Origin of the sequence: Citrobacter sp. Cb004, from assembly GCF_030337065.1 — a bacterium.
Classification (GTDB): domain Bacteria; phylum Pseudomonadota; class Gammaproteobacteria; order Enterobacterales; family Enterobacteriaceae; genus Citrobacter; species Citrobacter braakii.
In genome coordinates, this window is the sequence record NZ_JAOWCH010000069.1 from 1 (window position 1) to 55,897 (window position 55,897).

Annotated in this window: 56 protein-coding genes and 1 riboswitch (1 of these 57 cut by a window edge); of the genes, 29 read left to right on the forward strand and 27 right to left on the reverse strand. The window is 52.0% G+C overall.

The window, feature by feature from the left end; translation table 11 throughout:
• Positions 1 to 51: 51 nt before the first annotated feature.
• Positions 52 to 1,415, forward strand: a protein-coding gene (locus tag OGV65_RS20645; protein WP_155849795.1) for an IS3 family transposase whose coding sequence is annotated in 2 segments (ribosomal slippage) — positions 52 to 529 and positions 529 to 1,415 — 1,365 coding nt in all. Because the reading frame shifts where the segments join, the coding sequence is not laid out codon by codon here.
• 96 nt (positions 1,416 to 1,511) lie between these two features.
• Here OGV65_RS20645 and uspA read toward each other — a convergent pair.
• Entirely contained in the window at positions 1,512 to 1,949 is a 438-nt protein-coding gene (gene uspA, locus OGV65_RS20650; RefSeq protein ID WP_003023368.1) for a universal stress protein UspA, read from the reverse strand.
• Between the two features lie 393 nt (positions 1,950 to 2,342).
• Between uspA and uspB the strand changes: the two genes are divergently transcribed.
• The gene (gene uspB, locus OGV65_RS20655) at positions 2,343 to 2,678 is read left to right on the forward strand and encodes a universal stress protein UspB (RefSeq protein ID WP_003023371.1); all 336 of its coding nucleotides are present in this window, start codon (positions 2,343 to 2,345) and stop codon (positions 2,676 to 2,678) included.
• Positions 2,679 to 2,742: 64 nt separating this feature from the next.
• Here the strand turns inward: uspB and pitA are convergent, their stop codons facing one another.
• Complete coding sequence (gene pitA, locus OGV65_RS20660; protein ID WP_016154875.1) at positions 2,743 to 4,242, reverse strand: inorganic phosphate transporter PitA; 1,500 nt, start codon at positions 4,240 to 4,242, stop codon at positions 2,743 to 2,745.
• Between the two features lie 229 nt (positions 4,243 to 4,471).
• Here pitA and OGV65_RS20665 point away from each other — a divergent pair, with 229 nt between their 5' ends.
• Positions 4,472 to 5,665 carry a BaiN/RdsA family NAD(P)/FAD-dependent oxidoreductase gene (locus tag OGV65_RS20665; RefSeq protein ID WP_286455382.1) on the forward strand — a complete coding sequence of 398 codons (1,194 nt, stop codon included), beginning with the start codon at positions 4,472 to 4,474 and terminating at the stop codon, positions 5,663 to 5,665.
• 38 nt (positions 5,666 to 5,703) lie between these two features.
• Here the strand turns inward: OGV65_RS20665 and OGV65_RS20670 are convergent, their stop codons facing one another.
• Positions 5,704 to 6,717: a magnesium transporter gene (locus tag OGV65_RS20670; RefSeq protein ID WP_016154873.1), complete on the reverse strand. Its 1,014-nt coding sequence runs from the start codon at positions 6,715 to 6,717 to the stop codon at positions 5,704 to 5,706.
• A 55-nt stretch (positions 6,718 to 6,772) separates the two neighbouring features.
• A riboswitch (M-box (ykoK) riboswitch) is annotated at positions 6,773 to 6,956 on the reverse strand.
• 411 nt (positions 6,957 to 7,367) lie between these two features.
• On the opposite strand from OGV65_RS20670, the gene OGV65_RS20675 reads away from it, so the two are divergent.
• The 3 genes from OGV65_RS20675 to OGV65_RS20685 are packed head-to-tail and all read left to right on the forward strand — an operon-like array spanning position 7,368 to position 12,303.
• Positions 7,368 to 8,435: an HlyD family secretion protein gene (locus OGV65_RS20675; RefSeq protein ID WP_200108449.1), complete on the forward strand. Its 1,068-nt coding sequence runs from the start codon at positions 7,368 to 7,370 to the stop codon at positions 8,433 to 8,435.
• Complete coding sequence (gene rbbA / locus OGV65_RS20680; protein WP_286455383.1) at positions 8,432 to 11,179, forward strand: ribosome-associated ATPase/putative transporter RbbA; 2,748 nt, start codon at positions 8,432 to 8,434, stop codon at positions 11,177 to 11,179. Before OGV65_RS20675 ends, rbbA begins: the two co-directional genes overlap by 4 nt.
• Positions 11,179 to 12,303, forward strand: a complete 1,125-nt coding sequence (locus OGV65_RS20685; protein ID WP_016157684.1) for an ABC transporter permease — start codon at positions 11,179 to 11,181, stop codon at positions 12,301 to 12,303. Before rbbA ends, OGV65_RS20685 begins: the two co-directional genes overlap by 1 nt.
• Before the next feature lie 79 nt (positions 12,304 to 12,382).
• Here the strand turns inward: OGV65_RS20685 and nikR are convergent, their stop codons facing one another.
• On the reverse strand, positions 12,383 to 12,784 hold the full coding sequence (gene nikR, locus OGV65_RS20690) for a nickel-responsive transcriptional regulator NikR (RefSeq protein WP_005121550.1): 402 nt from the start codon (positions 12,782 to 12,784) through the stop codon (positions 12,383 to 12,385).
• 91 nt (positions 12,785 to 12,875) lie between these two features.
• Positions 12,876 to 13,736 carry a LysR family transcriptional regulator gene (locus OGV65_RS20700; RefSeq protein WP_047415905.1) on the reverse strand — a complete coding sequence of 287 codons (861 nt, stop codon included), beginning with the start codon at positions 13,734 to 13,736 and terminating at the stop codon, positions 12,876 to 12,878.
• Between the two features lie 99 nt (positions 13,737 to 13,835).
• Between OGV65_RS20700 and OGV65_RS20705 the strand changes: the two genes are divergently transcribed.
• Positions 13,836 to 14,342 (forward strand): phenolic acid decarboxylase, encoded by a 507-nt coding sequence (locus tag OGV65_RS20705; protein WP_016157682.1) that lies wholly within the window; start codon positions 13,836 to 13,838, stop codon positions 14,340 to 14,342.
• On the opposite strand, the gene acpT is transcribed toward OGV65_RS20705, so the two are convergent.
• Together acpT and OGV65_RS20715 are read right to left on the reverse strand one after the other, a co-directional pair.
• Positions 14,334 to 14,924 carry a 4'-phosphopantetheinyl transferase AcpT gene (gene acpT, locus OGV65_RS20710; RefSeq protein WP_216403864.1) on the reverse strand — a complete coding sequence of 197 codons (591 nt, stop codon included), beginning with the start codon at positions 14,922 to 14,924 and terminating at the stop codon, positions 14,334 to 14,336. The two genes, OGV65_RS20705 and acpT, sit on opposite strands and share 9 nt — an antisense overlap.
• 62 nt (positions 14,925 to 14,986) lie before the next feature.
• Positions 14,987 to 16,036, reverse strand: coding sequence for an AI-2E family transporter (locus OGV65_RS20715; RefSeq protein WP_047501404.1), 1,050 nt, complete (start codon positions 16,034 to 16,036; stop codon positions 14,987 to 14,989).
• Between the two features lie 133 nt (positions 16,037 to 16,169).
• Here OGV65_RS20715 and OGV65_RS20720 point away from each other — a divergent pair, with 133 nt between their 5' ends.
• Positions 16,170 to 17,387 carry an MFS transporter gene (locus OGV65_RS20720; protein WP_049283121.1) on the forward strand — a complete coding sequence of 406 codons (1,218 nt, stop codon included), beginning with the start codon at positions 16,170 to 16,172 and terminating at the stop codon, positions 17,385 to 17,387.
• A 3-nt stretch (positions 17,388 to 17,390) separates the two neighbouring features.
• Here the strand turns inward: OGV65_RS20720 and OGV65_RS20725 are convergent, their stop codons facing one another.
• Positions 17,391 to 17,948 (reverse strand): DcrB family lipoprotein, encoded by a 558-nt coding sequence (locus OGV65_RS20725; protein ID WP_016154847.1) that lies wholly within the window; start codon positions 17,946 to 17,948, stop codon positions 17,391 to 17,393.
• Between the two features lie 72 nt (positions 17,949 to 18,020).
• Entirely contained in the window at positions 18,021 to 18,686 is a 666-nt protein-coding gene (locus OGV65_RS20730; protein ID WP_019078120.1) for a 7-cyano-7-deazaguanine/7-aminomethyl-7-deazaguanine transporter, read from the reverse strand.
• A 168-nt stretch (positions 18,687 to 18,854) separates the two neighbouring features.
• On the opposite strand from OGV65_RS20730, the gene tusA reads away from it, so the two are divergent.
• Complete coding sequence (tusA, locus tag OGV65_RS20735) at positions 18,855 to 19,100, forward strand: sulfurtransferase TusA (RefSeq protein ID WP_003827551.1); 246 nt, start codon at positions 18,855 to 18,857, stop codon at positions 19,098 to 19,100.
• Between the two features lie 46 nt (positions 19,101 to 19,146).
• On the opposite strand, the gene zntA is transcribed toward tusA, so the two are convergent.
• Together zntA and OGV65_RS20745 are read right to left on the reverse strand one after the other, a co-directional pair.
• Entirely contained in the window at positions 19,147 to 21,345 is a 2,199-nt protein-coding gene (gene zntA, locus OGV65_RS20740; protein ID WP_181220948.1) for a Zn(II)/Cd(II)/Pb(II) translocating P-type ATPase ZntA, read from the reverse strand.
• 74 nt (positions 21,346 to 21,419) lie between these two features.
• The gene (locus OGV65_RS20745) at positions 21,420 to 22,046 is read right to left on the reverse strand and encodes a lysoplasmalogenase (protein ID WP_016154844.1); all 627 of its coding nucleotides are present in this window, start codon (positions 22,044 to 22,046) and stop codon (positions 21,420 to 21,422) included.
• Between the two features lie 141 nt (positions 22,047 to 22,187).
• Between OGV65_RS20745 and OGV65_RS20750 the strand changes: the two genes are divergently transcribed.
• Entirely contained in the window at positions 22,188 to 22,562 is a 375-nt protein-coding gene (locus OGV65_RS20750; RefSeq protein ID WP_016154843.1) for a DUF2500 domain-containing protein, read from the forward strand.
• An 84-nt stretch (positions 22,563 to 22,646) separates the two neighbouring features.
• Here the strand turns inward: OGV65_RS20750 and OGV65_RS20755 are convergent, their stop codons facing one another.
• The gene (locus OGV65_RS20755) at positions 22,647 to 22,922 is read right to left on the reverse strand and encodes a DUF1145 family protein (RefSeq protein ID WP_016154842.1); all 276 of its coding nucleotides are present in this window, start codon (positions 22,920 to 22,922) and stop codon (positions 22,647 to 22,649) included.
• Entirely contained in the window at positions 22,912 to 23,508 is a 597-nt protein-coding gene (gene rsmD / locus OGV65_RS20760) for a 16S rRNA (guanine(966)-N(2))-methyltransferase (protein ID WP_016157666.1), read from the reverse strand. Before rsmD ends, OGV65_RS20755 begins: the two co-directional genes overlap by 11 nt.
• A gap of 276 nt (positions 23,509 to 23,784) precedes the next feature.
• On the opposite strand from rsmD, the gene ftsY reads away from it, so the two are divergent.
• The 4 genes from ftsY (at position 23,785) to rpoH (ending at position 28,143) form a co-directional block, all read left to right on the forward strand.
• Positions 23,785 to 25,311 (forward strand): signal recognition particle-docking protein FtsY, encoded by a 1,527-nt coding sequence (ftsY, locus tag OGV65_RS20765; RefSeq protein ID WP_235117004.1) that lies wholly within the window; start codon positions 23,785 to 23,787, stop codon positions 25,309 to 25,311.
• Between the two features lie 2 nt (positions 25,312 to 25,313).
• On the forward strand, positions 25,314 to 25,982 hold the full coding sequence (gene ftsE / locus OGV65_RS20770; protein WP_003023420.1) for a cell division ATP-binding protein FtsE: 669 nt from the start codon (positions 25,314 to 25,316) through the stop codon (positions 25,980 to 25,982).
• Entirely contained in the window at positions 25,975 to 27,033 is a 1,059-nt protein-coding gene (ftsX, locus tag OGV65_RS20775) for a permease-like cell division protein FtsX (RefSeq protein ID WP_016154839.1), read from the forward strand. The genes ftsE and ftsX overlap by 8 nt, the downstream gene beginning before the upstream one ends.
• A gap of 255 nt (positions 27,034 to 27,288) precedes the next feature.
• Positions 27,289 to 28,143, forward strand: coding sequence for an RNA polymerase sigma factor RpoH (gene rpoH, locus OGV65_RS20780; RefSeq protein WP_005121585.1), 855 nt, complete (start codon positions 27,289 to 27,291; stop codon positions 28,141 to 28,143).
• 235 nt (positions 28,144 to 28,378) lie between these two features.
• Here rpoH and dapA read toward each other — a convergent pair whose 3' ends face one another.
• Genes dapA through OGV65_RS20810 form a run of 6 tightly spaced genes read right to left on the reverse strand, consistent with a single transcriptional unit; the run spans position 28,379 to position 32,693 of the window.
• Positions 28,379 to 29,269 carry a 4-hydroxy-tetrahydrodipicolinate synthase gene (gene dapA, locus OGV65_RS20785; RefSeq protein ID WP_153689934.1) on the reverse strand — a complete coding sequence of 297 codons (891 nt, stop codon included), beginning with the start codon at positions 29,267 to 29,269 and terminating at the stop codon, positions 28,379 to 28,381.
• On the reverse strand, positions 29,269 to 30,189 hold the full coding sequence (locus OGV65_RS20790) for a phosphoglycerate dehydrogenase (protein WP_141875787.1): 921 nt from the start codon (positions 30,187 to 30,189) through the stop codon (positions 29,269 to 29,271). Before OGV65_RS20790 ends, dapA begins: the two co-directional genes overlap by 1 nt.
• A 1-nt stretch (position 30,190) precedes the next feature.
• On the reverse strand, positions 30,191 to 31,045 hold the full coding sequence (locus OGV65_RS20795; protein ID WP_052138036.1) for a PTS system mannose/fructose/sorbose family transporter subunit IID: 855 nt from the start codon (positions 31,043 to 31,045) through the stop codon (positions 30,191 to 30,193).
• Positions 31,038 to 31,784 (reverse strand): PTS mannose/fructose/sorbose/N-acetylgalactosamine transporter subunit IIC, encoded by a 747-nt coding sequence (locus tag OGV65_RS20800; RefSeq protein WP_047501416.1) that lies wholly within the window; start codon positions 31,782 to 31,784, stop codon positions 31,038 to 31,040. Before OGV65_RS20800 ends, OGV65_RS20795 begins: the two co-directional genes overlap by 8 nt.
• A gap of 15 nt (positions 31,785 to 31,799) precedes the next feature.
• Positions 31,800 to 32,285, reverse strand: a complete 486-nt coding sequence (locus OGV65_RS20805) for a PTS sugar transporter subunit IIB (RefSeq protein ID WP_049283116.1) — start codon at positions 32,283 to 32,285, stop codon at positions 31,800 to 31,802.
• A gap of 3 nt (positions 32,286 to 32,288) precedes the next feature.
• The gene (locus tag OGV65_RS20810) at positions 32,289 to 32,693 is read right to left on the reverse strand and encodes a PTS sugar transporter subunit IIA (RefSeq protein WP_259688787.1); all 405 of its coding nucleotides are present in this window, start codon (positions 32,691 to 32,693) and stop codon (positions 32,289 to 32,291) included.
• Positions 32,694 to 33,221: 528 nt separating this feature from the next.
• On the opposite strand from OGV65_RS20810, the gene livJ reads away from it, so the two are divergent.
• Complete coding sequence (livJ, locus tag OGV65_RS20815) at positions 33,222 to 34,325, forward strand: branched chain amino acid ABC transporter substrate-binding protein LivJ (RefSeq protein ID WP_101700395.1); 1,104 nt, start codon at positions 33,222 to 33,224, stop codon at positions 34,323 to 34,325.
• A gap of 157 nt (positions 34,326 to 34,482) precedes the next feature.
• Here livJ and panM read toward each other — a convergent pair whose 3' ends face one another.
• A complete protein-coding gene (gene panM, locus OGV65_RS20820) occupies positions 34,483 to 34,866 on the reverse strand; it encodes an aspartate 1-decarboxylase autocleavage activator PanM (RefSeq protein ID WP_016154837.1) in 384 nt (127 codons plus the stop codon).
• 424 nt (positions 34,867 to 35,290) lie between these two features.
• On the opposite strand from panM, the gene livK reads away from it, so the two are divergent.
• The 11 genes from livK to ugpQ all read left to right on the forward strand — a co-directional run bounded on the left by livK (position 35,291) and on the right by ugpQ (position 45,760).
• A complete protein-coding gene (gene livK, locus OGV65_RS20825) occupies positions 35,291 to 36,400 on the forward strand; it encodes a high-affinity branched-chain amino acid ABC transporter substrate-binding protein LivK (RefSeq protein ID WP_047501423.1) in 1,110 nt (369 codons plus the stop codon).
• Between the two features lie 61 nt (positions 36,401 to 36,461).
• Positions 36,462 to 37,388, forward strand: a complete 927-nt coding sequence (gene livH / locus OGV65_RS20830; protein WP_003023435.1) for a high-affinity branched-chain amino acid ABC transporter permease LivH — start codon at positions 36,462 to 36,464, stop codon at positions 37,386 to 37,388.
• Positions 37,385 to 38,662, forward strand: coding sequence for a branched chain amino acid ABC transporter permease LivM (gene livM / locus OGV65_RS20835; protein ID WP_016154835.1), 1,278 nt, complete (start codon positions 37,385 to 37,387; stop codon positions 38,660 to 38,662). The genes livH and livM overlap by 4 nt, the downstream gene beginning before the upstream one ends.
• A complete protein-coding gene (gene livG / locus OGV65_RS20840) occupies positions 38,659 to 39,426 on the forward strand; it encodes a high-affinity branched-chain amino acid ABC transporter ATP-binding protein LivG (protein ID WP_003023438.1) in 768 nt (255 codons plus the stop codon). Before livM ends, livG begins: the two co-directional genes overlap by 4 nt.
• A gap of 17 nt (positions 39,427 to 39,443) precedes the next feature.
• The gene (livF, locus tag OGV65_RS20845) at positions 39,444 to 40,157 is read left to right on the forward strand and encodes a high-affinity branched-chain amino acid ABC transporter ATP-binding protein LivF (protein WP_085951092.1); all 714 of its coding nucleotides are present in this window, start codon (positions 39,444 to 39,446) and stop codon (positions 40,155 to 40,157) included.
• Positions 40,158 to 40,258: 101 nt separating this feature from the next.
• Positions 40,259 to 40,540: a hypothetical protein gene (locus OGV65_RS20850; protein WP_095715580.1), complete on the forward strand. Its 282-nt coding sequence runs from the start codon at positions 40,259 to 40,261 to the stop codon at positions 40,538 to 40,540.
• 248 nt (positions 40,541 to 40,788) lie between these two features.
• A complete protein-coding gene (ugpB, locus tag OGV65_RS20855; protein ID WP_016154831.1) occupies positions 40,789 to 42,105 on the forward strand; it encodes a sn-glycerol-3-phosphate ABC transporter substrate-binding protein UgpB in 1,317 nt (438 codons plus the stop codon).
• A gap of 112 nt (positions 42,106 to 42,217) precedes the next feature.
• Positions 42,218 to 43,105: a sn-glycerol-3-phosphate ABC transporter permease UgpA gene (gene ugpA / locus OGV65_RS20860; protein WP_016154830.1), complete on the forward strand. Its 888-nt coding sequence runs from the start codon at positions 42,218 to 42,220 to the stop codon at positions 43,103 to 43,105.
• Positions 43,102 to 43,947, forward strand: a complete 846-nt coding sequence (gene ugpE / locus OGV65_RS20865; RefSeq protein ID WP_003023450.1) for a sn-glycerol-3-phosphate ABC transporter permease UgpE — start codon at positions 43,102 to 43,104, stop codon at positions 43,945 to 43,947. The genes ugpA and ugpE overlap by 4 nt, the downstream gene beginning before the upstream one ends.
• Positions 43,948 to 43,949: 2 nt before the next feature.
• A complete protein-coding gene (locus OGV65_RS20870) occupies positions 43,950 to 45,020 on the forward strand; it encodes a sn-glycerol-3-phosphate import ATP-binding protein UgpC (RefSeq protein ID WP_016154829.1) in 1,071 nt (356 codons plus the stop codon).
• Complete coding sequence (ugpQ, locus tag OGV65_RS20875; protein ID WP_200108440.1) at positions 45,017 to 45,760, forward strand: glycerophosphodiester phosphodiesterase; 744 nt, start codon at positions 45,017 to 45,019, stop codon at positions 45,758 to 45,760. The genes OGV65_RS20870 and ugpQ overlap by 4 nt, the downstream gene beginning before the upstream one ends.
• Here the strand turns inward: ugpQ and OGV65_RS20880 are convergent.
• Positions 45,757 to 46,197 carry a DUF2756 family protein gene (locus OGV65_RS20880; protein WP_016157658.1) on the reverse strand — a complete coding sequence of 147 codons (441 nt, stop codon included), beginning with the start codon at positions 46,195 to 46,197 and terminating at the stop codon, positions 45,757 to 45,759. The two genes, ugpQ and OGV65_RS20880, sit on opposite strands and share 4 nt — an antisense overlap.
• A 118-nt stretch (positions 46,198 to 46,315) precedes the next feature.
• On the opposite strand from OGV65_RS20880, the gene ggt reads away from it, so the two are divergent.
• Complete coding sequence (gene ggt / locus OGV65_RS20885) at positions 46,316 to 48,061, forward strand: gamma-glutamyltransferase (RefSeq protein WP_046274514.1); 1,746 nt, start codon at positions 46,316 to 46,318, stop codon at positions 48,059 to 48,061.
• Positions 48,062 to 48,105: 44 nt separating this feature from the next.
• Here ggt and OGV65_RS20890 read toward each other — a convergent pair whose 3' ends face one another.
• From OGV65_RS20890 to yhhY, 6 genes are all read right to left on the reverse strand, one after another.
• Positions 48,106 to 49,140, reverse strand: coding sequence for a phosphotriesterase family protein (locus OGV65_RS20890; protein WP_049283111.1), 1,035 nt, complete (start codon positions 49,138 to 49,140; stop codon positions 48,106 to 48,108).
• Positions 49,137 to 50,108 carry a DMT family transporter gene (locus tag OGV65_RS20895; protein WP_049283110.1) on the reverse strand — a complete coding sequence of 324 codons (972 nt, stop codon included), beginning with the start codon at positions 50,106 to 50,108 and terminating at the stop codon, positions 49,137 to 49,139. Before OGV65_RS20895 ends, OGV65_RS20890 begins: the two co-directional genes overlap by 4 nt.
• A 54-nt stretch (positions 50,109 to 50,162) precedes the next feature.
• Positions 50,163 to 50,924 carry a glutamine amidotransferase gene (locus OGV65_RS20900; protein ID WP_049283109.1) on the reverse strand — a complete coding sequence of 254 codons (762 nt, stop codon included), beginning with the start codon at positions 50,922 to 50,924 and terminating at the stop codon, positions 50,163 to 50,165.
• A 15-nt stretch (positions 50,925 to 50,939) separates the two neighbouring features.
• The gene (locus tag OGV65_RS20905; RefSeq protein WP_286455384.1) at positions 50,940 to 52,154 is read right to left on the reverse strand and encodes a PfkB family carbohydrate kinase; all 1,215 of its coding nucleotides are present in this window, start codon (positions 52,152 to 52,154) and stop codon (positions 50,940 to 50,942) included.
• Between the two features lie 324 nt (positions 52,155 to 52,478).
• Positions 52,479 to 53,363, reverse strand: coding sequence for a hypothetical protein (locus OGV65_RS20910; protein WP_286455385.1), 885 nt, complete (start codon positions 53,361 to 53,363; stop codon positions 52,479 to 52,481).
• A gap of 46 nt (positions 53,364 to 53,409) precedes the next feature.
• On the reverse strand, positions 53,410 to 53,898 hold the full coding sequence (gene yhhY, locus OGV65_RS20915; protein ID WP_046274516.1) for an N-acetyltransferase: 489 nt from the start codon (positions 53,896 to 53,898) through the stop codon (positions 53,410 to 53,412).
• A gap of 456 nt (positions 53,899 to 54,354) precedes the next feature.
• Here yhhY and OGV65_RS20920 point away from each other — a divergent pair, with 456 nt between their 5' ends.
• Together OGV65_RS20920 and yhhW are read left to right on the forward strand one after the other, a co-directional pair.
• Complete coding sequence (locus tag OGV65_RS20920; protein WP_191220638.1) at positions 54,355 to 55,392, forward strand: oxidoreductase; 1,038 nt, start codon at positions 54,355 to 54,357, stop codon at positions 55,390 to 55,392.
• Between the two features lie 123 nt (positions 55,393 to 55,515).
• Positions 55,516 to 55,897: the 5' portion of a quercetin 2,3-dioxygenase gene (yhhW, locus tag OGV65_RS20925; protein ID WP_016154822.1), read on the forward strand. It continues 314 nt past the right edge of the window; the window shows 382 of its 696 coding nt (coding positions 1–382); the start codon lies at positions 55,516 to 55,518; its stop codon lies beyond the right edge, outside the window.

Here is a 55,897-nt window from a genome sequence, read left to right on the forward strand (position 1 = left end):
TGGACTGCACCCCAAAAGTTGGACACCCAACTGACTAAGGTGCAGTTTTTTATGGCAAAGCCAAAATATTCCCTCGAAACCAGATTAGCTGTAGTTAATCATTACCTTGCCGGACTCGATGGCACACATCGTACCGCTGAACGTTTTGGTGTTGAAAGAACATCGGTGCGACGCTGGGTAAGAGCCTGGCAACTTCACGGTATTGATGGTATTACCTGGAAAAATGACCGCCATTCACCGTCGTTCCGTATTGCTGTAGTCCGGACTGTACTCGCTGAAGAACTTTCCATGCGCGAGGCCGCCGCACGGTTTAATATCTCAACCGAAACCGTTGTCCGGCACTGGGTTAATGTTTACCAGGATGCTGGTGAGAAAGGACTTCTGAGGATAAAACAGGGCCGGAGCAAGGACATGAAAAAACCTAAAAAATCATCTCCACTTACCGATGCTGCACTGGAAACGTTATCGCCCGAAGAACTACGGGCTGAACTCCGTTACCTGCGTGCAGAGAATGCCTACCTAAAAAAGCTGAAGGCCTTAGTTCAAAGCGAGAAAAACGGCAAAAAGCCGCAATAATCAGTGAGCTAAGGCTGGAGTATGCGCTCAGTGATCTTCTGCGTGCCGCGGGTATGTCCCGCAGCACGTGGTATCACAATATGAACGCGCTAAAGCGCATGGACAGGCATGCCGGACTGAAAGATAAAATAAGAGAGATTTACCACTATCACAAAGGACGTTATGGCTACCGCAGGATCACGCTCTCGCTGAAAAAACAGGGGCTGCTGGTGAACCATAAAACAGTGCAACGACTGATGGCAGAGCTGTCGCTCCGGTCCCTGATAAGGGTGAAGAAATATCGTTCCTGGAAAGGCGAAACTGGCAGGGCAGCGCCCAATATACTGAACCGGAACTTCGGCGCGTCAAAAGCCAACGAAAAATGGGTGACAGATGTTACTGAGTTCTCGGTACAGGGTAAAAAGCTGTACCTGTCACCGGTTCTTGACCTGTTTAACCGGGAGATTATCTCCTACAGCCTGTCGGAAAGGCCGGTGATGGAGATGGTTAATACGATGCTGCACGATGCGTTCCTGAAGCTCAGCCCGGAAGATAGCACGCTGCTGCACTCGGATCAGGGTTGGCAATATCGAATGGAAGGTTATCAGGCCAGGTTAAAGGCGAAGGGCATGACGCAGAGTATGTCGCGTAAAGGTAACTGTCTGGACAATGCGGTGATGGAGAACTTCTTCGGGACGCTGAAATCGGAATGTTTTTATCTGAGTCAGTTCAGCAGTGTCAGCGAACTAAGGAAAGCGATAGAGAGCTATATCCATTACTACAACAACGAACGAATAAGCCTGAAATTAAAAGGCCTGAGTCCGGTAGAATACCGAACCCAGGCTCTGAAAGCCGCTTAACATGAACTGTCCAACTTTATGGGGTCAGTCCACAGGCGGGCGTTTACAGGCTTAACTACTTGCAGCAGGCCGGGCTATTTCCCGGCGGCAAGCATTTTATGCTTCTTCGTCGTCACGCAGCGGAACAATCAACATGTCGACGTGGACGGTGTTGATCAGTTGGCGCGCGGAGGACATCAGTTTGCTCCAGAAATCCTGGTGGTGACCACAAACGACCAGATCCATGTCGTATTTTTTGATGGCATCAACCAGAACCTGACCCAGGTCGCCGCTACCGCTCAGGGTTTCGGTGATAGGGTAGCCTGCATTGGTGGACAGCTCGGTTAACGCGTGGTGGGTTTCTTCAGAAATGCGTTTCTGCATGTCGCCCAGATTCACGTCGATAAGGCCGGTGTACAGGTCGGAATAGTTTACGTCAACGTGGATAAGGGAAACTTTAGCATTGTAAGGCCGCGCCATAGAGACCGCTTTTTCAACCAGAACTTTGCTTTCCGGAGAAAGATCAACCGCGATAAGAATGTGTTTATAAGCCATAGTGTTACTCCTTCCATAAGTTGTCGATGACTAGCCTGCTGGCGTTTCTCTGCCGCCGCGTCATCCGCGTCCTGCGAACCTTGTGCGCGGGGCTAGCCCAGTCGTAAAAACGTACCATATAAGGACTATCCTTACATTATAGCGACCAGAATAATCCGTCAATCCGCCTTGCTTGCCAAGCAGTTAAACAAATTTTTTAGTTAATTGCATTGATAGCGATTAACCTTCTGGCAAAAAAATTAACTAATCTCCTACACTATCTAGAGGGGCGTTCGAATGCGTGATACTAATACGAACGGTTTCTTCAGTACTCTTCACTGAATGGTTTGGCAGGGTATCGGGGAGCGGTAGTCCCGGAAAGGAGTTCCGTGGGCGGGTCGCCGGGGAGGGGGTATGATAAGCACCATTGCATTGTTCTGGGCTTTATGTGTCGTTTGCATTGTTAATATGGCGCGCTATTTTTCTTCGCTACGCGCACTGCTAGTGGTACTTCGTGGTTGCGATCCATTGCTTTACCAGTATGTAGATGGAGGGGGCTTTTTTACCTCGCATGGGCAACCGAACAAGCAGATGCGTCTGGTGTGGTATATCTACGCTCAGCGTTACCGCGATCATCATGATGATGAATTTATTCGCCGCTGTGAGCGGGTTCGCGGTCAGTTCATTCTCACCAGCGCGCTATGCGGCCTGGTGCTAATCAGCATGGTTGCGCTGATTATCTGGCACTGATTCCAACGACAGATACAAAAAAAGCGGGCCAGTTTCCTGACCCGCTTTTTTACCGCGCATTCGCTTAGATAAGCTTCAGGGAGAGCCAGTACAGCCCGCCGGAAAGAAGAATTGCTGCTGGCAGGGTGAAGACCCAGGCCATCAGAATGCTGGTCACCGTTTTACGCTGCAAACCGCCGCCATCAACAACCATCGTTCCCGCAACGGAAGAGGAGAGAACGTGTGTGGTGGAAACGGGCATACCGGTGTAGCTGGCAAGACCGATAGATACTGCGGCGGTCATCTGCGCCGACATCCCCTGGGCATAGGTCATGCCTTTCTTACCGATTTTCTCACCGATAGTGGTTGCCACGCGACGCCAGCCAATCATCGTACCAATACCCAGCGCCAGTGCGACGGCCATAATGATCCAGATAGGCGCGTACTCAATGGTGCTCAGCATGTCAGATTTCAGTTTCTTCAGCAGACGCTGATCGTCAGCGCTTACGCCAGGCAGCTTAACCACTTTATCGGTGGTATCAGAGATGCACAGCATAATACGGCGCAACTGGCCACGCTGTTCGACGCTTAACTTGTCGTAGGTTTCCAGATTTGCCAGCATACCTTTCGCACGTTCCAGCGCGTTGATGGTATTCGCCGGGTGGCAATGGAACTCGGTCGGCGTCGCTGGTGCCGCGTCCGTCGGGGACGGAATCAGCTGGTCTACGCCTGTGGCCTGTTTAAGCAGGTCAGGGCGCTGCTGGAAGAAGACTTCGACGTTATTGATTGCATCACGGGTACGGGTAATTTCGTAACCGGAAGCATTCATATTCACCACGAAACCTGCTGGCGCTACGCCAATCAGCACTAGCATCACCAGACCAATGCCTTTCTGACCATCGTTCGCGCCGTGGGAGAACGCCACGCCGATAGCGGAGAGGATCAGTGCAATACGCGTCCAGAACGGCGGCTTTTTCTTTCCGTCTTTCTTTTCACGTTCTGCCGGCGTCAGGTGGATACGGGCACGTTTTTTCGTACCGCTCCAGTAGCGACGCAGAATGAAAATAAGACCACCTGCAACCACCAGACCGACAATAGGTGAGATGATAAGCGAGGCAAAAATACCGATAACTTTCGGGATGTTAAGTGCATCCACCACCGAGGTGCCGTTCATCAGCGCATTGGTTAAACCAATACCGATAATGGCGCCAATCAGCGTGTGGGAGCTGGATGCAGGCAGACCAAAGTACCAGGTACCCAGGTTCCAGATAATTGCCGCCAGCAACATGGAGAACACCATGGCGAGGCCATGTGACGATCCCATATTAAGCAGCAGATCCGTTGGTAACATATGCACGATGGCATACGCCACGCTGAGACCGCCCAGCAAAACACCAAAGAAGTTGAACACCGCAGCCATGACCACCGCCAATTGCGAACGCATTGCACGGGTATAGATCACAGTTGCGACAGCATTGGCTGTATCATGGAAGCCATTAATTGCTTCGTAGAACAGCACGAAAGCCAGAGCAAGCAATAGTAAAAGCCCGGTATGTAAATCCAGGCCAGCAAACAAATGTAGCATAGGACGTTACGCCATTTTGAGGACATGAACGCGGCGCATTATCAGTGACTTTGGCGGCGCGGGCAAAGTGAAATATAGAGTTTTTTTGATTTGTCTCCTGCTTTGTTTTACACCACTAAAGAATTATCCTATATATTTCAGATAAATACCCTTTATCGGTAGTTTGGTGCTGGTGCGACCACTGAGGAATCTTTACAATTCACACCCGCTTTTTAGAGAGGATCGCAACGTGGAAAGGTTTGATACCGTTATTATAGGCGCTGGCGCAGCGGGTATGTTTTGTGCCGCGCAGGCAGGACAAGCAGGTAGTCGCGTACTGCTAATTGATAATGGTAAAAAGCCCGGGCGCAAGATTCTCATGTCTGGCGGGGGCCGCTGCAACTTTACCAACCTTTATGTCGAGCCGGCTGCGTATTTGAGCCAAAACCCGCATTTTTGCAAATCGGCGCTGGCGCGTTATACACAGTGGGATTTTATCGATCTGGTGGGTAAGCACGGTATTGCTTGGCATGAAAAAACGCTAGGCCAGCTTTTCTGCGATGATTCCGCCCAGCAAATAGTCGATATGCTGGTGGATGAGTGTGAAAAAGGTAACGTAACTATGCGGTTACGTAGCGAAATCCTGAGCGTTGAGCGAGATGGTGACGATTTTGTCCTGGAATTGAATGGGATGAGTGTCGGCACGAAAAAGCTGGTTATTGCCTCCGGTGGTCTCTCTATGCCGGGTCTGGGCGCGACGCCGTTTGGTTATAAAATTGCGGAACAGTTCGGCCTGAACGTTTTGCCTACGCGCGCAGGTCTGGTGCCTTTCACCTTACATAAGCCGCTACTGGAGCAGCTTCAGGTGCTCTCTGGCGTATCCGTTTCTTCCGTTATCACCGCCGAGGACGGCACCGTATTTCGTGAAAACCTGCTCTTTACGCACCGCGGGCTTTCTGGTCCGGCCGTGCTGCAAATTTCCAGTTTTTGGCAGCCAGGTGAATTTGTCAGCATTAATTTGTTGCCGGATGTTGACCTCGCAAGCTTCCTCGATGACCAACGTAGCGCACACCCTAATCAAAGCTTAAAGAACACCCTGGCAATGCAGTTGCCAAAGCGTCTGGTGGAATGTTTACAGCAGTTAGGGCAAATCCCGGATGTCTCGCTGAAGCAGCTTAATGTGCGCGATCAGCAAACGCTGGTTGAGACGCTGACCGAGTGGCGGGTGCAGCCGAACGGTACGGAAGGGTATCGTACCGCTGAAGTCACGTTGGGCGGCGTCGATACCAACGAGCTGTCATCGCGTACGATGGAAGCGCGTAAAGTGCTGGGACTCTACTTTATCGGCGAAGTCATGGACGTCACCGGCTGGCTGGGCGGCTATAACTTCCAGTGGGCGTGGTCGAGCGCCTGGGCATGCGCGCAGGATTTGACGCCTGCCTGACCGTGGTGCCCGACAACCTGGGCTGCCGGGCGTTATCATTAGTTCAGACCAAGAAAATACTGGGCGATTTTAAAGTAGATAATCAACCCGGTACCGTCGATAAGCGTGGCGATAAACGGGGCCGAAACCACGGCGGGATCAATGCCGATACGCTTGAGCACCATGGGGATCACTGATGACACCACGGCGCTCCACAACGTAATGCAAACCAGCGTCAGGCTGACGATTAGCGTGATTTCCACTCCGATACCCATCATCCACGCGCGCAAGCAGCCTGCCAAACCCAGCGTCAGGGCGATCAGCAGCGAAGTTGAAACTTCTTTGCGGATCACCCGACCCATATCGCGCAACCGTACTTCTCCCAGCGCCATTGAACGTACCAGCGTTGAGGTGATCTGCGTACCGCTGTTGCCGCCAGTACCAATTAATAGTGGAATAAAAAAGGCCAGTGCAATAGCAGATTCCAGCGCCTCTTCAAAATGTTGAAGAACGCTGCTGGTATAGGCTTCTGCGACAAAAAGTAGCAGGAGCCAGACAGAACGTTTTTTCCACAATGTCCACGGGCTAATCTCCAGGTAGGGTTTTTCCAGCGGCAACGTTGCCCCCTGAAGCTGAACATCTTCGGTAACATCATCTTCCTGTAGATGAGCGATCTCTTTTTCCATCAGACAACCGACCAGCTCACCTTTCTCAACGACAGCCACCAGATCGAGTTCGCGTTCGGCTAACTCGGCAACGACCTGTGCCCGTTCATCATCTGGCTTTACATGAAATAAACAACTGTCCGTAAGATGGTTGATGTTCAGCGATGTATCTTTTTCCTGCAATAAGCGCTTGATGGATAACACCCCGCGCAGCGCTTTTCCAGCTACAACAAAGACCTGGCCTGGAATATCATCCGTTGTGAGCTGGGAGACAAAGTATTCACGAGCGCCGTTCACGCTGAGATGATCCGGCAGGGTAATAAAATCGGTGCGCATATATTGCGCGATAGCATCGCCATTGAAATCCGGCATAGGATGATGGGCGGCGCAGAGTGGCATAGATGACATGGTGTAATTCCCTATAAAAATCTCTCATAGGGGCGAACAAGACAGGGTTAGCGCAGGCGGATCCCTACGTCCTGGTTTTAGCACTGAACAACGTATCTGCCCGATGGTGAAATCGTCAGAAGTTACCTTGGCAACACCTTGATTCGATGGATGCCTGTATTTCCCTGAGTGGCCTCTCTCGATACCAGCAGGGCGGTAACTTGTATTTGTACAGGAGCCTCGCCATAACGAGATCGGTAAATGAGCCACTATTATAGCGATGTCTAATTATTGATTATGTTTATAGTTGTGAATGTTTATCAATCGTTGATATACGAAATATTCCCTGTGCCAGAGCGCGATAGGGCTGAAGTAGAAACTACAACCGAATAGACATATTGAATCCAGGTGTTAGTATTCAATAGATAGCAGTTATGAGTATGCGTGTTTCATTTCCGGCCAGGAACGCTGATGATGACAACATTACTACCCGATTTCACAGCATTTTCGTCATTCACTTCCTGCGCGGCGCAGGTTGCCTTAACGCCTGTCCGCTCTCTGGCCATGGTTTCTTATTCCTTCTCATCCCGGATGGAATCTCCCGCTGAATAGCTGTTCAGTGGGCTTTGTGACACGCATCGTTTGATAACAGGGATTACGGCGGGTCGAATATGGATAAGTTTAAGCTTCATGTGATGTGGTGGGGGGCGGGCATCCTGGTCGTGGTGGCCGCGATAGCATGGTGGATGCTCCGCCCTGCCGGAATACCGGAGGGGTTCGCAGCCAGCAACGGCAGAATTGAAGCCACCGAAGTGGATATTGCTACCAAGATTGCCGGGCGAATTGACACGATCCTTGTGTCGGAAGGGCAGTTCGTTCGTCAGGGCGAGGTGTTGGCGAAAATGGATACTCGCGTGCTGCAGGAGCAGCGGCTGGAAGCGATCGCGCAAATCAAAGAGGCCGAAAGCGCGGTGGCGGCGGCGCGAGCGCTGCTGGAACAGCGGCAAAGTGAAATGCGCGCCGCGCAGTCGGTAGTAAAACAGCGCGAGGCGGAGCTGCAGTCGGTTTCTAAACGCCACGTGCGTTCCCGTTCGCTATCCCAGCGTGGGGCCGTGTCTGAGCAACAACTGGATGACGATCGGGCCGCGGCAGAAAGCGCACGCGCCGCGCTGGAATCCGCAAAGGCGCAGGTCTCAGCGGCAAAAGCCGCAATTGAAGCCGCTCGCACCAGCATCATTCAGGCGCAAACCCGCGTAGAAGCCGCGCAGGCCACCGAACGTCGTATTGCGGCTGATATTGATGACAGCGAGCTGAAAGCCCCGCGCGATGGTCGCGTGCAGTACCGCGTTGCTGAACCGGGTGAGGTGCTTTCTGCGGGTGGGCGCGTCCTGAATATGGTCGATCTCAGCGATGTCTACATGACGTTCTTCTTGCCTACCGAACAGGCTGGCTTACTGAAGATTGGCGGCGAAGCGCGCCTGGTGTTGGATGCCGCACCGGATCTGCGTGTTCCGGCGACCATCAGCTTTGTGGCAAGCGTCGCGCAGTTCACACCGAAAACGGTCGAAACCAGCGATGAGCGGCTGAAGCTGATGTTCCGCGTTAAAGCGCGTATCCCGCCAGAGCTGTTGCAGCAGCATCTCGAGTACGTGAAAACCGGTCTGCCGGGCATGGCGTGGGTGCGTATCGATGAAAATCGAGCCTGGCCTGACGACCTGATGGTGAGGTTGCCGCAATGACGCATCTGGCGCTGGTTCCCGTTCCTCCCGTGGCGCACCTTGACGGCGTGAGTCAGCATTACGGGAAAACGGTAGCGCTGAACAATATCACGCTGGATATCCCCGCCCGCTGTATGGTGGGGCTGATTGGCCCGGATGGCGTCGGAAAATCGAGCCTGCTGTCGCTCATCTCCGGCGCGCGTGTCATTGAACACGGTAACGTGATGGTGCTGGGCGGCGATATGCGCGACCCGAAACATCGCCGGGATGTCTGCCCGCGCATTGCCTGGATGCCGCAGGGGCTGGGGAAAAACCTGTACCACACGCTGTCGGTGTATGAGAACGTCGATTTCTTTGCCCGGCTGTTTGGCCATGACAAAGCGGAGCGCGAAGCGCGGATTACCGAGCTGCTGAACAGCACCGGACTGGCGCCGTTTCGCGATCGTCCGGCCGGGAAACTCTCGGGTGGGATGAAGCAAAAGCTGGGGTTGTGCTGCGCGTTAATCCATGACCCGGAACTGTTAATTCTCGATGAACCTACCACCGGGGTCGACCCGCTGTCCCGCGCCCAGTTCTGGGATCTGATTAACAGCATTCGCCAGCGGCAGACCAACATGAGCGTGCTGGTTGCGACCGCCTACATGGAAGAAGCCGAGCGCTTTGACTGGCTGGTGGCGATGAACGCCGGGGAGGTGCTGGCCACCGGGAGTGCGCAGCAGCTACGCGAAAAAACCAACTCCGACACGCTGGAGCAGGCGTTTATCGCGCTGTTACCCGAAGCCCAGCGTCAGGCGCATAAGCCAGTGGTGATCCCGCCGTATCACGCTGAGCAGGAAGAGATTGCCATCGAGGCGAAAGATCTGACCATGCGCTTCGGCAAGTTCGTGGCCGTTGACCACGTTAACTTTCGTATTCCGCGCGGGGAAATCTTCGGTTTTCTCGGCTCCAACGGCTGCGGTAAATCCACTACCATGAAAATGCTCACCGGGCTGCTACCCGCAAGTGAAGGTGAGGCGTGGCTGTTTGGGCAAGCGGTTGACCCGAAGAATATCGATACCCGTCGCCGGGTAGGCTATATGTCGCAGGCGTTTTCGCTCTACAGCGAGCTGACCGTACGGCAAAACCTCGAGCTACACGCGCGGTTGTTCCATATCCCCGAAGCAGAAATCCCGGGGCGGGTACAAGAGATGAGTGAGCGCTTTTCGCTGACCGATGTCGAAGACGCGTTGCCCGGCGGGTTGCCGTTGGGGATCCGTCAACGCCTGTCGCTGGCGGTGGCGGTGATCCATCGCCCGGAGATGCTCATTCTCGATGAACCAACCTCCGGGGTCGATCCGGTGGCGAGGGACATGTTCTGGCAACTGATGGTCGATCTGTCGCGTCAGGATAAAGTGACCATTTTTATCTCCACCCATTTTATGAACGAAGCGGAGCGCTGCGACCGTATGTCGCTGATGCACGCCGGAAAAGTCCTGGCCAGCGGTACGCCGCAGGAGCTGGTGAAACAGCGTGGTGCCGCCAGTCTGGAAGAGGCGTTTATCTCCTGGTTACAGGAAGCGGCTGGTCCGGCGCCGGAGGCTCAGTTACCGCCAGCCAATGTCACGTCAGTGCATGAAAACAGTCAGCCGCCGCACCAGGGATTTAGCCTGCGGCGCTTGTTCAGCTACAGCCGCCGCGAAGCGCTGGAGCTGCGACGTGACCCGGTACGTTCAACGCTGGCGCTGATGGGCACGGTGATCCTGATGCTGATCATGGGCTACGGCATCAGCATGGATGTGGAAAACCTGCGTTTTTCGGTGCTCGATCGTGACCAGACAGTCAGCAGCCAGGCGTGGACGCTGAATCTGGCGGGATCGCGCTATTTTATCGAGCAGCCGCCGCTCACCAGTTATGACGAGCTGGACAAACGGATGCGCTCGGGCGAAGTCGCGGTAGCCATAGAGATCCCGCCAAATTTTGGCCGCGATATCGCGCGTGGAACGCCGGTGAAGATTGGCGTCTGGGTCGATGGCGCAATGCCGAGCCGTGCGGAAACGGTCAGAGGCTACGTGCAGGCGATGCACCAGACCTGGCTGCAGGATGTGATGGCGCGTCAGCCAAATACCAGCGGGCAAAACGGATTGATGACCATTGAAACTCGCTATCGTTACAACCCGGATGTGAAAAGCCTGCCAGCGATTGTTCCGGCGGTGATCCCGCTGCTGTTGATGATGATCCCCTCCATGCTCAGCGCTCTGAGCGTGGTGCGTGAGAAAGAGCTGGGGTCGATTATCAACCTGTACGTGACGCCCACTACCCGCAGCGAGTTTTTACTCGGCAAACAGTTGCCTTACATCGTGCTGGGCATGCTGAACTTCCTGCTGCTGTGCGCGCTGTCGGTGTTTGTATTCGGCGTCCCGCATAAGGGGAGTTTTGTGACCCTGACGCTGGCCGCGCTGCTGTACGTCACCATTGCCACCGGGCTGGGATTGTTAATTTCCACGTTTATGAAAAGTCAGATCGCCGCCATTTTTGGTACGGCGATTATTACGCTGATCCCGGCGACGCAGTTTTCCGGGATGATCGACCCGGTCGCCTCGCTGGAAGGGCCGGGACGGTGGATTGGCGAAATTTACCCGACCAGCCATTTTCTGACCATCGCGCGCGGGACGTTCTCGAAAGCGCTGGATCTGACCGATCTCTGGCCGCTGTTTATTCCACTGGCGGTAGCCATTCCAGTGGTCATTGGTCTGAGCGTATTGCTGCTGAAAAAACAGGAGGGGTGATGCGCCGATTACGGAATATTTATAACCTCGGCATCAAAGAGTTACGCAGCCTGCTGGGTGACAAAGCGATGCTGACGCTGATCGTCTTCGCCTTCACGGTCTCAGTTTACTCTTCCGCGACCGTTCTGCCTGGGTCGCTGCACCTGGCGCCGATTGCCATTGCCGATATGGACCAGTCGCAGTTGTCGAATCGCATTGTGAACAGTTTTTATCGTCCGTGGTTTTTACCGCCGGAGATGATTACCGCCGATGAGATGGATGCCGGGCTGGATGCCGGGCGCTATACCTTCGCCGTGAACATTCCGCCGGATTTTCAGCGCGATGTACTGGCCGGGCGGCAGCCGGATATTCAGGTTAACGTCGATGCCACGCGGATGAGCCAGGCCTTTACCGGCAACAGCTATATCCAGAATATCATCAGTGGCGAGGTGAACAGCTTTGTGTCGCGTTACCGCGATAACAGCGAGCTGCCGGTGGCGCTGGAAATGCGTATGCGCTTTAACCCTAATCTGGAACCCGCCCGCTTTGGCGCGGTGATGGCGATTATCAACAACATCACCATGCTGGCGATTGTGCTTACCGGGTCGGCGCTGATTCGCGAGCGTGAACATGGGACCATTGAGCACCTGCTGGTGATGCCGGTGACGCCATTTGAAATCATGATGGCAAAAATCTGGTCGATGGGGCTGGTGGTGCTGGTGGTTTCCGGTCTGTCGTTGATGCTGATGGTAAAAGGTGTGCTTGGCGTACCGATTGAAGGCTCGATACCGCTGTTTATGCTGGGAGTGGCGCTGAGCCTGTTCGCCACCACATCAATCGGCATTTTTATGGGCACGCTGGCGCGCTCCATGCCACAACTGGGGCTGCTGATGATTCTGGTACTGCTGCCGTTACAGATGCTCTCCGGCGGCTCTACACCGCGTGAAAGCATGCCGCAGGCGGTGCAGGACATTATGCTGACGATGCCGACTACCCATTTTGTTAGCCTTGCGCAGGCGATTCTTTACCGCGGCGCAGGATTTAACATTGTCTGGCCGCAGTTCCTGACGCTGCTGGCGATTGGCAGTACGTTCTTCGTGATAGCGCTGCTGCGTTTCAGAAAGACGATTGGCACGATGGCGTAAATATTATTGCCGGATGGCGGCTGCGCCTTACCCGGCCTACAAACGGGAACGAATGTAGGCCGGGCAACATAACAGGTAATTACTCTTCTTTCGGCAGGCACTGCAGATGACCGTGGCGCACGCCGCGCTGGGAAATCACGTCATCGGCAAAATGCTGCACATCACCCATGTCACCTTTTAGCACAGCGATTTCCAGACAGTCGTCATGGTTGATGTGCACGTGCAGTGTGGCGACTGATAAATCGTGGTGGTGATGTTGGGTGGAAACAATACGGCTCGCCAGGTCACGCTTCTCATGCTCATAAACATACGAGAGCACTGCGAATCCCTGAGTGCCGTGCTCCTGGGTGGTTTCCTGCGCCAGTGCGCCGCGCAGAATATCGCGGATCGCTTCGGAACGGTTGTTATAGCCACGGCGCTGGCTCAGGCTGTCGAGCGTTTCCAGTAAATCGTCATCGAGGGTAATGGTGACTCGTTGCATCTGCAATTAACCTTTCATGTGGCGCGTGGGCGCACAGGGAGTAAGGGGAATAGCGTATTTTGTAACACACGTCCGGCATCCGGGGAAAAGGTTAATGCTCTCGCAATAAACGCAGCAGGGTTGTTACCTGTTCATCCAGCGGCGCGAGCGTGTCTTTGACGATCAGATGCAGCGGGGTGGCACGGCGAGCGCCATGGCTTAACGGCAGCGGTCGTAATAACCCCTGCTCAAGCTGCTGCTGGATTCGCTCCTCAGGCAACCAGCCGTAACCGACCTGATACATCACCGCCTCAATCGCGGCATCAATGGTCGAGAAGGTCCAGGCATCGCGCACCGCTTGCTGCGGGTTGTCGCGATCGGCAATGCGAATCAGCGGCCACGCGCGTAATGCGTCTTCATCCAGCGGCGCATCCAGCATGCAGAGCGGGTGATCGCGGTGGGCAACGGCCACGAAGTCAATATTCATCAGCCATTCGCCGCGGCCGGTGATATCCTGGCGTCGGGTCAGGACCATCACGTCCGCATCGGCATGCGCTGCCAGTCGATCGTCAGCATTCTCCAGCACTTCGGTCAAACGCACCTGCGTCTGCGGCCACGCTTGCTGAAACTGCTTGAGGATCGCGAACAGGCGTTTGCGTGGGAAGATGCTATCTACCATGAAATCCAGCCGCGTTCGCGTGCCGTTTTGCAATGTTGCTGCCCGGGTTTCCACCCATAAAAAGGCCTTCAGTAACGGTTTGACCTGGCCCAGCAGTAGCTCCCCCGCAGGGGTTAATACCGCCCTGCGACCTTCCGGCGTCAGCAGCGTCACGCCAAGCCGCTCCTGCAGTAGCGCCAGGTTGTAGCTCACCGAAGACTGGCTACGGTTGGTCTCTTCCGCAGCTTTCGCAAAGCTGCCCAGCTCCACGACTTTCTCCAGTAAGGCCCATTGCTCCAGCGTTGTCTTGTGCATAACTCATCTAAAAATTGAATGAATATGATGTAAACATAGCGTTATTCATCCAATTTTTGAAGCGGTAAGATCCTCGCATCAAGTAAGAGGAGAAAGAATATGAGCACTTTTGATAAACATGATTTGAGCGGCTTTGTCGGCAAACATCTGGTCTATACCTACGATAATGGCTGGAATTACGAGATCTACGTGAAAAACGACACCACTCTGGATTACCGTATTCACAGCGGCATTGTGGGGAATCGTTGGGTGAAGGATCAGCGGGCGTACATTGTGCGGGTTGGCGAGAGTGTTTATAAAATTTCATGGACCGAACCGACCGGGACCGACGTCAGCCTGATCGTGAATCTGGGCGACAAACTCTTTCACGGCACCATCTTTTTCCCACGCTGGGTGATTAACAATCCGCAAAAAACGGTCTGTTTCCAGAATGACCATATTCCGCTGATGATGTCATATCGCGATGCGGGTCCGGCATATCCAACTGAGGTGATTGACGAGTTTGCGACCATCACCTTCGTGCGTGACTGTGGGGCGAATAATGACAGCGTTATTGCCTGTGCGGCGAGCGAATTGCCGGAAAACTTCCCGGAAAATTTACGCTAAGGCTTCCAGACGCTGCACGGCGTCGGCGGTCAGGGTAAACGGCGTGGGGGTACACACCGCCAGGCTCAGGGTATCGAGCTGGCACTGGCTGACCGAGAGTGAGGAGGTTAGCACGGTGCTGTCGACGCTGACAATTTGCCAGGCGCTGCCGCCACGCTGTTTCACGATAGCTTCTTTACGCGTCCAGATGCGCCAGAACGCCGCCAGCTGTTGCTCCGGGTGTTCGGCCTCAACTTCGGCATGTTCCCTGAGACTGAACACCGTATTTGCCAGCGTCTGCCAGTTATCGCGCGGGCGAACGACTTCAATATCACAGCCGACTTCCCCTTCGTCGCTGAGCAGCAGGGCAATATCATCACCGCTGTGGCTGAGATTGAACCACAGCGGTGTGTCGGCGGAAAAGGCCGGTTTTCCTTGCTCGCTGTAGACGATGTCCGGTAATGGCGAAAGAGTATGGGAAAGCAGCACGCGACCAGCCAGCCAGCGCGCACGACGAGCGCCTTGCGGGGCCTGCTCACGCAGTGCGGCAGGCAGTGTGCCAGCGCTTAAAACAGAAACTTTCCCAAGAACGATCCGGTACATATCAGGGCTAACCTTTAGTAATAATGGGGTTGTTTACCATTCTATACATGCTGTTTGCAAGTTTATCCAGGTAATCGGGTTTTGGGCCTGCCGGGTCCCAGCAAAATTGCCAGTTTGCTACCGCCTGTGGTGGTTTCCATCCAGATTTTACACACGCTGGTTAACGGCACGGAGAGCAGCATACCTACCGGACCAAGCAGCCATCCCCACACCAACAGAGAGAGAAAGACGATTAGCGTCGATAATCCCAGCCGGTGCCCCATCATGCGGGGCTCGAGGATGTTGCCAATTACCATATGCACCACCAGAAACAGCGCCCCAACCAGCACGCATTCGTAAACGCCGTTGAACAGCAGCGCCTGGATCATGGGTGGAACGGCGGAAATGACCGAGCCAATGTTGGGCACGTAGTTTAGCAGGAATGCCAGCACACCCCACATCAGAGCAAACTGAATCCCCATTAGCGCCAGTCCCAGCCAGACGATGGCACCGGTCCATAAGCTGAGCAACGTTTTCAGCGCCAGATAGTGAGAAACACCTTTCAGCGCCCGATGCAGCCCCGCAATATGGATTTGTGGGTTGTTCAGCGCAAAGCGCAGCTTATAGGGAACATGACGCACCTCAAACAACATAAAGACCACCGTCATCACCAGCAGAACGACGCTGGCCATGGCACCAGAAAGACTTGTCATCAGCGTGGTTGTGAAGGTCATCAGCTTGTCGGAGTCCATACGTTGCAGCATGCGCTCCGGGGACATATGCAGATTCAGAAAAGGCACCATCTCTTGCAGATACAGAACCTTGCGCGTCAGCTCCTTATTGTATTTTGGCAGCATGGCCATGAATTCAGTAATGGATGACGCCAGAACGCCGATTAACGCCGTAAGAACGATCAGCATCACCACCACGACTAACGTTATCGCGACCGGCCGACGTACACCCCGGCGAATAAACCAGATGACCAGCGGATTCAATACAATGGCAAAAAAAAGGGCCAGCAGAAGCTGTACGATGATATCCGCCGCGGCATGAATACCCGCGAGGATCACCACCAGAGCGGCCAGTTTGAGCAGAATGTGCAAACCCGTTTTATCGGGCTGGGCGGTTGTCATGTCGTCTTCCTGTTTGCGTTTTTGCATTAAGTGTAGCGGCTGGCTTGCGACTGATATTCCTAAACTGACTACTGATTTCTGCCCGGCAACATGGTAGAAATGAAACACTGTTGTGAAAACGTGGTGATCCTCCATGCCCGAACCCGTCGCTGAACCGACGCTTAGCGGTTTACGCCTTAATCTGCGTATTGTCTCTGTGGTGATGTTTAACTTCGCCAGCTACCTGACCATTGGTCTGCCGCTCGCTGTATTGCCAGGTTATGTCCATGATGTGATGGGATTTAGCGCTTTTTGGGCAGGGCTGGTCATCAGCCTGCAATATTTTGCTACGCTGCTGAGCCGTCCACATGCCGGTCGCTATGCCGACCTGCTGGGGCCAAAGAAGATTGTGGTATTCGGACTGTGTGGCTGTTTTTTAAGTGGTCTGGGCTACTTCCTGGCGGGCTTCACGAATGGCTGGCCGCTGGCCAGCCTGCTGCTGTTATGCCTGGGGCGCGTGATTCTAGGGATCGGGCAAAGCTTTGCCGGGACTGGTTCTACGCTGTGGGGGGTTGGGGTCGTTGGTTCAATGCACATCGGACGGGTGATTTCGTGGAACGGCATCGTGACCTATGGCGCGATGGCGATAGGCGCTCCGCTGGGCGTTCTGTTTTATGCCTGGGGTGGCTTACAGGGATTGGCGATGACCGTGATGGGCGTGGCGCTGTTGGCAATACTGCTGGCGCTCCCTCGTCCGGCGGTGAAGGCCAGCAAAGGCAAACCGTTGCCGTTTCGCGCGGTGCTTGGGCGTGTCTGGTTGTACGGCATGGCGCTGGCCCTGGCCTCAGCCGGATTTGGCGTGATCGCCACTTTCATTACTCTGTTTTATGATGCCAAAGGCTGGGACGGCGCCGCTTTCGCGCTGACGCTTTTTAGCTGCACGTTTGTGGGGACCCGCCTGTTATTCCCAAATGGTATCAACCGTTTAGGTGGACTAAATGTGGCGATGATCTGCTTTAGCGTCGAGATTGTTGGGTTGCTGCTGGTGGGGATGGCTTCCATGCCGTGGATGGCGAAAAGCGGCGTCCTGCTGGCCGGTGCAGGGTTCTCGCTGGTGTTCCCGGCGCTGGGCGTGGTGGCGGTAAAAGCCGTCCCGCAGCAAAATCAGGGCGCTGCGCTGGCGACGTATACGGTGTTTATGGATTTATCACTGGGAGTTACGGGGCCGCTGGCCGGGCTGGTCATGACCTGGGCGGGCGTGCCGGTTATCTATCTGGCGGCGGCAGGGCTGGTGGCGGTGGCGTTATTACTTACCTGGCGATTAAAAAAACGGCCTCAGGTGGTGTCACCGGAGGCCGAGTCATCGTCTTAACCGTTACTGGATAACCAGCGTGTTAATGATGTTTTCTGCGGTAGTCTGCGCTTTTTGCTGATCGTCAGCAGGCAGCGTGATTTGCAGAGTCAGCAGTTGGTTATCGACTTTACCCAACACCACGGAAGAGTAAGCGGTCTGGCCTTTGGCCGAGATGATGCTGTCTAACTGCTGCAGCGTGTGGCCTTTCAGCTCAATAGATTTATTGGTGACGACCTGCAACTGCGGGTCGCGGCTACGCTGCTGATCTTCCAGGCGTTTTGCCAGCACAGCCAGGTCTTCGTTGGTATTGTCGCCAACAATCACAATCACCGCTTTCTGGCCGGTTGCGTCAGAATAAACGTGCATATTGTTCGCCTGGGTGCCCAGTTTGCCGCTCTGATCGGTCATATCCGCTGGCAGGGAAAAACTGAGTTTACCGTCCAACAGGCTGACCGGTTGTCCGGTGGCGCTACTTTCTGCGGCAGCACCCTCTGCTGGCGCTTTTGTATCGCTATTATCACAGGCCGCAAGCCCCATAACCAGCAGGCCAATACCGACATATTTAACCAGATTGCGCATTGACTTCTTCCTTTCGATAAACGGCCATAACGGCTCATTCGTCCATCTTATCACAACTCGGAAAATGAACCTTTAACTCGTCTGCAATGCAGAGATTTCGGATTTATCTGCCAGCCTTTTCAGTAACATATTCAGCAGCACGCCGTACATCGGCAGGAAGAAAATAATGCTGATCAGCACTTTGAAGCAGTAGTCAACCAGCGCGATTTCCATCCAGTGCTCGGCCATAAAGGCATCCGGGCTGCGCCAGAAAGCGATAAAGAAGAAGGCTAACGTATCGCTGATGTTGCCAAACAGCGTGGAAGCCGTTGGCGCCAGCCACCAGCGACGATTCTGACGCAGGCGGTTAAAGACATGCACATCCAGAATTTGACCCAGCGCGTAAGCCATAAAGCTGGCGGCGGCGATACGGGCGACAAACAGATTAAAGTGCAGCAGTGCGCCGAATCCCTGCCACGATCCCATATAGAACAGTGATGAAACGACATAGGAGATCAGCAGCGCGGGGATCATTACCGCAAAGATGATACGTCGTGCCAACGGTGCGCCAAAAATACGCACGGTCAGATCGGTCGCGAGGAAAATAAACGGAAAGCTGAAAGCGCCCCATGTGGTATGGAAACCAAAAATGGAGATCGGTAGCTGCACCAGATAGTTGCTGGAGGTGATCACCAGCAGATGAAATAGCGATAGCCAAAACAACGCTTTTACGCGTTGAGATTGTGTAAACGGAGTCATATTGTGACCTTTTTGTTGGATGGGGTGAGGGAACCCAATAAAAAACCGTCGCATGATACTGCTTTAATAGCACATTGCAATGGTTGTTTTTCACGCAATCGTTAACCTGATTGGCTTACGCCACAACAGAGCGTAAAATAACGCCGTTTTTGAATGAACGAGACTACGATGAGCGATCTGTTTACCTCTCCCGACCATACTCTTGATGCCCAGGGGCTGCGCTGCCCGGAACCCGTAATGATGGTGCGTAAAACCGTGCGCGGCATGCAAGCGGGTGAAACGCTGCTGATTGTCGCCGACGATCCGGCGACAACCCGTGACATTCCTGGCTTCTGTACCTTTATGGAGCATGAGCTGGTGGCAAAAGAGACCGACTCTCTGCCGTACCGCTATCTGGTGCGCAAAGGCCAGTAATCTTAGCCGGATGGCGCTAATGCAACAGCCGTCCGGCACAGACGCATTATCCTTTACGTAGTAACCGCAGCGCGTTAGCGGTCACCAGTACCGTCGCCCCCGTATCTGCCAGCACCGCCAGCCACAGTCCGGTTATTCCGAGCAGCGTGGTGACGAGAAAAATCCCCTTCAGGCCTAGCGCAATCGCAATGTTCTGGCGAATATTGGCGTGGGTGGCGCGGGCTAACTGAATCATTTGCACCAGACCACGCAGGCGGTTGTGGGTCAGGGCTGCATCGGCGGTTTCCAGCGCGACATCGGTCCCGCTTCCCATCGCAATGCCAATGGTGGCTGCTTTCATTGCCGGAGCGTCGTTGATGCCGTCGCCGACCATCGCCAGCGGCGACTGTTGGTTAAGATGGGTAACGGCCTGTACTTTATCTTCCGGTAATAGACCCGCTTTGAATTCGAGACCCAATTCACTGGCAATAGCTGCCGCCGCTCGCGGGTTATCGCCCGTCAGAATCACCCCTTTCACGCCAATCTGATTAAGCTCGCTGATGGCGCTACGGGCGTCGTCGCGCAGCGTGTCCTGTAGAGCCAGCACGCCGAGAACGGCATCGTTACGCAGCACCAGCACCACCGTTTGACCCGCGCTTTCCAGCTCGCTTATCTGCCCGGCAAAAGCATCGGCAGGCTGCTTACCGGCGGCGCAAATCAGCACGCGTTCACCGTTGACCAGTGCTTCAATGCCAGAGCCAACCAGCGCCCGCTGATCTTTTGCGACAGGGATAGTCAGTTCGCGCGTTTGGGCTTCCCGAACAATCGCCTGCGCCAGCGGGTGCGTCGCGCCTTGCTCTACTGCTGCCGCCAGCGCCAGCAGTTCTGCCTCGCCAATACCGCTTGCCGGGTGAATCGCCGTGACGCGCGGTTTACCGATGGTCAGGGTGCCGGTTTTATCAAACGCGACCTGCGTTACCCTACCCAACTGCTCCAGCGCGGCCCCGCCTTTGATTAACGCGCCACGACGCGCCGCAGCGGCAAGGCCAGAGGTAATGGCTGCGGGTGTGGAAATCACCAGCGCACATGGGCAGCCAATCAGCAGCAGCGTCAGCCCTTTATAAATCCACTCCTGCCAGGATGCGGCAAACAGCAGCGGTGGTACAAGGGTGACCAACAACGCAACCGCCATAATGGCTGGGGTGTAAATCCGGCTGAAACGGTCAATAAAGCGCTCAATGGGGGCGCGGCGTTCTTCCGCTTCTTCAATCAATTTCAGAATACGGTCAATGGCGCTGGCACCCGGTTCGGAGAGTACTTCCAGCGTTACCAGACGGTCCACGCTGGTGGCGCCCGCCGGGACTTTCTCGCCGGTGGCGCGCTCAACCGGTATCGATTCGCCGGTCAGGGCGCTTTCATCAAAGCTGGCAAATCCGGAGACCAGCTTGCCGTCGGCAGGTAAACGCCCACCCGCGGCAACCTCGATAACATCGCCTGGCTGGAGAGTATTGATAGCAACCTCTTCGCGCTCGCCGTTACGCAGGCGCGTGGCGGTTTCCGGCTTGAGCGCCATCAGTGCGCTGACCCCTTTACGGGCGCGGCTGGCGGCCCATCCTTCCAGGCGTTCGCCAATTAAAAACAGCAGCAGCACCATGGCGGCTTCTGCCGTCGCGCCGATAAACAGTGCGCCAATGGCGGCCACGCTCATCAACGTTTCAATGGCAAAGTAGCTGCCGGTTTTCATCAGACGCAGGGCCTGACGGGCAATGGGATACAGACCTACCAGCGTGGTGGCGATAAATGCTATCTGGCCAAAGGGGTGATTGAACTGCTCCAGCCCCCAGCTAATCGCCATCATGATAATCAGCGAAATCAGCGGCAGGTTCTCTTTAAACCGCGACTCGGGGGCGGCGTCTGGCGCTTGCTCATCGCGCAGGGTATAGCCTGCATTTTGCACTGCGCTTTCAACTTGCAGGCGGATATCGGAACCCGCGTCGACTACCAGTTTTTCGGTGGCGAACAGAACCTGGACCTGGTTGACGCCGTTGACCTGGCGGACCGCATTCTCCACTTTTCGGGCGCAGGCTGCACAGTCCATGCCTGCCACTTTCCAGGAGTAGCGGGTACCCATTACGGTACCGGATACGGGTGGTGGGGTGGAGCAACTTCCTTCGCAGCAGCAGTCGTCAGCCTTTTGTGGCGCTGGCGCTAGCTTGAAAGAAGAAAATTGTGGGGCTTTTTTGCCACTGGAATCGGGTGTCGACATGGCATCCTCCGGTTGATAATCATTTCATATTAACCGGAGGATACACTCTGGAGTCGACTCCAGAGTCAAGCGTTTTAAAGATACAACGAACGAACAATCAGGAAATGTCCGGCGAAGTAGCAGGCGGCAGCAATTGCGTTATCGGCGCGAAAGCGGCGACGGTAATGGCTACCCAGCCAGACAATGTTGCCGATGAACAGGAGTGATGCGCCCATAAAGGCCGACAGCGCCGGAGCGGTCGGGCGGAAAAACCACAGCTCACCAGCCATCCAGACCATCATCAGCGTGATACCAATAAAGGTACAGATAGCGATGCGTAGCTCTTCAAGTCGCGTCCAGATCACGGCAATCAGCAACGCCCCCAGCACCACCAGCACCAACGGCAAAGGCCAGAAGAACGACAGCGTCATTTGGCTGGCGAAGTAAATGGTATACAGCAGATGCGACAGGAAGAATGCCCCCACGGCATACAAAAGGCGTTGGCGCGGTAACAGCGTCAGCGCATCGCCCAGCAGCGAGGCAAGCAGGCCTGCCAACACCAGATAGCTGACAGCATTAAACATTGGCGCCTGCCAGGCCAGCAGCGCCAGCAGGAGTAACGTTAGGGGTTTAAAGACCCAGCGTTGCCAGGCGGGCCCACGATAGGAAGCATCCACGAACAACCATGCGGAAAGGCAGACAGCGATAAACGACCAAAGCATCTTAGTTCCTTGAATTCGTTATTTTTTCGTAAGCGGGGTGCTCACGGCTCTACTGTTCAGTGTAGAGGTCGACACTGCCAGATGACAACACCATAACAGGCAATGTATGCTTATTTCCGCATTTTCTGATGGGTTAATAATATGAGCAAGCCACCACTTTTTTTCATTGTTATCATTGTCTTAATCGTTGTTGCTGCGTCGTTTCGCTTCGTTCAGCAGCGGCGTGAAAAAGCCGATAATGATACTGCGCCGTTAGTGCAAAAGCAGGTGGTGGTGAGTAACAAACGGGAAAAACCGCTTAACGATCGGCGATCCCGCCAGCAGGAAGTGAGCCCGGCGGGGACCAGCATGCGCTATGAAGTCAGTTTTAAGCCACAAAGTGGCGGCTTCGAGCAGACGTTTCGTCTGGATGCCCAGCAGTACCATGCGTTAACGGTCGGGGATAAGGGAACGCTGAGTTATAAAGGTTCGCGTTTTGTTGATTTTACAGTGAACGCTAAGGTTTCATCTGACTGATGCCGGATTGCGGCTTACGCTTTGTCCGGCCTGGAGATTTTGTCGCCCCGGCCTGCTAAGCGCCGCCGGGCGAAAAGATCACAGTTACTTTTTCAACTGATCTTTAATCTTCTTCTGCCAAACCAGTAACTCAAAGACGCCGAACAGAAAAATACGGATTTTCTCTCCGCGGGTCATCTGCGGGCCATCTTTAGGCATGGTGCTTTTTAACAGCGCCAGTTGCATGCCATGCATCAGCACCATAAAAATCAGTGCGACGTTAACGAAGATGTTAAGCGGGCGTGGAAAGGGTTGGAAAATATTGAGTAGTAAAAATGCCCAGACGCACAACATCAGCAGGCGTCCCAGGTTAATCAGCATCGTGTTCTCCTCGTGCTTCACGTTGGTAAAGGCGATAGGCGACCTGTCCGGCGACTTTTTCGCGGTACAGCGACCAGTTCACCGGAACCGGCGGCAAACCGTTTTCTACTTCGCTTTCAACGTAAATATACGCTTCATTTGCCAGCCAGCCATGAGTTTCCAGAAGAGTTAATGTTTCTTCCAGTAATCCTTTGCGAAACGGCGGGTCAACAAACACCACGTTATGCGGCGTACCCGTCTGGGCCAAAAATGTCAGGGTATTGGTGTTGACGACCCGGGCATGGGGAGCTTTCAGCGTGGCGAGATTGTTTTGTAGCTGCTGTGATACCGCGCGATCCATTTCCAGAAGCGTCGCATTTGCCGCATAGCGAGAGAGGGCTTCCAGCCCCAGCGCGCCGCTGCCGGCGAAGCAGTCCAGGCAGTGAGCATCGACCATTACCGGGGCCAGCCAGTTAAATAAGGTTTCGCGTACGCGGTCGGTGGTTGGGCGCAGACCGGGACTATCCGGAACCGGGAGTTTACGGCCACGCCATTGACCACCAATAATGCGGATCTGGCCGCTACCAGAGTGATTCGGTTTTTTCATTTCAATTATTGCTCAATCCGCTGCTGACGTGTCATTCCAGGCGGTGATGTGAGTTAAGTTAACCCGTCGCCTTTCAAGTTACCTCTTCGTTGGCTGCACTTTCTCACCCAAATCACTTACTAAAAGTAAGCTCATCGGGATTCGTGCGCTTGCCGCCTTGACGTAACTCGAAATTCATCGGGTATAAGTGATAGACTATTTCATCATTTTTTTAGCTGCTATGTACATAGCGTTGACGCTGTGCCATGAAGCAACAGCGGGGGAGTGTAGTCGCAAATGGCGAAAGAGAAAAAACGTGGCTTTTTTTCCTGGCTGGGCTTTGGTCAAAAAGAGCAGGCACCGGAAAACGAGACAGAATTAAAAAACGAAGAACAACAACCGGTTGCTGAAGAAACTACCGTCGTTGACGAACAGCCGCGCGCCGAGGAAACCCGTAGCGAGGCGGAAACGGAAGCTTTTGCAGCTGAAGTTGTTGAAGTGACTGAACAGGTTGCGGAAATCGAAAAACTGCAGCCGGAAGCAGAACCTGTTGCCGAACAATCGCAGCCGGAGATTGAGCTGGTTGCTGAACCCGCTGCTGAACCTGTTGTGGAAACGCCAGCGGCGACGGTTATCGAACGCGAAGAATTGCCGCTGCCGGAAGAGGTGAAAACCGAAGAGGTTTCTGCCGAAGAGTGGCAGGCCGAAGCGGAAACCGTGGAAATCGTTGAGGCGGTTGAAGAGGAAGCCGAAAACGAACCGCACCTGGCTGATGAAGAGCTGGAAGCGCAGGCGCTGGCGGCTGAGGCAGTTGAAGAAGCCGTGATGGTGGTGCCGGTAGAAGAACCTGCCGTAGAAGCACCGACAGAAGAAGAGGGAGTCCAGGAGCAGGAAAAACCAACGAAAGAAGGTTTCTTTGCGCGTCTGAAACGCAGCCTCCTGAAAACAAAAGAAAACCTTGGTTCCGGATTTATCAGTCTGTTCCGTGGTAAAAAGATCGACGATGATCTGTTTGAAGAGCTGGAAGAGCAACTGCTGATTGCCGACGTGGGCGTAGAAACGACCCGCAAGATTATTGCAAATCTGACGGAAGGTGCCAGCCGTAAGCAGCTCAAAGACGCGGAAGCGCTGTACGGCCTGCTGAAAGAAGAGATGGGCGAGATTCTGGCGAAGGTGGAAGAACCGCTGAATGTTGATGGCAAGACGCCGTTTGTTATCTTAATGGTTGGCGTCAACGGCGTGGGTAAAACCACCACTATCGGAAAGCTGGCGCGTCAGTTTGAGCAGCAGGGTAAATCGGTGATGCTGGCGGCGGGCGATACCTTCCGTGCGGCGGCGGTAGAGCAGCTGCAGGTCTGGGGTCAGCGTAACAACATCCCGGTGATTGCTCAGCATACCGGCGCGGATTCCGCGTCCGTCATCTTTGATGCCATCCAGGCGGCGAAGGCGCGTAATGTAGATGTGCTGATCGCTGATACCGCAGGGCGTTTGCAGAACAAATCGCACCTGATGGAAGAATTGAAAAAAATCGTTCGCGTCATGAAGAAGCTCGACGAAGATGCGCCGCATGAAGTTATGCTGACTATCGACGCCAGCACCGGGCAGAATGCGATAAGCCAGGCCAAACTGTTCCATGAAGCGGTGGGCTTAACCGGTATCACCCTGACTAAGCTGGACGGTACGGCGAAGGGCGGGGTCATCTTCTCGGTTGCCGATCAGTTTGGCATCCCTATCCGCTATATCGGTGTAGGCGAACGTATCGAGGATTTACGTCCGTTTAAAGCGGACGATTTTATAGAGGCACTTTTTGCCCGAGAGGATTAACAATGATTCGCTTTGAACATGTCAGCAAGGCCTATCTCGGTGGGAGACAAGCGCTGCAGGGAGTTACCTTCCATATGCAGCCTGGCGAGATGGCATTTCTGACCGGCCACTCCGGTGCGGGGAAAAGTACCCTGCTGAAGCTGATTTGTGGAATTGAACGGCCCAGCGCCGGGAAAATCTACTTCAGCGGGCATGACATCAGCCGTTTGAAAAACCGTGAAGTGCCGTTTCTGCGTCGTCAGATTGGCATGATTTTTCAGGATCACCACCTGTTGATGGACAGAACCGTGTTTGACAACGTGGCAATCCCGCTGATCATCGCGGGCGCCAGCGGGGACGATATTCGTCGTCGCGTGTCAGCGGCGCTGGATAAGGTCGGACTGTTGGACAAAGCGAAAAACTTCCCTATTCAGCTCTCCGGCGGTGAACAACAGCGCGTGGGTATCGCCCGTGCGGTGGTGAACAAACCGGCGGTATTGCTGGCGGATGAACCAACAGGGAACCTGGATGACGCGTTGTCGGAAGGGATCCTTCGCCTGTTTGAAGAGTTTAACCGCGTCGGGGTCACGGTATTAATGGCCACGCACGATATTGGCCTGATCTCCCGTCGCTCCTATCGCCAAATGGTTCTGAGCGATGGACATCTGCATGGAGGCCTGGCGCATGAATAGACGTGACGCTATTAATCAAATCAAACAGTTCGGTGGCCGACTGGATCGCTTCCGTAAATCGGGCGGCGCGCCGGGAGATGGCGGTCGTAACGCGCCAAAGCGGGCGAAAGCCGCGCCAAAGCCGAACTCGCGTAAAACCAATGTCTTTAACGAGCAGGTACGCTACGCGTTCCAGGGCGCGTTACAGGACCTGAAAAGCAAGCCGTTGGCGACGTTCCTGACGGTGATGGTTATTGCCATCTCCCTGACGCTGCCAAGCGTATGCTACATGGTTTATAAGAACGTCGACCATGCGGCAAGCCAGTATTATCCTTCTCCGCAGATCACCGTTTACCTGCAAAAAACGCTGGATGATGATGCAGCAGCGCGGGTGGTTGGTCAGTTGCAGGCCGAGCAGGGCGTGGAGAAAGTGAATTATCTTTCCCGCGATGACGCGCTGGGCGAATTCCGTAACTGGTCCGGCTTTGGCGGCGCGCTGGATATGCTGGAAGAGAACCCGCTACCGGCCGTGGCGGTAGTTATCCCGAAACTGGACTTCCAGGGCACGGAGTCGCTGAACACGCTGCGCGACCGTATCGCACAAATCAACGGTATTGATGAAGTGCGCATGGATGACAGCTGGTTTGCCCGTCTGGCGGCGCTGACGGGCCTTGTCGGACGCGTCTCCGCGATGATTGGCGTGCTGATGGTAGCGGCGGTCTTCCTCGTCATCGGTAACAGTGTGCGGCTGAGTATTTTTGCGCGTCGCGATACCATTAACGTGCAGAAACTGATTGGCGCGACGGATGGGTTTATCCTGCGTCCGTTCCTCTACGGCGGTGCGCTGCTCGGTTTTTCCGGCGCATTTCTTTCACTGATTTTGTCAGAAATTTTGGTGATGCGCCTGTCGTCAGCGGTAACTGAGGTGGCGCAGGTTTTTGGAACTAAGTTTGATATCAACGGCTTATCATTCGACGAATGCCTGTTATTGCTGCTGGTGTGCTCGATGATTGGCTGGGTGGCAGCCTGGCTTGCCACGGTTCAACATTTACGCCACTTTACCCCCGATTAAAAAATCTCTGGTATAATCTTTCCCTGCACTGAGTAGTTCGCTCTGCAGGGAAAGAGTCCCTGTTATCTCTTCCCAGCGTATTCATTGTGATGTCACATTTTGTGCGTAATCTATACACATTACGACATGGAACTTGTGGATAAAATCACTGTCTGATAAAAGATTGAATGATATTCTCGTTGCTCATAAGCTCTGGCATGGTTGTTGCTATTGGTTTTAGCCAACGCGTCAGATGAAAAGATTGAGAGGATTTGAATGACCAAAGAAATGCAAAATTTAGCTTTAGCCCCTGTTGGTAACCTGGAATCTTACATCCGGGCTGCGAACGCGTGGCCGATGTTGTCGGCTGACGAGGAGCGGCTACTTGCTGAAAAGCTGCATTACCAGGGCGATCTGGAAGCAGCTAAAACGCTGATCCTGTCTCACCTGCGCTTTGTTGTTCATGTTGCTCGTAATTATGCGGGCTATGGCCTGCCGCAGGCGGATCTGATTCAGGAAGGCAATATCGGCCTGATGAAAGCCGTGCGCCGTTTCAACCCGGAAGTGGGTGTGCGCCTGGTTTCTTTCGCCGTGCACTGGATCAAAGCTGAGATCCACGAATACGTTCTGCGTAACTGGCGTATCGTAAAAGTCGCGACCACCAAAGCGCAGCGTAAGCTGTTCTTTAACCTGCGTAAAACCAAGCAGCGTCTGGGCTGGTTCAATCAGGACGAAGTTGAAATGGTTGCTCGTGAGCTGGGTGTTTCCAGCAAAGACGTGCGCGAAATGGAATCCCGTATGGCGGCGCAGGACATGACGTTTGACATGTCTTCAGACGACGAGTCTGACAGCCAGCCGATGGCGCCGGTTCTGTATCTGCAGGATAAATCATCTAACTTTGCCGACGGCATTGAAGAAGATAACTGGGAAGATCAGGCCGCGAATAAACTGACCCACGCAATGGAGGGTCTGGACGAGCGTAGCCAGGACATCATTCGCGCCCGTTGGCTGGACGAAGACAACAAGTCGACGTTGCAAGAACTGGCCGATCGCTACGGCGTCTCTGCTGAACGTGTTCGTCAGCTTGAAAAGAACGCCATGAAAAAACTGCGTGCGGCGATCGAAGCGTAATCACGCCGTTTAACGCATTGCCCCTATAACCCCTGGATGCCCATTCGGGGGTTTTTTATGTCTGATTGATACTCCAAACTGCTATCACGCTTTCCTCTGCCAGGTTTGCTTTTGCCTCTCTGGTGTTGTGGGGGAGCCGAAGTGATTGATGCCCCTGCGCCTGACAAGGTGACATGTTTGCCCGGTTTCTGGGCAAACATGTCACCTTAATGCAGCCGAATACTGTCGGTATAACTTATTGTGGCAGGAGATTATAGGCTGCCAGCATCTCTTTGATATCCTGAGTGATGATTTCATTGGGCATATGTATTGGTCTTCTGGTAATGCCTGCGGTGATCCCCATTAAGTTAAGAGCCTCTTTCATTACTGCAGGTGCGGTCATTTTCTTAATGTTCATACGCAGCGCATCGATCTTATTACGCTCTTCCTGTGCTTTATCCAACTGCCCCGCGATAAAGTAGTTATACAAATCCACTTCAATCTTCGGTAAAACATTTGATGTGGCTGCGACGCTGGCAACTGAACCTTCTTTAAATGCATCAAGCATCAGCGAATCTGAACCGTTCAATACTTTAAAATTTTTGTGTTTTGAAATCTCAAGGTACTGTTTTTGTACTTCAAATTTTCCACTGCTATCTTTGATTGCCACGATATTATCGATATCAGCCAGGCGATTCGCTGTTTCGTATTCAATACTTAGGCCCGTTTGCCCTGGGAGATTGTATAGAATAATAGGTGCTGCTGTGCTGGCCGCAATATCATAGTAATGTTTATATAAATCTTCCTGATTAGGCACCAGATAGTAGGGGGTTACAACTGAAATGTAATCTGCGCCAGCATCAACAAGTCGTTGAGTCAGAGCAATAGTTTGCTGTGTGCTACAGCAACCGGCACCGGCGCAAATAGTTACGTCATTACCCACTTCATCAACAACTGCTTTGGTGAGTTCTACTTTTTCATCATCTGATAACAGATGAAATTCACCGTTGGTGCCACAAATAAATAATCCATGAACACCATTATTGACTAACCAGCGAGCCATCTTTCTTGCTGCCGGGATATCCATTTTTTCCGTTTCATCAAATGGTGTCACCATCGCAGTAATAATTCCCTTAAGTTCTTTCATTATCTTTTCTCCAGTTCGTTGGTAACATTTTTAATCGAGATTTGAATTGTGTTAAGATCTGCTTCCTGAGTAAACGAAGCCGCATGTGGCGTGATCGAGTAATTCATGAGTTGTTTTGTTTCTTCTTTTCGTTCTTTAAGTTCAATATCTTCACTAGCAAAAGAAATTTTATGAGTAATTAAAGCATTGTATAAACTATCTTCATCAATCAAACCGCCTCGTGCAGTATTTATTAATATTGCGGAAGGTTTCATTTTTTCGAATGCGTGCTGATCAATCATGTGCCTGGTGCTATCTAGTAAAGGCAAATGAAGCGAGATAACATCACTGAGCTGATACACCTCATCTAACTCTTTAAAGTTTATATACGGAAAAACCTGACTCTGATTGATATAAGGGTCGTATGCAATGATCTCCATACCCATAGCGTTAGCGATGTGGGCTACATGTTTGCCAATAGCACCAAGGCCAATCAGCCCTAATGTCTTTTTATGTAACTCAGTACCCACCAATCTTACATCATTACTGCATTTAGCCTGTTGTTCGATTTCAACATACTTTCTGGCACTGGATAGCATCATTAGAATAGCCATTTCTGCTACCGATACAGAATTGGCGTTGAGTGCTTTATGCACCACAATATTTCTGCTGTTCGCATACTCAACGTTTATATTATCTAAACCAACACCATATTTTGAGATTACTTTTAGTTTTTTCGCACAATCTATAACGTCTTGATCTAAAGGGTCGTTGCCTGTAATAATAGCATCGGCATCTTTAATTTTTACCATCAACTCTTCTTTACTAAAACGTCCGCCGCTCGTATTACATTCGACGATATAACCTGCTGCCTGTAATTCATCCAGATATTTTTGCCCCTTACTAAGAAAGGGCCTTGGCGTTATAAGTATTTTTTTCATATTACAATAAACCGAAGAATGAAAAAATAAGGCTTAAAGAGAGGATTGCTACCAGTATTCTTAGGAAATGCGGTCCACACTTCTGGATGTATATATAAATACCGAGAACCGCAACCAGGGGGAGTAAGTTAGGCACAATTTTGTCTAACATGTCCTGCAGGACAATAGTATTCCCCCCACCAGTAGTAATATGTAGCGGTGTCTTAATCTTTACATAAGTGGCAGAAAGCGCCCCCATCATCAACAGGCCGAACATACCTGCGCCTTCAATAATTTTATGGATACTGCCAGAGTGGAGTATCTCTAAAATTGACTCTTTCCCCTTTTTATAACCAATATTAAGTGCAAATCGGCTAGCGAAGAACATATAAACAACTTGATAGATCAATGGCAGTAATGCGGCTAATACGTACCCTTGCAATACAAAAGGAATACATACCCCAATAACAATAGGTCGCAATGTGCCAAAATCTAGCGTATCCCCGATACCTGAGACTGGACCCATTAGCCCCGTTTTTAAACTGGTCACTAATTGGGTTGTGGCTGTTCGCTGTTCTTCCGGTTCCTGGGATGCTTTTTCTTCTAGTGCGATAGTGATGCCGTTTACCACTGAGCCCCAGTTAGCTTGTGTGTTAAACATCGTCAAATGGCGCTGTAACGCTTTTGAAAGATCCCTCTTATTCGGGTATAGCTTAGCTAAAATCCCTGTCATTGAATTACAAAAGGCTAGAGCCTGTAACCGTTCAAAATTTAATGATGTTTCCGAGAAAGCATGCCATTTTAACCAGACAATCTGCACATCTCTATTCGTAATTGGTGAGCTTTCGGCTTCCTTTAAGTCGATATTATTAGCCATTTTGTGTTCCTTTCGCAGTTTTTGATTGCATGTATAAGAGAACAGCACATAAACCAAAAATGGATATCCCTATGGTGTTTAACCCTGAATATGTGACCAAGAAGAAACCAATGATGAATAACGGGATGTATTGTTTTTTCCCGATCACAATGATAGTGATAGCAAAACCTAATGCTGGAAGAATATTACCAGCGATAGCTAAGCCGTTGGTGGTCCAGGAGGGTAATAGTTTGACAAATGAGGAAATAGCATCTGGGCCATACAAACAGGCAACGAAAACAGGAACGAAGCGCATAGGGAAGGCCAACAGAATAGGATAGATAGTTGCTACCCGCTGAATCCCTTTGATATCTGCTTTTTCGGCATAGCGATCGGCCATATGAACAAATGTGGTATTAACCGTTTTACGAACGTTTTCGAGAACAACCCCTAATAAACCTATTGGGATTGCCAACGAAATCGCTATTTCAGGTTTTATCCCCGCAGTAAGAGCAATAGGTATAGCGATGCAGGAGGCCAATCCCTCATCTGCTGGCGGGTTCCCACCAGGAGCAATACTTCCTATATAGATCATCTGTAATGTCGCACCGACTGATAATGCAGTCGGCATATCATCAAAGATAATTCCCATAATGGGGGCAATAGATAACGGCATGCGCATGATTGAAAAGCCATACCATACCTTCGCTTGTGATATCCAATAAACTAAACCAATCAATATTGCTGTAGAAACGCCCATAAGTTCCTCTCCTTTTTAAGGTAACTTATTCTTTATTTTTTGCAGACTGGCTGGTTCTTCTTCTGGGATAGTCTGGAAATAAACTTTAATATTCCTGTCTTCTATGACTTGTAGTTTTTCTGCATCTTCTTTATTTATTGATATCTGATTAAAGACGATTTTTCTACCAGGGATGTTTTCTATGCCGCCTACTTGCAACTCTTCAAGTTCTAATCCGCCCTGAATAGTCTTTAATGCTGAATCAATAGATTTGAAAAGGATTAAAAGTTTGCCAGTATAAAAATTTTTCTCATTCCAGCGGGTTGTCGTTTCCTCAATGGATGTCATGATTACTTCGATGCCGCTGGGGGCCGCCATTTTATAAACTTCGGCTAAAAAAGGATCATTATATAATTCGTCATCAATAACTATTATTTTATCGGCGTTGCTCCTTTTCAGCCATTTGGTGATAACCTGTCCATGAATTAGGCGATAATCAATGCGGGCATGTACTATACTCATACTCTATTGTCCTTTATTAAATTGATAACTTTGAACCATATCTTTACCGGCATCATGAATACATTGAACATATTCTTCGATGGTGATTTCTTTATCGGAGTCTTGTAACATATTCGCTTCAAGCAGCATGGCAAGGTTTACGCCGCTAATACAATGAATAGGGTATTCTCTGGAGAGAACCGTCGCTACATTTGATGGTGTTCCACCATATATATCGGTAAGAATAACGGTTTTAATATTGGGTCTGAGTATTTTCCTTGTTTGCTCCATTAACGTTTCTGGTGACATCCCGATGATCAGAGAAATAGCCGTTGTATTTTTCGTTTTGCCAACAATCATTTCACTACTGTTTAATAACTCTTTACCTGCGTCACCATGTGTTAATATGATGATATCATAGAGATTCAATGGTTATCTTCCTTATATATATAATCCATATGTTTGATTTATATTTTGTATGTAACAGATTCCGTTCTTGAGAGTGGTTTCTGTTCTTTGAATATATATTGTTTTATGGATTTTTAAACGTTACCAAGATCACATATTGAATGTATTGACTAATATGGCTATTTCTAGCGGATGCATATAACGCATAACAAAATAATATAATATTTGGTTTTTATAATTAATACTGTTATTTATATATATTCAACAATGCATCTTAATTAAAATTATATTTTATATCGATGATATAAGGTCATATTATGGAGATGAATTGATATTTATAGTTTTGTCACCTATATGTTATGTCATCGCAAAAATTCACGTTTCAAATCCATAAAAATGGGGTATGTTTTAGCAGAGTATGCTGAAAATGCACGATCAGCATGCCTAAATATCAATGTCTTATACTTGGTGTGACGCCAACATCAGAATAATGTGCTAAATAACAACATCACAACAAATGCAACAACCATAACAATGAGGAACCTCAGGATGAAAATGAAGGGTAAAGCGTTACTGGCAGGATGTATTGCACTCGCATTCAGCAACATGGCATTAGCAGAAGATATAAAAATTGCTGTTGTGGGGGCGATGTCTGGCCCGGTAGCGCAGTATGGCGATCAGGAATTTACCGGCGCAGAGCAGGCAATTGCGGATATCAATGCCAAGGGCGGCGTGAAAGGTGACAAACTGGTCATGGTGAAATATGACGATGCCTGTGACCCGAAACAAGCGGTAGCGGTTGCGAACAAAGTGGTCAACGACGGGATTAAATACGTAATCGGTCACCTGTGCTCTTCTTCCACTCAGCCTGCGTCAGACATCTATGAAGACGAAGGCATTCTGATGATCACTCCAGCGGCAACGGCGCCGGAGCTGACTGCGCGCGGCTATAGCCTGGTGATGCGTACCACTGGTCTGGATTCCGATCAGGGCCCAACGGCCGCCAAATATATCGTTGAAAAAGTGAAGCCGCAGCGCATCGCGATTATTCATGATAAGCAGCAGTACGGTGAAGGCCTGGCCCGCGCGGTGCAGGATGGCCTGAAAAAGGGTAACGCCAACGTGGTGTTCTTTGACGGGATCACCGCCGGGGAAAAAGATTTTTCTACGCTGGTAGCGCGTTTGAAGAAAGAGAACATCGATTTCGTTTACTACGGCGGTTACCACCCGGAAATGGGGCAAATCCTGCGCCAGGCACGCGCCGCGGGTCTGAAAACCCAGTTTATGGGGCCAGAAGGTGTAGCGAACGTGTCGCTGTCTAACATCGCCGGTGAATCAGCAGAAGGCTTACTGGTAACGAAACCGAAGAACTACGACCAGGTTCCGGCGAACAAACCGATTGTGGACGCCATCAAGGCCAAGAAACAGGATCCGAGTGGTGCATTCGTATGGACTACCTACGCCGCGCTGCAATCTTTGCAGGCCGGTCTGAACCAGTCTGATGATCCGGCTGAAATTGCCAAGTATCTGAAAGCAAACTCAGTGGAAACTGTGATGGGGCCGCTGTCATGGGATGCGAAGGGCGACCTGAAAGGCTTCGAATTCGGCGTGTTTGACTGGCATGCAAACGGGACGGCGACAGACGCCAAGTGATTTTCCCGGCGCCTTTCGTGCCGCAGGTGTGTTGGCTGCGTTATTCAACCCCGGTCACTTACTTATGTAAGCTCCGGGGATTTTATAACTTGCCGCCTGCATGCAACACAAAATTCTTGGGAAAATACTCGTAATACAATTGGTTGGGGGCGGTTTTCTACCGTTTCTCCCAGCCATTTTCCTGGGCCGTAAATCCTAACACCTGCATAAATGCGGCCATCACGCTGCGGTCTTCAACGCCGACGTCGGCCATCCACCACGAACTCACGTCAGGGTTTTCCCGGATCACTTCTTCGATCAAATACTGCCCGACGCCGCGACGGCGGGTGATATCGCGCACGCGCAATGAATCCAGTGCGCCTTGTGTGCCGCTCAGGGTTACCCGCACGGCACCTAACAGACGCTCGTTAAAGCGTGCGGCGTAGATCCGGTGCGTTTCATCTACGCTTAATGATGAGGCGGAATATTCCGGCCAGATTTTGCCCAGATCAATCAGATCCTGGTCGCTAAAGTTATCTAAACGAACGATGGTCAGCTTCATTAACAGCATGTCCAAATCACAAAAGATGGAATCAGTGTACCGAAATAATTCGCCCGGATGCTTTCTCTTTTTAATGCGATTAACCAGGTTAATAGTTTTGTAACAACGACAATGACAGATTGAAACAGTAGAGATTGAAAAACAGGCAGGATAATACCCTGGAATGCAGCATTTTATTCCGCTCTTTGTGCCGTTATTTTATGCTGACAAATGCACTTTTTTTTGTTTATCTATAGTGAAAAGCAGAATATTATCTTTTCTTAATCGACTGAAAAATAGAGATTTTAGCCGTAATTTGCTTAAAAAACTGCGCTAAACCATTAACGAGACTGGTAAAAATAGTACAGTTCAAAAAAAGCACAGTCTGCTTTTTAACCACATAAATACAAAATATATACATCATCACGAATGGGGATTCAGGAAAATGAAACGGAATGCGAAAACAATCATCGCAGGGGTGATAGCACTGGCAATGTCACACGCGGTCATGGCGGAGGATATCAAGGTCGCTGTTGTCGGGGCGATGTCAGGTCCGGTCGCGCAGTGGGGTGATATGGAATTTAATGGCGCACGTCAGGCCATTAAAGATATCAATGCCAAAGGCGGGGTCAAAGGCGACAAACTGGTTGCCGTCGAATATGACGACGCCTGCGATCCGAAACAGGCCGTTGCGGTAGCGAACAAAATCGTCAATGACGGCATTCAGTACGTTATTGGTCATCTGTGCTCATCTTCCACGCAGCCCGCATCAGATATCTATGAAGACGAAGGCATTCTGATGATTTCCCCGGGCGCGACCAACCCGGAACTGACCCAGCGCGGTTACGCACACATTATGCGTACAGCGGGCCTGGACTCCTCTCAGGGGCCGACCGCCGCGAAATACATTCTGGAGAAGGTGAAGCCGCAACGCATCGCCATCATTCACGATAAACAGCAATACGGTGAAGGCCTGGCGCGTTCAGTGCAGGAGAGCCTGAAAGCGAGCAAAGCCAATATCGTCTTCTTTGACGGGATCACTGCCGGGGAAAAAGATTTTTCTGCGCTGATCGCCCGCCTGAAAAAAGAAAATATCGATTTTGTTTATTACGGCGGCTACTACCCGGAAATGGGACAAATGCTGCGCCAGGCTCGCTCCGTCGGGCTGAATACCCAGTTTATGGGACCTGAGGGCGTGGGCAATGCGTCGCTGTCTAATATTGCCGGTGATGCCGCTGAAGGCATGCTGGTGACCATGCCAAAACGCTATGACCAGGATCCTGCGAATAAAGCTATCGTCGATGCGCTCAAAGCTGACAAGAAAGATCCAACCGGGCCGTACGTGTGGATCACTTATGCAGCCGTCCAGTCATTGGCGACAGCAATGGATCGCAGCGGTAGCAAAGAGCCGTTGGAGCTGGTGAAAGATCTGAAAGCACACGGGGCTGACACCGTGATTGGGCCGCTGAAATGGGACGAAAAAGGCGATTTGAAGGGATTTGAGTTTGGTGTCTTCCAGTGGCACGCGGACGGATCATCGACCGTCGCGAAGTAATAGCTGAAGACGAGTTATCCCACCGCCCGTGCAAAACGGGCGGGTTAAGAAAGGTTACCTTATGTCCGAGCAGTTCCTCTATTTCTTGCAGCAGATGTTTAACGGCGTCACGCTGGGAAGCACCTACGCGCTGATCGCTATCGGTTACACGATGGTGTACGGCATTATCGGCATGATCAACTTCGCCCATGGCGAGGTGTATATGATCGGCAGCTATGTCTCCTTTATGATCATCGCTGCGCTAATGATGATGGGTATTGATTCCAGCTGGCTACTGGTCGCGGCGGGCTTTGTCGGCGCGATTGTGATTGCCAGCGCCTACGGCTGGAGCATTGAACGCGTAGCGTATCGGCCCGTGCGCAGCTCTAAGCGCCTGATCGCGCTGATTTCCGCTATCGGGATGTCCATCTTCCTGCAAAACTACGTCAGCCTGACGGAAGGTTCGCGCGATGTGGCGCTGCCCAGCCTGTTTAACGGCCAGTGGACCGTCGGCAGTAGCGAAAACTTCTCTGCTTCCATCACCACCATGCAGTTGGTTATCTGGATTGTAACCTTCCTGGCGATGCTGGCGCTGACGCTGTTTATCCGTTACTCCCGTATGGGCCGTGCCTGCCGTGCCTGCGCGGAAGACCTGAAAATGGCCAGCCTGCTCGGCATAAATACCGATCGCGTGATTGCACTGACCTTTGTGATTGGCGCGGCAATGGCGGCGGTAGCGGGCGTACTGCTCGGCCAGTTCTACGGCGTAATTAACCCCTATATCGGCTTTATGGCCGGGATGAAAGCCTTTACCGCGGCGGTACTGGGCGGCATCGGCAGCATTCCTGGGGCGATGATCGGCGGTCTGATTCTGGGTGTTGCGGAAGCGCTCTCCTCTGCTTATCTGAGTACCGAATACAAAGACGTGGTTTCATTCGCGCTGCTGATTCTGGTGCTGCTGGTGATGCCGACCGGTATTCTGGGTCGCCCGGAGGTAGAGAAAGTATGAAACCGATGCATTTTGCAATGGCGCTGCTCTCTGCCGCTATGTTCTTCATCCTGGCGGGCGTCTTTATGGGTGTCCAGTTGGAGCTTGACGGCACCAAACTGGTGGTGGATACCGCCGCGGATATCCGCTGGCAGTGGGTGTTTATCGGCACTGGCGTGGTTTTTCTCTTCCAACTGTTGCGTCCAGCTTTCCAGAAGGGCCTGAAGAGCGTCTCCGGACCGAAGTTTATTCTGCCGGCGATTGATGGCTCCACCGTTAAACAGAAGCTGTTCCTGGTGGCGCTGCTGGTGATTGCCGTGGCGTGGCCGTTTATGGTGTCGCGCGGTACGGTTGATATTGCCACGCTGACGATGATTTATATCATCCTCGGCCTCGGCTTAAACGTGGTGGTGGGGCTTTCCGGTCTGCTGGTGCTGGGCTACGGCGGCTTCTATGCCATCGGTGCTTACACCTTCGCGCTGCTGAACCACTATTACGGACTCGGCTTCTGGACCTGTCTGCCGCTGGCGGGGCTGGTTTCCGCTGCTGCGGGCTTTATGCTCGGCTTCCCGGTACTGCGCCTGCGCGGTGACTATCTGGCGATTGTGACTTTAGGCTTCGGCGAAATCGTCCGTATCCTGCTGCTCAACAACACCGAAGTGACCGGTGGTCCGAACGGTATCAGCCAGATCCCGAAACCGACCTTTTTCGGTCTGGAGTTCAGCCGTACTGCCCGTGAAGGTGGCTGGGATACCTTCAGCAACTTCTTTAACGTGAAGTACGATCCCTCTGACCGCGTTATTTTCCTCTATCTGGTGGCGCTGCTGCTGGTGGTCTTCTCGCTGTTTGTCATCAACCGTCTGCTGCGTATGCCGTTGGGTCGTGCGTGGGAAGCGCTGCGCGAAGATGAAATTGCCTGTCGCTCGTTGGGCTTAAACCCTACGCGCATCAAGCTGACCGCCTTTACCATCAGCGCCGCGTTCGCCGGTTTTGCCGGTACGTTGTTTGCCGCGCGTCAGGGTTTTGTCAGCCCGGAATCCTTCACCTTTGCCGAGTCGGCCTTTGTGCTGGCGATTGTGGTACTGGGCGGAATGGGCTCACAGTTCGCAGTGATCCTCGCGGCCATCCTGCTGGTGGTGTCACGCGAGCTGATGCGTGATTTCAATGAATACAGCATGTTAATGCTGGGTGGTTTAATGGTACTGATGATGATCTGGCGTCCGCAGGGCTTGTTGCCGATGACCCGTCCGCAGTTGAAGCTGAAAAACGGGGAAGCAAAAGGAGAGCAGGCATGAGTCAGCCATTATTATCCGTCAACGGCCTGATGATGCGCTTCGGCGGTCTGCTGGCGGTAAACAACGTTGAACTGGAGCTGAGACCACAAGAGATCGTCTCGTTAATCGGGCCAAACGGCGCGGGAAAAACCACGGTCTTTAACTGCCTGACCGGTTTTTATAAGCCGACGGGTGGGACGATTAAGCTGCGCGACCAGCATCTGGAAGGGCTGCCGGGTCAGCAAATTGCGCGGATGGGTGTGGTGCGTACTTTCCAGCACGTGCGTCTGTTTCGCGAGATGACGGTGATTGAAAACCTGCTGGTGGCGCAACATCAGCAGCTGAAAACCGGCGTCTTCTCCGGCCTGTTGAAAACCCCGTCGTTCCGTCGCGCGCAGAGTGAAGCGTTGGATCGCGCCGCCACCTGGCTGGAGCGTATTGGTTTGCTGGAGCACGCCAACCGTCAGGCCAGTAACCTGGCCTACGGCGACCAGCGCCGTCTGGAGATTGCACGTTGCATGGTGACCCAGCCGGAAATCCTGATGCTCGACGAACCCGCCGCAGGCCTCAACCCGAAAGAGACCAAAGAGCTGGACGAGCTGATTGCTGAACTGCGTAACCATCACAACACCACTATTTTGTTGATTGAGCACGACATGAAGCTGGTGATGGGTATTTCCGACCGTATTTACGTGGTGAATCAGGGCACGCCGCTGGCGAACGGGACGCCGGAACAGATTCGTAACAACCCGGACGTGATCCGCGCCTATTTAGGTGAAGCATAATGGTGGTGACGCATAATATGGAAAAAGTCATGTTGTCCTTTGACAAAGTCAGCGCCCACTACGGCAAGATACAGGCGCTGCACGACGTCAGCTTGTATATCAATCAGGGTGAAATCGTGACGCTTATCGGCGCCAACGGCGCGGGAAAAACCACGCTGCTTGGTACGCTGTGCGGCGATCCGCGAGCGACAAGTGGGCGAATTGTCTTTGATGGTAAAGACATTACCGACTGGCAGACGGCGAAAATCATGCGCGAAGCGGTAGCGATTGTTCCGGAAGGGCGTCGCGTGTTTTCCCGCATGACGGTGGAAGAGAACCTGGCGATGGGCGGCTTCTTTGCCGAAAAGGACCAGTTTCAGGAACGCATCAAGTGGGTGTATGACCTGTTTCCCCGCCTGCATGAACGTCGAATTCAGCGTGCGGGCACGATGTCCGGCGGTGAACAGCAGATGCTGGCGATAGGCCGTGCGCTGATGAGTCAGCCGCGGCTGCTGCTGCTTGATGAGCCGTCGCTGGGTCTGGCGCCGATTATCATCCAGCAGATCTTCAACACCATCGAACAACTGCGCGAGCAGGGGATGACAATCTTCCTCGTCGAACAGAACGCTAACCAGGCGCTGAAGCTCGCCGATCGCGGCTACGTGCTGGAAAACGGTCATGTGGTGCTGGAAGACACCGGTGATGCGTTACTGGCTAACGAAGCAGTGCGCAGCGCGTATCTGGGCGGTTAACATTCTCTGAATGGATAAGGGGGCCTGATATGGCCCCTTTTTATTGCTCTATGTTATTATTGAGAATAGTTATCAATAATAACAGTGAACATGGAGAAAGGATGATACGTTCCGGTATCTGCATGATGATTGGCGGTTTGTTTTTGACGCTTTCATCAAATACCCTGGCCTTAACACCGCCAGCGTTCGACCCGCGCGACCCTTCAATCTGGGAAGAGAAACCGGACAACTCGTTAGCCCAGTCCAGCTCGCCCTGTGAAGTGTTCACCTCCTCTGTCTGCCCGGGCTGGGAAGATGAGAAATCTGATATTCAGCGCGAACGTGAGCGGCGGGAACAGCAGCGTTTACAGAATGAATATGAACGACGCTGGCGTAAAGATTAATGTTCCTTGCTGGCTGCAACAGATAACGTCATCCTGGCCGGGTAAGACATAGCGTTACCCGGCTTTGTTGTGCACCACCCCGCATTTTCCTGTCACTACGCTTTCACCGCCTTGCCATCTGTTTGTCGCCTTACTATCTTTTTTTTGTAATAAAAAAGTTATTTTTCTGTCATTCGAGCATGTCATGTTACCCCCGCGAGCATAAAACGCGTGATATCGCGCATCCGGCACAACAAGAGAGATAACCGATGATATCGTTACGACATACAGCTTTAGGACTGGCACTTAGCCTGGCGTTTGCAGGTCAGGCTCTGGCCGTCACCACTATCCCGTTCTGGCACTCAATGGAAGGTGAACTGGGTAAAGAAGTTGATTCACTGGCGCAACGTTTTAATGCCGCCAATCCCGACTACAAAATTGTTCCGCAGTACAAAGGCAACTACGAGCAGAGCCTGAGCGCAGGTATTGCGGCTTTCCGTACCGGAAACGCACCTGCGTTACTACAGGTTTATGAAGTGGGCACGGCAACGATGATGGCCTCGAAAGCCATTAAACCGGTCTATGAAGTATTCAAAGAGGCTGGTATTAACTTCGATGAGTCTCAGTTCGTGCCGACGGTTTCCGGTTATTACACCGACTCTAAAAGCGGACACTTACTCTCCCAGCCGTTTAACAGCTCCACGCCGGTGCTGTACTACAACAAAGATGCCTTCAAAAAAGCCGGTTTAGACCCTGAGCAGCCGCCAAAAACCTGGCAGGATCTGGCGGAATACACCGCGAAGCTGAAAGCAGCAGGCATGAAGTGCGGCTACGCCAGCGGCTGGCAGGGATGGATTCAGATTGAAAACTTCAGCGCCTGGAATGGTCTGCCGGTAGCCACCAAAAACAACGGCTTTGACGGTACTGATGCGGTGCTGGAATTCAATAAACCGGAACAGGTGAAACATATCGCCCTGCTGGAAGAGTTGAACAAAAAAGGGGATTTCAGCTACTTTGGGCGTAAAGACGAGTCTACCGAGAAGTTCTATAACGGGGATTGTGCCATTACCACCGCCTCTTCCGGTTCTCTGGCTGACATCCGCCACTACGCCAAATTCAACTATGGCGTCGGCATGATGCCGTACGATGCCGATGTGAAGGGCGCGCCGCAGAACGCGATTATCGGGGGGGCCAGCCTGTGGGTGATGCAGGGTAAAGACAAAGCAACCTACGAAGGTGTGGCGCAGTTCCTCAACTTCCTGGCGAAGCCTGAAATTGCTGCCGAATGGCACCAGAAGACCGGCTACCTGCCCATTACCACCGCCGCGTACGACTTGACCCGCGAGCAGGGCTTCTATGATAAGAATCCTGGGGCTGATATCGCCACCCGCCAGATGCTGAACAAGCCACCGTTGCCGTTCACCAAAGGGCTGCGTCTGGGCAACATGCCGCAGATCCGCACCATCGTAGATGAAGAACTGGAAAGCGTCTGGACCGGGAAGAAAACCCCGCAGCAGGCGCTGGATGCTGCCGTTGAGCGTGGCAATCAGTTACTGCGCCGCTTTGAGCAATCGACTAAATCGTAATGTGAAATGCCGGGTGGCGGCTGCGACTTACCCGGCCTACAAATGCGTGTAGTTTGTAGGCCGGATACGGTGTGTGCACCGCAATCTGGCACCTTCCAGGAAAAGAACCTACATGTCTTCATCCCGTCCGGTGTTCCGCTCGCGCTGGCTTCCCTATTTGCTGGTGGCCCCGCAGTTGGTTATCACCGTTATTTTCTTTATCTGGCCCGCCGGTGAAGCGCTGTGGTATTCACTACAATCCGTTGATCCGTTTGGTCTTTCTAGCCAGTTTGTCGGACTGGAAAACTTTATCGCGCTGTTTCATGACCCGTACTACCTTGATTCATTCTGGACCACCATTAAGTTCAGTACGTTAGTCACGGTAAGCGGTTTGCTGGTGTCGTTATTTTTTGCGGCGCTGGTGAATTACGTGGTGCGCGGCAGCCGTTTTTACCAGACGCTGATGCTGTTGCCTTATGCCGTCGCGCCCGCCGTCGCCGCCGTATTGTGGATCTTCCTGTTTAACCCAGGGCGCGGGCTGATTACCCATTTTCTCGGTGAGTTTGGCTATGACTGGAACCATGCGCAAAACAGCGGTCAGGCGATGTTTCTGGTGGTGTTTGCGTCGGTCTGGAAGCAGATTAGTTACAACTTCCTGTTCTTCTTTGCCGCACTACAGTCTATTCCGCGGTCGCTGATTGAAGCCGCCGCGATTGATGGTGCGGGACCGGTTCGCCGCTTCTTTAAGCTGGCGCTGCCGCTGATTGCACCGGTCAGCTTCTTTCTGCTGGTGGTGAATCTGGTTTATGCCTTCTTTGATACCTTCCCGGTGATCGATGCCGCCACGGCGGGTGGGCCGGTACAGGCGACCACTACGTTGATTTATAAGATCTATCGCGAAGGCTTTGTCGGGCTGGATCTCTCCGCCTCGGCCGCCCAATCGGTAGTGCTGATGTTCCTGGTCATTATTTTGACGGTGGTGCAGTTCCGCTATGTGGAAAGTAAGGTGCGTTACCAATGATTGAGAATCGTCGTGGGCTGACAATATTCAGCCATGCCATGTTGATTATGGGGATCATGGTGATCCTGTTTCCGCTGTACGTCGCGTTTGTCGCGGCGACGCTGGATAACAAAGCAGTCTTTGAAACGCCGATGACGCTGGTTCCCGGCACACAGCTGCTGGAAAACATGAAATACATCTGGGTCAACGGCGTGGGCGTTAACAGCGCGCCGTTCTGGCTGATGATGCTCAACAGTTTCATCATGGCGTTCAGTATTACGGTAGGGAAAATCACCGTCTCTATGCTCTCCGCATTCGCCATCGTTTGGTTCCGCTTTCCACTGCGTAACCTGTTCTTCTGGATGATTTTTATCACGCTGATGCTGCCGGTCGAGGTGCGTATTTTCCCGACGGTGGAAGTGATCGCCAACCTGAAAATGCTCGACAGCTATGCGGGTCTGACGCTGCCGTTAATGGCATCGGCGACTGCGACGTTCCTGTTCCGGCAGTTTTTTATGACCCTGCCGGATGAACTGGTTGAGGCGGCGCGTATTGACGGCGCGTCACCGATGCGTTTTTTCCGCGATATTGTACTACCGCTGTCAAAAACCAATCTGGCGGCGCTGTTTGTGATCACCTTTATCTACGGCTGGAACCAGTATTTGTGGCCGTTGTTAATTATTACCGATGTCAATTTGGGCACTGCGGTGGCAGGTATCAAAGGCATGATTGCTACTGGTGAAGGCACCACGCAGTGGAATCAGGTAATGGCAGCCATGCTGCTGACGCTCATCCCTCCGGTAATCATCGTGTTAGCCATGCAGCGTGCCTTCGTACGTGGCCTGGTCGATAGTGAGAAATAAAAATGGCTGGTTTAAAACTACAGGCAGTAACCAAAAGCTGGGACGGCAAAACCCAGGTGATTAAACCGCTGACGCTGGATGTCGCGGACGGAGAATTTATCGTGATGGTTGGCCCATCCGGCTGCGGTAAGTCAACGCTGCTACGGATGGTGGCCGGGCTTGAACGGGTGAGCGGCGGCGATATCTGGATTGATAATAAACGCGTCACCGAAATGGAGCCTAAGGATCGCGGCATTGCGATGGTCTTTCAGAACTACGCGCTCTACCCACATATGAGCGTGGAAGAAAATATGGCCTGGGGGCTGAAAATCCGTGGGATGGGCAAGGAGCATATTGCCGAACGGGTGAAAGAAGCGGCGCGTATTCTCGAGCTGGGTGAACTGCTCAAGCGTCGTCCGCGCGAGCTTTCTGGCGGTCAGCGCCAGCGTGTGGCGATGGGGCGGGCGATTGTCCGTGACCCAGCGGTATTCCTGTTTGATGAGCCTCTGTCTAACCTCGATGCCAAGCTGCGCGTACAGATGCGTCTGGAGTTACAACATCTGCATCGCCGACTGAAAACCACCTCACTGTATGTGACGCACGATCAGGTTGAAGCGATGACCCTCGCCCAGCGGGTGATGGTGATGAACAAAGGCATTGCCGAGCAGATCGGCACGCCGGTTGAGGTATATGAAAAGCCTGCCAGCCGCTTTGTGGCGAGTTTTATCGGCAGCCCGGCGATGAATCTGCTGGACGGGCGCATCAGCGCCTCGGGCACCCATTTTGAGCTGGATGACGGCATGACGTTGCCCCTCGGCAGAAGCGCGAGGGAGTCTGGTGGGCGTAACATGACGTTGGGTATCCGCCCGGAGCATATTGCGCTAAGCTCGCAGGCCGAAGGCGGCGTGCCGTTGGTCGTCGACACGCTGGAAATGCTGGGAGCGGATAACCTGGCACACGGACGTTGGGGTGAGCAAAAGCTGGTGGTGCGACTGGCGCATCAGCATCGCCCGACGGCAGGCAGCACGCTGTGGCTGCATCTGCCAGAAAATCATCTGCATCTTTTTGATGGCGAAACAGGACAACGCGTATGAGTAACTGGCCTTACCCCCATATCGTCGCCCATCGCGGCGGCGGTAAGCTGGCACCGGAAAACACCCTGGCGGCGATCGACATGGGGGCGCGATACGGGCATACCATGATTGAGTTTGACGCTAAATTGTCGAAAGACGGTGAGATCTTCTTGCTGCATGACGACAACCTGGAACGCACCAGCAATGGTTGGGGTGTGGCAGGCGAGCTGAACTGGCAGGATTTATTGCGCGTGGACGCCGGCGGCTGGTTTAGCGGTGAGTTTAAAGGTGAACCGCTACCGCTGCTCTCGCAAGTGGCCGAGCGCTGCCGTCAGCACAGTATGATGGCGAATATTGAAATTAAACCCACCACCGGCACCGGAACGTTAACCGGCAAAGCCGTAGCGCTGGCCGCTCGGGAACTGTGGGCGGGAATGACACCACCGCTGTTGTCATCCTTTGAAATTGACGCGCTTGAAGCGGCGCAGCAGGCAGCGCCTGAACTGCCGAGAGGCTTACTGCTTGATGAGTGGCGCGAGGACTGGCGTGAGCTGACAACGCGGCTGGGCTGCGTCTCTATTCATCTTAATCACAAGCTGCTGGATGAAGCGCGCGTGGATGCGCTGCGCGACGCAGGGCTGCGTATTCTGGTGTATACCGTCAACCGACCCCAGCGCGCGGCGGAACTGCTGCGCTGGGGAGTGGACTGCATCTGTACCGATGCCATTGATACGATTGGTCCGGATTTCCAGCCCTGTTAAGGCCCAATTGTTTTTAACGGAACGTTAGGCTGCGGCGTGCTGGAGGGCTTCAGCATGTCGCCGTTCTTTTTCTCCGACAGCATATGTTGCTTATTCAGCGAGCTGTCCGGGTTACGGGTTCCACTTAACATCCCACCGTTGCTGTTGGGCAGCATTTGCTGCTGGCTGGAATTAAACTCGCCAGGCTGAGACTGAAGGACGCGCTGGGAGTTGGAATTGATTTGGTTTTCCATATGCTGTTGTTGCATACGCGTCTGCGTTTGCAACTGCTGATTGAGCATCCCTTTCTGCTGAATCTGCTGCGATTGCATTTGGGTTTGCATACGCTGCTGGCTCGGGATCTGATAACCGGGTTGATTCGGGTTATTCATGGTGTTGATGGGCTGTGCAAAGCCTGCAAACGGCAACAACATGGCTAAAAGTAAGAGTCGTTTCATCGCTTTTCTCCTCTCGGGGATCTCTTAAGTTTACTCCTTTCTCGCCGTTACGATGATTATTTCAGAGTTATGCACCAGGCTTAGTGGGGGCTGACCCCAATACATCTGGAGAATAACGATGATAAAACCGACGTTTTTACGCCGGGTAGCCATTGCTGCCCTGCTCTCAGGAAGTTGTTTTAGCGTTGCTGCCGCTCCGGCTGCACCGCCGCCGGTATCATACGGTGTTGAGGAGGATGTGTTCCATCCCGTGCGCGCGCAGCAGGGGATGGTGGCCTCCGTGGATGCGCTTGCCACCCAAGTGGGGGTGGATATTCTTAAACAGGGTGGGAATGCCGTCGATGCCGCCGTGGCCGTTGGCTACGCGCTGGCGGTGACGCATCCCCAGGCGGGCAATCTGGGCGGTGGCGGTTTTATGCTGCTGCGTACCAAAGACGGTAACACCACGGCGATTGATTTTCGCGAAATGGCCCCTGCTGGCGCGACCCGCGACATGTTCCTTGATGAGCAGGGCAACGCCGATGCGAAAAAGTCGCTGACGTCGCATCTGGCATCCGGTACGCCGGGTACCGTCGCGGGTTTCTCGCTGGCGCTGGAGAAATACGGCACGATGCCGCTGAACAAAGTGGTACGTCCGGCGATGAAGCTAGCGGAAGAGGGCTTTGTGGTTAATGACGCACTGGCCGACGATCTGAAAACCTATGGCAGTGAAGTGCTCCCTAATCACGAGAACAGCAAAGCCATTTTCTGGAAAGACGGCGAGCCACTGAAAAAAGGCGATAAGCTGGTGCAAAAGAACCTGGCGAAAAGCCTGGAAATGATTGCCGAAAGCGGCCCTGATGCGTTTTATAAAGGGGCTATTGCCGATCAGATCGCCGGGGAAATGCAGAAGAACGGCGGGCTGATGACCAAAGAGGACTTAGCCAGCTATAAAGCCGTGGAACGTACGCCGATTAGCGGTGACTATCGCGGGTATCAGGTCTTCTCCATGCCGCCGCCGTCCTCTGGCGGTATTCACATCGTGCAGATCCTCAATATTCTTGAAAACTTTGATATGAAGAAATACGGATTTGGCAGCGCCGACGCCATGCAGGTCATGGCTGAAGCGGAGAAATATGCCTACGCTGACCGCTCGGAGTATCTGGGCGATCCCGATTTTGTGAAAGTGCCGTGGCAGGCATTGACCAACAAAGCCTATGCTAAAACGCTTGCCGATCAGATTGATATCAACAAGGCTAAGCCTTCCAGCCAGATTAAACCTGGCAAGCTCGCCCCGTATGAAAGCAATCAGACCACTCACTTCTCGGTGGTGGATAAAGACGGCAATGCCGTGGCGGTGACCTATACCCTGAATACCACCTTCGGGACCGGTATTGTGGCGGGTAACACTGGCATTCTGCTCAATAATGAAATGGACGACTTCTCTGCCAAGCCGGGCGTACCGAACGTATACGGTCTGGTAGGCGGCGATGCCAACGCGGTCGGACCGAAGAAGCGTCCGCTGTCATCTATGTCGCCGACTATCGTGGTAAAAGATGGGAAAACCTGGCTGGTTACCGGCAGCCCAGGCGGGAGTCGAATTATCACTACTGTGCTGCAAATGGTGGTCAACAGCATTGATTTCGGGATGAACGTCGCCGAAGCGACCAACGCACCACGCTTCCATCATCAGTGGTTGCCGGACGAGCTTCGCATCGAGAAGGGCTTCAGCCCGGATACAATCAAACTGCTGGAGCAAAAAGGACAGAAAGTGGCGCTGAAAGAAGCGATGGGCAGCACGCAGAGCATTATGGTTGGACCGGATGGCGCACTGTATGGCGCGTCCGACCCGCGTTCCGTGGATGATTTAACGGCGGGTTACTGATTGTTGATTAATAGCCCGGCATCAGGCGCCGGGCTATATGTTAGTTACGCCGTGAGTAACCGCGCCGGATTATCAATACAGAGCTTGCGAAGAGTATCGTTATCCACGCCACGGGCAGCCAGATAGGCGAGGAAAACATTTGGGACAAATCCCCAACCATTCCCCCCATTTTTTGCCCACATCTGTTTGAGAAAAACATCATGGCTTAATACGATCTGGTCGGCGTAACCCAGTTCAATCAGATGTGCTACCGCATCTGCGGTGTCCTGAACACCTGGGGCGATACCTTCTTTGGGGAAAGTAATGTCCAGACCAATCATGTCAAATTCAAGCCATACGCCGCGGTCAAGCATTTTACGTTGATAGGCAACATCCTTTCCTGAAGGGTCTGAGTGCGCCAGCGAAACTTTTGCCGGAGAGACGTTCATCTCTTCAAGGACAATATCCAGTACCTCATCACCCAGCCGCAGCCACCCTGGCATATGGATATTCATTGCCGTATGGGGATTATTACGTTGTGCCAGAGACGCCGCGCGCAGGCTGTTGCGCTCAGCTTGGGTAAAAGCGGGTGATACGCCAATTTCACCGATCATACCGGCGCGAATATCCGTCTCGCCAATCCCCTGATTCAGTTCCTTATCAATAAGTGAGGCTAATAACTCGACAGGTTTGTGGATCCTGGCGCTTTCAAACTTTTCCAGATAAGGTCCTGAAGAAGCAACGATATTCAAACCAGTTTTTAATGCCACTTCCCGCAATGAAGTGGCGTCCCGACCAATAGATTCAGAACCCGTCGCGTCGACAATCGTCCTGCCTCCCAGTGACATGAAGTTATTGATTTCAAAGATGACATCATCAATCTCTTTTCTGTCCATGTTATCGGCGCAGCAGTACGGGTCGTGTTTCAGTCCCCACTGCAGGTCAGCACTGACTTTCTTTCCCACCAACTGCTGTGAAAAAGCATACTGTGGCTCGTCAACAACGGATGACAAATCGTTAAACAGGTGCTCATGCGGTAGCGTCAGACCCATTTCTGAGTGTGCCACTGGGCCCGTTACGGTTTGCAGGAAGCCTTTCATCCTGACACCTCCATTTTTTTCGCCATTTTGGATGCTCTGTATTCGGGGATGGTGGTAACAATTGCACCTACTAACGCGAATAATGTACCGATGATGGTGACCAGATAGACCGTATTGCCTAATGATGGGATTAACTCATCAATCAACACCGATCCCAGTAACTGACCCGCGGTAGAGGCGACACCCAGCATTAATAGTCCTAAGCCTCTGACCAGAATCGCCATCAGCCCGATGGACAGCAGACCCAGCGGGCCACCGAGATACATCCACCACGTATCGGGTAACTGGACGGTGACGTGCCCTAATGCGACACGTATCGCCAGCGCAGCACCCAAGACACAAAAGCCGACGATGAAGTTCCAGGTAATGGAAACCAGCATGGATCCCGTTGCCTCGGCGACTTTGGCATTCCCCGCAGGCTGCCAGCCAGCGAGTAATCCTGCCAAAAATGGAAGGATAGCCAGCAGGATAAACGAGGTTGAGTGCCACTGTGGCGACACGACAAAAATCGTGGCAATAACAGCGAACAATGCGCCAGTAACGCGCCATGGCGTGAAATATTTCTTCTCATCCACACCGACGCCAAAACGGTCGCACAGCAGGCCGGAAAGGAGCAGGGCGGAAATTAAAGCAGTTTGAAAAGTGGCAACGCCTAACGCGCTGGCTGATGCGCCTTCAGAAAATACGACCATCGCCCCGCATAACCCGGCAAACCAATTCCACAAGGGGATTTTCCGCTTTTTAATCAGCGTAGGGATCGACGCGAATTGATGGCGTGTTTCTTTACGCGCAATAATAATAAAAAACATGACGACCAGACCGCTGGCGAAAGAGATTACTGCGCAAGCATTACCATCCTGCAACCAGTGTCCCAATTGCCCATTAACGGCAGACTGCATTGGGGAAAGCATACCGGCTAAGATGGTTGCAAGCATCAGTAAGGGGGTTGAGTACTTATTCTTGTTCATACATCAATCCTTATATTTTATAAAAGGAGTAACTTTCGTTACTCCATTGTTTTTTTATTTTCTGGCGATGAATTGAAGCGTGTTAACCCACAGGTCGGTATAAAACGGCCAGGACATGAATTGCTGAGTTCCCCAGTGCGGCGAACAGTCACTCATAAAACAGGCGGTTTTACCCTGTTGGTATTTACCGAACACTAATAGAGGGTCATTATTTATTGTTAATACGACATCAGCATCTTCTCTGGCGACAACCTGGTTATATCCAAGAAATATCGGGTAGTCTGAGAATCCGTCTACAACAGGATGTTCAGGCGAGACAGCCTCAGCGTAGATACCCTCTGGTTTTTCTACTCGGTCATCGCCGTCAAGCATAATAACTGGCAAGACCTCGGCAAGAATGGTGTTCTTGTAATTGGCCTTTGCCTCAATACCCATAAATGACAGATAGCCGCCAATCATAAGCAGACCACCACCATTTTTGACGTACTCTTTAATTGATTCCAGAGCATTTGGCTTTATTTTGAGCTGATAGAATGTCTCGTTTTGCAACAGGAATGTATTGCTGCCGATATCGCTAATGACAATGACATCATAACGGTTTAGTTCATCAATGCTTTCTGGAAATGCGATTTGTACGGTGTGAGCAGGCATGTAATCAATTTCCACACCACCTTTCTTTAAGCATTCCAGTAACCATGTAGCGCCTTCTTCATATTTACTGGAGGTAAAGCTGTCATAACCTTTTGAATGAATCATGTGAATATGCCAAGATTCTCCAATAAAGAGCACCTTTAGTTTTTTCTGCGTATTGTTCATAGTCTGCTCCTTGATTTAGTGAGTTGAGATAGTTTGTTTGTAATGTGAACTCTGAATGCGATGTAGAACGGATTCGTTTTCTGGCATGTCAGAGGCATTGGGTGTTTCAACAGCAAGCGAGGCGAATGCGCTGGCGTAGCATAATGCGGATGCCAGTGATTTTCCTTTAGCAAGGCCAGATGCGAGTGCGCCATTGAAGGCGTCGCCAGCTCCTGCGGTGTTTTTTACAACTGCCGGGAATGCCGGAGAATAGATGAATTGCGTTCCGTCATAAGCGAGAGATCCTTTGCTACCTAAAGTAATAATGGTATTTTTTACACCTTTCTGATGAATAATCTTCGCTGCACATTTGGCTGACTCAATGTCATTGACGGACATGTTTGCCAGAAGACCAGCTTCGGTTTCATTTGGCGTAATATAATCGATGTCATCAATGATGGTATTGACCATTTCATTGTATGGCGCTGGATTGATAATTACCGGTATGTCATTTTTTTGTGCGAGACGAATTGTTTGCTGAAGCGCCTCATAATTTGTCTCCAGTTGTACAAGTATAATATCTGAATGAGTAATGGCTTCTTTTTGTATGGTGATTTCATCAGGTGAAATTGTCATATTAGCACCGGGATAGATAGCGATGACGTTATCCCCGGTATCTCCATTCACCATGATGGTAGCTGTACCAGTTTGTGTTTCTTTGGTCTGGTAGATTACACTTTTATGGATTTTTGATGAGTTTATAAAATTAATGGCGTAATCACTAAAATGGTCTGACCCTACTTTAGTAATAAAATGCACATCAGAATCGGCATAGCTTGCTGCTAATGCTTGATTACATCCTTTACCGCCTGGCGAAAAAATAAATTTATCGGCAAGTAATGATTCTCCTGTCGAGGGTAGCCTCGGTAGGTAACTGATAATATCAACATTGAACGAGCCAATAACACATACATTATTTTTCATGGCAGAGAGACCTTTTTTTATTTTCTGCGCTGATTCATATTTTTCCAGCACATAAGCAATTTCGTTTTTTGCAACGTTATCAAGAGAATCAAGGGTAATAAATGCACCACCATGACAGCGAGTGAGATATCCCTGTCCGGCAAGTTCATTGAGATCTGAGCGAATGGTTTCTTTTGTTACCTTGAGACTTTTCGCCAGATTTGAAACTTTTACAACTCCCGAAATACTGATTTCTTTCAATATTCTATGATGGCGTTCAAATTTCATTTTTTACCTCACCGTGGTTAAGTTAGTCCCAGGAGAAGTATATTGTTGTGATTGTCACCATAAAGTGATGGCAGAAACCAAAAAAAAACAAAAATGTAATATTAATATTATTAACGTTACGAAAAATAGCGATGAAGATAAAAAGGTGAATAACCATATAATTCAGGTGGTTGTTAGGCCTGAACATGACGACGGGGGAAACGATGGACTGCAATCAAAAACTCTATGCCAGGGTCGGATAGCGCTTCCGCTCCTGAATTTAACGGCGAGATATAACGGATAATGGCCTACAGCGTTCGGAACGATGTCGGCCTTATTGGTTGGTTATGGCGCATATCGCTGCAGCGATTCAGACCAGCGGAATATTTGGCTGCTTTTATCCTGCAGGTTTACGCGCTCTAAATCATAAAACCCGTGCGTTTTTGCCGAACGCATTTTGAGGATATATTTACTTTCGCTGATGTCGTGCTGTCTTGTACCGTCTTTATTCCACTCTCCGGCGATGTCCGTATATTGATAAACAAGGTCGGAATACATGTTGATTATCCTGTTGTCTTTGATCGCATAGAGCTCCAGCACTTCATAAAATGCGCCGCCGCCGGAATACGCCTCAGAGTATCCACCGCGCACCCCAAACGCCAGCGTATCGGGTGCGATCCGGTACGGTGCCAGATCCAGTTTTGTATAATAGGCCAGCGGTCTGACGGACTCATCAGCGCTCTCTTTTTCGGCGGTTTTATTCCACTCAGAGAGTTGGTTTAATGGTTTTTCCGAGCGTGCAATCGGCGTTAGCTGTTGGTTCTGCCAGGAAAAAACGCCGAGATATAATTTATTGGCGTGCCCGTTGCTGTAGTTTTCCGGACAGTTGTTATCCGCGTATTTCTTTGCCTGCCCGGCGTCGGCCGGATTGTCGGCGAAACAGGCGACACCGATATATTTGCCGTCTTTGCCCCAGGCTTTGGCACCTGTGAGGATCAGGTTGTCAGGATCTTCATTCGGCGCAACCCAGGCAATCCACGCGTTCTCAGATAATCTCTGTGGAAGCTCGCCAAATCCTTTGGCAGGGGTTGCTCCCGCCATTTGCTCAGCAAAAATCTGTTTACCTTCCGGGTGTTGAATAGCGCTGGGCACGGAATCGAGATTTTGTACGGTAGTGGCGAAAGCAGGGGAGAGTGCTGCCAGCAACACCAGGGGAAGGTACTTTTTCACTCTTGCGTCCTTTCAATAAGAAGGGCGATAAGACTCGCCCTTAATTTTATTTCATACGCGCCATAAAGTAGGCATCCACGTATTCACCGTTGCGCAGGCCGTATTTCTTACCTGTGCCTTCGATTTCAAAGCCGTATTTCTTATACACCGCCACGGCCGGCTCATTATCAACAAATACCGTTAGCTCAATACGCTCGACGCGCAGCCAGTTGTCGCACATGTCGATCATCGTGCGAATCAACGCGCTGGCAACGCCGCGATTGTGCCACCGTGCATCCACGCAGATACCAAAATCGGCCACGTGGCTGCGGCGCGGACGCTGGGCAACGTCGATGCACAAATGACCAACGACAATTTCATCAATGCAGGCGACCAGCTGTTTTATACCGGGTCGATCGGCTAGCCGCTCCTGCCACATCTCCACGGAAGGATGAGGAACCTGTAGCGTGTTGTGGTACACCTCCGGCTGGGCGTGGATCTGACGAATTGCGTCGTAATCTTTCGGTTCAGCGTGGCGTATCACTATCTCACTCATTCCTTATCTCCAGCAGGGTTAATTGTGTATTTACACTCGCTGAGAAAGAAAATTCCGTCAACTGCATTTTTTTGCAAAAAGAAGTAGACAAGTGCGAATGAGAATGATTATTATTGCTCTGCGTTCAGGGGAACCCCTACGGAGAACCTGAAAGCACGACATTGCTCACATTGCTTCCAGTATTACTTTAGCCAGCTTTTGCTGGCTTTTTTTTTGAGGTTTTGTGTCTGCCTGGCTTACTTGCCATTTCGTCCCCGGGAAGTGCTCGTGCTCCTCACGTACATTTAGTACGCTCCGGGCCCTGCGCGCTTGCCGTGAACAAACTGCCTGCGACGCCGACGGCCGATCCTGTCGCCCTGTGGTGCAGTTCAAGCGCCATCCGGCAAAGAATCCAACATTCAGTCTCCAGCCGCTTTGCGCTATGGTGTAGACAATCACCTTCGAAAGGATCGTCTCATGGCCTTACACTGCGCATTTATTGGTTTTGGTAAAAGCACCACTCGCTACCATTTGCCGTACGTCCTCAACCGCAAAAATAGCTGGCATGTCGCGCACATTTTTCGCCGCCACGCCAAGCCGGAAGAGCAGGCGCCACAATATTCACATATTCACTTCACCAGTGACCTTGACGAGATCTTAAACGATCCGCAGGTGAAGCTGGTGATCGTCTGTACCCATGCTGACAGCCATTTTGAATACGCCAAACGCGCGCTGGAAGCGGGTAAAAACGTGTTGGTTGAGAAACCCTTCACGCCGACGCTTGCGCAAGCAAAAGCACTGTTCGAACTGGCGCAAAGCAAAGGGCTGACCGTTACGCCATATCAGAACCGTCGTTTTGATTCCTGCTTCCTCACCGCTAAAAAAGCGATTGAGAGCGGCAAGCTCGGTGAAATTGTTGAGGTTGAAAGCCATTTCGATTACTACCGCCCCGTGGCGGAAACCAAGCCGGGACTGCCGCAGGACGGCGCATTCTATGGTCTGGGCGTACACACCATGGATCAGATTATCTCGCTGTTCGGTCGTCCCGATTGCGTGGCCTATGACATCCGCAGCCTGCGCAACAAAGCGAATCCGGACGATACCTTTGAAGCGCAGCTGTTCTACGGCTCTCTGAAAGCCATTGTTAAAACCAGTCACTTGGTGAAAATCGACTATCCGAAGTTTATCGTTCACGGTACCAAAGGCTCGTTTGTGAAGTACGGCATCGACCAGCAGGAAACCAGCCTGAAGGCCAATATCATGCCAGGTGAGCCAGGTTTCGCTGCTGACGATTCCATTGGGATGCTGGAGTACGTCAACGATGACGGCCTGACGGTAAAAGAAGAGGTGCAGCCGGAAGTGGGGGACTATGGTCGCGTCTATGATGCGCTTTACCAGACGCTGACAGCCGGTACGCCTAATTACGTCAAGGAATCTGAAGTTCTTACCAACCTGGAACTCCTCGAACGCGCCTTTGAACAGGCTTCTCCGGCGACGATAACTCTCGCCAAATAGCCTGCGCAGACTCCTCTGGACTTGTTCATTTTTTTTGAACAGAGGAGTCAATTTTCACCCTCTATGATCCCCGGCGGATTGAGTCCACACTTACTCCATCGAAAACATCTGGGGGTGAACACAATGATCTACTTACGCAAAGCTAATGACCGTGGCCACGCTAATCATGGCTGGCTCGATTCCTGGCATACCTTCTCTTTTGCCAACTACTATGACCCAAACTTTATGGGGTTCTCGGCACTGCGCGTGATTAACGATGACGTGATCGACGCAGGTCAGGGCTTTGGTACTCATCCCCATAAAGACATGGAAATCCTGACTTACGTGCTGGAAGGCGCGGTGGAACATCAGGACAGCATGGGGAACAAAGAGCAGGTTCCGGCCGGTGAGTTCCAGATTATGAGCGCCGGGACGGGGATCCGTCACTCGGAGTACAACCCGAGCAATACTGAGAAGCTGCATCTGTATCAGATTTGGATCATGCCGCAGGAAAACGGTATTACCC

Excerpts from the sequence above, each read along its gene's own strand:
- dapA (WP_153689934.1), bottom strand. The coding sequence starts at position 29,269 with ATGAAAGAACTTAAGGGAATTATTACTGCGATGGTGACACCATTTGAT.
- yhhY (WP_046274516.1), bottom strand. The coding sequence starts at position 53,898 with ATGAGTGAGATAGTGATACGCCACGCTGAACCGAAAGATTACGACGCA.
- OGV65_RS20670 (WP_016154873.1), bottom strand. The coding sequence starts at position 6,717 with ATGTCATCTATGCCACTCTGCGCCGCCCATCATCCTATGCCGGATTTC.
- livJ (WP_101700395.1), top strand. The coding sequence starts at position 33,222 with ATGAAAATGAAGGGTAAAGCGTTACTGGCAGGATGTATTGCACTCGCA.
- ugpE (WP_003023450.1), top strand. The coding sequence starts at position 43,102 with ATGATTGAGAATCGTCGTGGGCTGACAATATTCAGCCATGCCATGTTG.
- OGV65_RS20905 (WP_286455384.1), bottom strand. The coding sequence starts at position 52,154 with ATGAAATTTGAACGCCATCATAGAATATTGAAAGAAATCAGTATTTCG.
- OGV65_RS20795 (WP_052138036.1), bottom strand. The coding sequence starts at position 31,045 with ATGGCTAATAATATCGACTTAAAGGAAGCCGAAAGCTCACCAATTACG.
- OGV65_RS20715 (WP_047501404.1), bottom strand. The coding sequence starts at position 16,036 with ATGACAACCGCCCAGCCCGATAAAACGGGTTTGCACATTCTGCTCAAA.
- ugpA (WP_016154830.1), top strand. The coding sequence starts at position 42,218 with ATGTCTTCATCCCGTCCGGTGTTCCGCTCGCGCTGGCTTCCCTATTTG.
- OGV65_RS20800 (WP_047501416.1), bottom strand. The coding sequence starts at position 31,784 with ATGGGCGTTTCTACAGCAATATTGATTGGTTTAGTTTATTGGATATCA.
- OGV65_RS20705 (WP_016157682.1), top strand. The coding sequence starts at position 13,836 with ATGAGCACTTTTGATAAACATGATTTGAGCGGCTTTGTCGGCAAACAT.
- OGV65_RS20685 (WP_016157684.1), top strand. The coding sequence starts at position 11,179 with ATGCGCCGATTACGGAATATTTATAACCTCGGCATCAAAGAGTTACGC.
- OGV65_RS20720 (WP_049283121.1), top strand. The coding sequence starts at position 16,170 with ATGCCCGAACCCGTCGCTGAACCGACGCTTAGCGGTTTACGCCTTAAT.
- zntA (WP_181220948.1), bottom strand. The coding sequence starts at position 21,345 with ATGTCGACACCCGATTCCAGTGGCAAAAAAGCCCCACAATTTTCTTCT.
- livK (WP_047501423.1), top strand. The coding sequence starts at position 35,291 with ATGAAACGGAATGCGAAAACAATCATCGCAGGGGTGATAGCACTGGCA.
- OGV65_RS20880 (WP_016157658.1), bottom strand. The coding sequence starts at position 46,197 with ATGAAACGACTCTTACTTTTAGCCATGTTGTTGCCGTTTGCAGGCTTT.
- nikR (WP_005121550.1), bottom strand. The coding sequence starts at position 12,784 with ATGCAACGAGTCACCATTACCCTCGATGACGATTTACTGGAAACGCTC.
- OGV65_RS20850 (WP_095715580.1), top strand. The coding sequence starts at position 40,259 with ATGATACGTTCCGGTATCTGCATGATGATTGGCGGTTTGTTTTTGACG.
- panM (WP_016154837.1), bottom strand. The coding sequence starts at position 34,866 with ATGAAGCTGACCATCGTTCGTTTAGATAACTTTAGCGACCAGGATCTG.
- rbbA (WP_286455383.1), top strand. The coding sequence starts at position 8,432 with ATGACGCATCTGGCGCTGGTTCCCGTTCCTCCCGTGGCGCACCTTGAC.
- OGV65_RS20755 (WP_016154842.1), bottom strand. The coding sequence starts at position 22,922 with ATGCTGATTAACCTGGGACGCCTGCTGATGTTGTGCGTCTGGGCATTT.
- rsmD (WP_016157666.1), bottom strand. The coding sequence starts at position 23,508 with ATGAAAAAACCGAATCACTCTGGTAGCGGCCAGATCCGCATTATTGGT.
- uspB (WP_003023371.1), top strand. The coding sequence starts at position 2,343 with ATGATAAGCACCATTGCATTGTTCTGGGCTTTATGTGTCGTTTGCATT.
- OGV65_RS20730 (WP_019078120.1), bottom strand. The coding sequence starts at position 18,686 with ATGACTCCGTTTACACAATCTCAACGCGTAAAAGCGTTGTTTTGGCTA.
- OGV65_RS20900 (WP_049283109.1), bottom strand. The coding sequence starts at position 50,924 with ATGAACAATACGCAGAAAAAACTAAAGGTGCTCTTTATTGGAGAATCT.
- OGV65_RS20725 (WP_016154847.1), bottom strand. The coding sequence starts at position 17,948 with ATGCGCAATCTGGTTAAATATGTCGGTATTGGCCTGCTGGTTATGGGG.
- livH (WP_003023435.1), top strand. The coding sequence starts at position 36,462 with ATGTCCGAGCAGTTCCTCTATTTCTTGCAGCAGATGTTTAACGGCGTC.
- ugpB (WP_016154831.1), top strand. The coding sequence starts at position 40,789 with ATGATATCGTTACGACATACAGCTTTAGGACTGGCACTTAGCCTGGCG.
- pitA (WP_016154875.1), bottom strand. The coding sequence starts at position 4,242 with ATGCTACATTTGTTTGCTGGCCTGGATTTACATACCGGGCTTTTACTA.
- livG (WP_003023438.1), top strand. The coding sequence starts at position 38,659 with ATGAGTCAGCCATTATTATCCGTCAACGGCCTGATGATGCGCTTCGGC.
- ftsY (WP_235117004.1), top strand. The coding sequence starts at position 23,785 with ATGGCGAAAGAGAAAAAACGTGGCTTTTTTTCCTGGCTGGGCTTTGGT.
- ftsX (WP_016154839.1), top strand. The coding sequence starts at position 25,975 with ATGAATAGACGTGACGCTATTAATCAAATCAAACAGTTCGGTGGCCGA.
- ugpQ (WP_200108440.1), top strand. The coding sequence starts at position 45,017 with ATGAGTAACTGGCCTTACCCCCATATCGTCGCCCATCGCGGCGGCGGT.
- OGV65_RS20805 (WP_049283116.1), bottom strand. The coding sequence starts at position 32,285 with ATGAGTATAGTACATGCCCGCATTGATTATCGCCTAATTCATGGACAG.
- OGV65_RS20790 (WP_141875787.1), bottom strand. The coding sequence starts at position 30,189 with ATGAAAAAAATACTTATAACGCCAAGGCCCTTTCTTAGTAAGGGGCAA.
- ggt (WP_046274514.1), top strand. The coding sequence starts at position 46,316 with ATGATAAAACCGACGTTTTTACGCCGGGTAGCCATTGCTGCCCTGCTC.
- OGV65_RS20890 (WP_049283111.1), bottom strand. The coding sequence starts at position 49,140 with ATGAAAGGCTTCCTGCAAACCGTAACGGGCCCAGTGGCACACTCAGAA.
- OGV65_RS20745 (WP_016154844.1), bottom strand. The coding sequence starts at position 22,046 with ATGCTTTGGTCGTTTATCGCTGTCTGCCTTTCCGCATGGTTGTTCGTG.
- OGV65_RS20870 (WP_016154829.1), top strand. The coding sequence starts at position 43,950 with ATGGCTGGTTTAAAACTACAGGCAGTAACCAAAAGCTGGGACGGCAAA.
- acpT (WP_216403864.1), bottom strand. The coding sequence starts at position 14,924 with ATGTACCGGATCGTTCTTGGGAAAGTTTCTGTTTTAAGCGCTGGCACA.
- OGV65_RS20675 (WP_200108449.1), top strand. The coding sequence starts at position 7,368 with ATGGATAAGTTTAAGCTTCATGTGATGTGGTGGGGGGCGGGCATCCTG.
- OGV65_RS20750 (WP_016154843.1), top strand. The coding sequence starts at position 22,188 with ATGAGCAAGCCACCACTTTTTTTCATTGTTATCATTGTCTTAATCGTT.
- uspA (WP_003023368.1), bottom strand. The coding sequence starts at position 1,949 with ATGGCTTATAAACACATTCTTATCGCGGTTGATCTTTCTCCGGAAAGC.
- livF (WP_085951092.1), top strand. The coding sequence starts at position 39,444 with ATGGAAAAAGTCATGTTGTCCTTTGACAAAGTCAGCGCCCACTACGGC.
- OGV65_RS20700 (WP_047415905.1), bottom strand. The coding sequence starts at position 13,736 with ATGCACAAGACAACGCTGGAGCAATGGGCCTTACTGGAGAAAGTCGTG.
- OGV65_RS20895 (WP_049283110.1), bottom strand. The coding sequence starts at position 50,108 with ATGAACAAGAATAAGTACTCAACCCCCTTACTGATGCTTGCAACCATC.
- ftsE (WP_003023420.1), top strand. The coding sequence starts at position 25,314 with ATGATTCGCTTTGAACATGTCAGCAAGGCCTATCTCGGTGGGAGACAA.
- OGV65_RS20920 (WP_191220638.1), top strand. The coding sequence starts at position 54,355 with ATGGCCTTACACTGCGCATTTATTGGTTTTGGTAAAAGCACCACTCGC.
- livM (WP_016154835.1), top strand. The coding sequence starts at position 37,385 with ATGAAACCGATGCATTTTGCAATGGCGCTGCTCTCTGCCGCTATGTTC.
- tusA (WP_003827551.1), top strand. The coding sequence starts at position 18,855 with ATGAGCGATCTGTTTACCTCTCCCGACCATACTCTTGATGCCCAGGGG.
- rpoH (WP_005121585.1), top strand. The coding sequence starts at position 27,289 with ATGACCAAAGAAATGCAAAATTTAGCTTTAGCCCCTGTTGGTAACCTG.